This window comes from Hyalangium ruber, from assembly GCF_034259325.1.
In the GTDB taxonomy this organism is placed as follows: domain Bacteria; phylum Myxococcota; class Myxococcia; order Myxococcales; family Myxococcaceae; genus Hyalangium_A; species Hyalangium_A rubrum.
In genome coordinates this window covers 1-57,671 of record NZ_JAXIVS010000011.1, presented here as the reverse complement: position 1 = coordinate 57,671, position 57,671 = coordinate 1, and the positions used below count along the sequence as shown (strand labels likewise).

The window sequence follows — 57,671 nt, the reverse complement described above, 5'->3', positions numbered from 1 at the left end:
CGGTCTTCGGGAAGGTGCAGGTGGGCGAGGCCACCGAGGAGGAGATCCAGCGCTACTACGACTACCGCCGGAAGATCTCCGAGGACTACATCGAGATGGGGAGCCTGATGCTCACTGAGTACAGGGATCGCCTCCCCGAGCGGGACCAGGGGTTGATCGAGCTGAGCATCCGGATGCACCGGGACCGGCTGGCGGAAGTGCCACGGCAGCTCTCGGAGGCGCAGGAGCGCAAGAAGCTCCTGGACCAGCGGCGAGAAGAGTGGCGTCGTACCGGCAAGGCGCCCTGAAAGGAGCGCTGACCATGTCCTCTCCATCCCTGCCCCGTTCCGTGCTGAAAGTGGTTCATCCTCCGCGCCGTACGCGGTCGTCCGACTTCAGCGCCACCCAGCTGGGTGGGCCGGAGCTCCAGGACGCGATGGACCCGTTCATCAGCATCGACCACTTCGAGATGCGTGCGCCTACCTTCGCGCCCCATCCGCACGCGGGCTTCAGCGCCGTCACCTACCTCTTCGAGGATTCGGAGGTGGGCTTCCTCAACCGTGACTCGCTCGGCCACCAACTGGTCATCGAGCCTGGGGAGCTGCTCTGGACGCAGACGGGGCGCGGCGTGGTCCATGAGGAGTACCCGGTGCGCCGTGGGTCCACCGTGCATGGCCTCCAGATGTTCGTGAACCTCGCCTCGGACAAGAAGTTCAGCGAGCCCAGCATCTTCCACACCAAAGGGCCGAGCATTCCCGTCATCGAGGGCCCTGGCAGCCGCGCACGAGTCCTGGTGGGAAGCTCCAACGGGCGCACCGCGGAACTCCGCCCTCCCACCGACGTGACGCTGCTGGATGTGACGCTCCAGGCAGGCGGCGGCTTCGAGCACGTGCAGCCGACGAGTGACTCCCTCCTGGTCTACGTGACAGCCGGCACGGTCCTCGCGGGCCGAGAGGACCGCAGACTGGATGCAGGAGATGTGGCCGTGCTGGGCCCAGACGGGGACCGCCTGATCCTGCGCGGTACGGAGACCCCGGCCCGGCTGATCGTCTTCGGGGGACGGCCGCTGCGCGAGCCCATCGTCTCCCAGGGCCCGTTCGTGATGAACACCCAGGAGCAGATCGAGCGCGCCGTGCAGGACTACCAGGCCGGGCGCATGGGCCGCCTCGAGCCGGTGAACTAGAAGTACAGGGGAGGAGATCCGAACTCCCCTCCCCTGCCCTACCTCAGGCTCGGCCCGCGGCCTGCCGTCCCCGGCGCGAGAGCGCGTCGATGGAGGCCGCCACGAGCAGCACCGCTCCGGTGACCATGAACTTCACCGAGGAGGACAGCGCCAGCAGGTCCATCCCGTTGGAGATGGAGCCGATGACCAGCGCGCCGAGGATCGCCGACCACGCGGAGCCGCGCCCACCGAAGAGGCTGGTGCCGCCAATCACCGCCGCGGCGATGGCGTTGAGCAGCACATCGCCACTGCCCGAGGACTGATTCACCGCCAGCAGGCGCGAGGCGGCGAGGATGCCGCCAGCGGCGGCCATGGTGGAGGCCAGCGCGAAGATGGCCACGCGGATGTTCTCCACGCGGATACCCGCCCGCCGCGCCGCCTCGGCGTTACCGCCCACGGCGAAGACGTGGCGGCCGAAGCGCGTGCGCTTGATGAGCAACTCCAGCAGCACCACGACGCCCGCGAAGATGAGCGCCGCGAGCGGCAGTCCCCGGTCCTGCGTGAAGACGGCCACAGCGGCCACCACCGCGCCGGAGATGACCACCACCCGCGCCACCGTGGAGCGCATATGAGGAAGCGGCAACCCAGCGGCCGCTCGCCGCCACCGCTCCACCAGCACCGTGGCCACGTAGGTGAGGATGATCAACGCAGCCACCGGCCAGGCAACCGTCGCCTCGAAGAACGTGCCGGTGAGCCCGGTGATGAGCGGATCATTGAGGTTCACCGTGCCCGTACCGCCCAGGGCGAACAGCAGGGCGCCCTGCCATCCGAGCAGTCCCGCCAGCGTCACCACGAAGGAGGGCACGCGCAACTTGGTAATCCACAAACCGTGGAACAGCCCGATGGCCATGCCCGCGCCCAGCCCTGCGAGGATGGAGGGCACGGGCGCCCACTGCATCTTCACGTTGAGGATGGTCATCACGGAGGCGGCCAGTCCGCTCACGGCACCCGCGGACAGATCAATCTCTCCCAGCAGCAGCACCAGCACGATGCCCGCGGAGATCGTCCCCATGGCGGCGATCTGCAGCATGAGGTTGGTGAGGTTGACGGCCGACAGGAAGCGCGGGTTGGCCAGGTAGAAGATGAGCCAGATGACGCTCAGGCCGACGATGACGGGCAGGCTGCCCAGCTCGCCTTGGGACAGGCGGCGACGGAAGCCCCGCCAGGCGCCCACGAGGCCAGGCTCATCCTGAATCAGACGCGGATCGACTGCCACTCCCAGCTGCGCGCTCATGAAGCCTCCACCTGCCGAATCTCGTGCGCCTCGGGCCTCCTGGCCCCAGTGATGGCGGAGACGACCTCGACCTCCTTCGTATCCTTGGCGTCGAAGGTCGCCACCCGCTTGCCCAGTCTCATCACGATGATGCGGTCGGCCACGGAGAACACGTCCATCAGGTTGTGGCTGATGACGACGACTCCGAGCCCCTGCTCCCGCAGCCGGCGGATGAGTTCCAACACCTGCCGCGTCTGCGCCACGCCGAGCGCGGCGGTGGGCTCGTCCAGCAGCACCATCTTCGGCGCGCCCATCATCGCCCGGGCCACCGCGATGGACTGCCGCTGGCCGCCCGACAGCGCCGCCACCTGCGTGCGCACGCTGGGGATGCTCACGCTCAGCCGCTGAAGCAGCGAAGAAGCCTGCTGCTCCATCGCTGTCTCATCCAGCCAGCCGGCCGCCTTGCCCACGCCCCCCGCGCGCACCTCGCGCCCGAGGAACAGGTTGCCCACGACGTCCAGGTTGTCGCAGAGCGCGAGGTCCTGGTACACGGTGGCGATCCCCAGCGCGGAGGAAGCCTTCGGCCCATCGAGTGACACGGGCCGGCCCTCGAAGCGCACCTCGCCCTCGTCGATGGGGATGATTCCCGAGATGACCTTGATGAGGGTGGACTTGCCGGCTCCGTTGTCGCCCACCAGGGCGACCACTTCACCGGCCGAGACCTCGAAGTCCACCGCCGTGAGCGCCTGGACAGCTCCGAAGCGCTTGGAGATTCCGCGCAGCGCCAGCAGCGTGTTGGAGAGCATGGGGATCTCCTGGACTACTGGAACTGCGCCGTGGCGCAGGCATCCTTGTACGCGCCCGCGCAGATCTCGTCGGCCTTCCAGAAGCCATCGGCGACGACAGTGCTCTTCACGTTCTCCTTCGTCACCGCCACGGGCGCCAGCAGGATGGCCGGCACGTCCTTCTGGCCATTGTTCACCTTGGCGTTGACCTTGCCAGCGGGAGCCGGCTGGCCCTTGGCCAGCGCCACCGCCAGCTCGGCGGCCACCTCGGCCTCCGGCTTGATGGCCTTGTAGACGGTCATGAACTGCTCGCCCGCCACGATGCGCTGGATGCCGGCCAGCTCCGCGTCCTGCCCGGTGACGGGCGGCAGCGGGTTGACGCCCGAGGCCTTCATCGCGGCAATCGCACCGCCGGCCGTGCCGTCATTGGCCGCGTACACACCGACAATCTTGTCCTTGCCCAGCGAGGTCAGCGCCTGCTCCATCTGCTGCTGCGCCTTGTCCGGGCTCCAGTCCGGGGTGTCGTACTCGGCCCCCACCGTCAGCCCGCTGCCGTCGATGGCGGCGTGCGCGCCGGCCTTGAACATCTTCGCGTTGTTGTCGGTGGGCGCGCCGTTGATCATCACCACCGTGCCACTGCCCTTGCCGTCCGCCTTGAGCTTGTCGACCAGCGCCTGGCCCTGGAGCTTGCCCACCTTCTCGTTGTCGAACGAGATGTAGTAGTCCACGTCCGCGCCGGTAATCAGTCGGTCATAGCTGATGACGGGCACCTTGGACTGCTTGGCCCGCGCTACCGTGGCCGCCGCCGAGGCCGAGTCCACCGGGTCGAGCACCAGCACCTGGGCGCCGTTGGTCAGCGCCGCCTCGGCCTGGCTCTGCTGCTTGGCCGCGTCCTGGTCCGCGTTGCTGTAGATGACCTCGCACTCCGGGCACAGCTCCTTCACCTTGCGCTCGAAGTGCGGCCGGTCGTGCGACTCGTAGCGCGCCGTCTTCGACTCGGGCAGCAGCAGGGCAATCTTTGCTCCCGCGGCCTTCTTCTCGCCCGTGGACGTGGCGGTGGTTCCCGCCGCCGGCTCCGAGCTCTCCTTCTTGCAAGCCGTTCCCACCCACGTCAGCGCGGCCAGCACCGTCACGGTACCGACGCGAATCATCGAAAAGCGCGTGTCCACTCGTCCCTCCCTCGCCGGAGCGGGGTCAATCGTTGCTCTGTCTTTGAGGCTTGTGCCGCACAGCGAAAAAACGACTGGCTGCGTCTCGCTCTCCAACAGGAGAGGTGACACAGCCAGTCGGGGTACTCGCGTCTACTGCTTCTGCCACACGCGGACGTAGTCGACGTACATGTACATCGGGAAGTCGGCGGGGTTCGGCTCGGCGTAGCCCGTGAACAGGCCGCTGAGGGCCAGGTTCAGGATGATGTAGAACGGCTTCTGGAACTCTTCCTTGTTGGCCGCCGTGATGTCCACGGTGTGAACCGGCGTCGGGTGCGTCTCACGGTCCACGTACCAGCGGATCTGCGTGGGCTCCCACTCGATCGTGTACAGGTGGAACTGGGTGACATTGCCCACGTTGATGTTGCTGGGCTGCTCGTTGTTCATGCCGTTCCCCCACGGATACAGACCGGTGCGCGAGTCCCAGAACAGGTTCTGGAAGGTGACCGTCTCGAGGTTGCGGTGCTCCATGATGTCGATCTCGCCGCAGCTCGACCAGTTGGACGCCATGATGTCGTAGTGGCTCATGGGCGCCGCATAGTTGGTCGTGTACGTGTCGTCGCAGGCGTTCCCCATCATCCAGAAGGCCGGCCAGGTGCCGATGGCGTTGGGCATCGCGATGCGGGCCTCGACGCGGCCATACTTCCACGACCGCTTGCCCTTGGTGGTGATGCGCGAGGACTTCTGGAACCAGTTGCGGCCGGCGATGACGGTGGGCGTCGTGGCGAAGTCAGCGCGGATGACGAGGTTGCCGTTCTGCTGGTAGGAGTTCTCGGGGCGGTACCACTCCCACTCGCCGTTACCCCAGCCCGAGAAGGCGCCGGCGCCCGGGTTCCAACCGTTGCCCACGTGGTAGTTCCAGTTGGCGGAGTTGGGCTGGCCGGTGCCGCTGAAGGTGTCTTCCCAGACCACCGCCCAGTTGCCGGTCGGCGGAGGCGTCGTGCCTCCCATGGTGAACTGGGCCCACGCCGTGTCGTACGCACCGCCGCTGGTGGGGCCGATGGTGAAGAAGTAGCGCACCGCCGCGCCGCTCGGCACGCCCGTGACGTTGTAGCTGTGGTTGGTGCCGCTGGCGGTCATCCGCACGTTGAGCTGCGTGCCACCGTTGATGGTGTAGTGCAGGTCCGCCCAGGCCGCCTCCTTGACCCAGAACTGGATGCTGGAGCTCGACGTGACGGTATAGCCCGACGTCGTCGCGGCCAGCGCCTCCGTGGCGAACAGGACCGCGAGCGCGGCCATCACACACTGCGCCGCGAAACCACCTCGGGATACGGCTCTCACCAGTTGATTCTCACGCATCGTTCATTCCCCTCGATTGAAACAAGGACAGCGATTGAAAGTGAAAGGACCGCCAGGAACTCAGAGCGACTGCAGGAAGCGGAGCAGCGCGGCCCGGTTGGTGCTGCTGGCGGTGCGGAAGGCCTGCTTGGAGGCCTCGGCCTCGCCGCCGTGCCACAGGATGGCCTCGCTCAGGTTGCGAGCGCGGCCGTCATGCAGGTACGCCTCGCCACCGCTCACACCCGCGGTCAGGCCGATGCCCCACAGCGGAGGCGTGCGCCACTCAGCGCCCGAGGCCAGGGCCTCCGGCAGGTTGTCCGCCAGGCCCGTGCCCATGTCGTGCAGCAGCATGTCCGTGTACGGGCGGATCGTCTGCCCGCGCAGCTCGGCCATGGGGTGATACGCGCTGGTCGTCAGCGACGGCGTGTGGCACTTGCTGCACCCGAAGGTGCCAAACAGGCTCTCGCCCTGCTGGGCCTGCGTGTCATTGAGGTTGCGGCGCGCCGGCACGCCCAGCGTAGCGACGTAGCGAACCAGCTTGTCGAGGTCCGCGTCGCTCAGCTCCGTGCCCCCGGCCGGGCAGCTCTGCGACGAGCCACAGTCGTGGTTCGGGTAGATGGAGGTGGTGACCCCCATGTCCGTGTTGAGCGCCCGGGCGATCTGCTGGCTGAGGCGGGCGCTGCCAGCCTTCCAGCCAAAGCGGCCCATGCGCTGCTGGCCCGTCTGCGAGTCGGTCACGTACTGGATGCGCCCGGAGATGCCGTCGCCATTGCTGTCGGAGGGATCCTCCAGGGCGGCGACCGTGGTCTCCGCGACGGCCTCCAGCAGCCCCATTCCAACCAGCGGCGAGGAGATGCGCGCCGAGTAGTTCGCGGGCACCGCCCCGGTGAAGCTGTAGGTGGGGCGCCGCAGCTGGTACGCCGTCCCGTCGCCGTACGTGCCGCTCGTCGTCGTCCAGCCCGAGATCGTCACGTTGCCCTCGGGGCTGCCGCTGGTGGTCTGCGGCTGGATGACGAAGCCCAGCTGCGGATGGGCCGTCACGGTAGAGCCACTCACCTGCCCCACCCGGACGACGTACTGCAGGGCCGGAGAGAGGACGGAGTGGCCATAGCTGCCATTGCCACCGGTGCTCCCGCCCGCCACCGTGAACTGGATGGCCGCGGTGCTGGTCTGGCCACCGGCGGCCAGGCCGATGGTGAACGAGTAGCGCACGGTCGCCCCACCCGGCAGGTTCGCCGCGATGAAGGTGTTGTTGTTGGCGGCATCGTGCGTCATCCGGATGTTCTGCTGCCCACCGCCGTTGACGCTGTAGTGGACGTCGGCCCAGGGGGCGTTGTTGGCGAAGAACTGCACGTTGAGTCCGGCCGTCGTCGTCCCCGGCGGCAGCGCGCGCCCGTTGTTGACGTGGCAGGCGACACAGCTGCGCGCGATGTAGCGAGGACCGAGCTTGTTCAACTGCTCGCCGTACACCGGGTTGCCGGACTCGGAGTGGGTGCCATCACCGAAGTCGGTGTGGTGCAGGCGGCGGCCGAGGACGAAAGGCTGCGCGTTCACCGGCGCCAGGTTCGTCGACATCTGCTTGAAGCGGTGGGAAGGCTCGTTGGAGTAGTTGTGGCCAATCGTCGTGCGCCCCCCGAGCCAGGCCGCCTGCGGCAGCGCGAACGAGTCCAGGTTGGCGCCCACACCCTCCCAGGGGACCATGCCGCCCTGTCCGACGATGTAGAGGAAGGTCGTGCCGTAGTAGTTGGTGCGGCCTTCGACCGGGGGCAGGAGGAAGGGGCTGATCTCGATCTCCATCCGGTCGCCGTTCTGCAGCGCCCGGTTCTCCCGGACGTTGCGCGTGACGGTGACGGTGTAGTGGAGCGGATCCAACTGCGTCATGTCCGCGTTGAAGTGGTAGTTCGAGAGGACGCCCTGCCCCAGGTAGAAGGCGCGGAAGTCCGGCGTCTCCAGCGGCACGAGCGAGGTGACGTTGAAGGTGATGTCCGTGCCGCCCTTGGCGACGCGGTCGACGATCTCGACGGAGATGGTCCGGTTGGTGAAGTACAGCGGCAGGTAATGATCGTAGCTGCGGAACTCCGACTCACGCGCGTGGCGGTCTCGCACCCGGTCCGCGAAGCGGGTGACGCGGGCCGTGGACGTGTCCACCACGAGCGCGGGCTCCAGCGAGGTGCTGGCGCTGAACAGCGGCACGCCCGTGAAGGCCGCCTGCTGGACGCTTCCCGTCAGCTCCTCCTCGGTGAACTCCAGCTCGCCGCCGCAAGCCAACGTCACGGTCGCCATCAACCCCGCGACCCCCACCAGCCATGACGCCCTCCCCCGCGGCCACCCTCGTCCTTCGTTCCGCGACTCCCCAAGCGACATAACCGTCTCCTCGGTCTGGCTGGTGAAAGGGCCGTCCTTGCGCACCGCGTCAAGACAGACGGGGGCTTCTTGCTTCCCCCGGGCAGCCGTATAGGCCTCGATACCCGGTAAGTAAAGCATTTTTTGAATGCGCTTTCAAGAACCCGGGTGTCTGTAAACCGGAAAACACTCAAATGATGGGGCAAAGCCCTGGGTCCCTGGGTTTCAGCAGGAGGCTTTCTGAAAGCGCTCCCAGCAATGCGGGCACCCAGAAACACAAAAGGGGCGGAGACCATCCGGCCTCACGCCCCTTTCGGGTGCCTCACTGCCGGGGAGCGAACCTCACGCCCCGGAGACGGAGGGCTGCCAGATGCGCTGGGACGCGATGAAGTCGCGGTACCAGTGGGCGCTGTCCTTCATCACGCGCCGCTGGGTGTCGTAGTCGACGTACACGATGCCGAAGCGCTTCAGGTAGCCCAGCGCCCACTCGAAGTTGTCGAGGAAGCTCCAGGCGAAGTAGCCGCGGATGTCCACGCCCTGGGCGCGCGCCTCCGCCATGGCCCCGATGTGCGTCTCCAGGTAGCGCACCCGCTCCACGTCGTGGACCCGGTCGCCCTCCAGCCGGTCCACGAAGGCGGCCCCGTTCTCGGTGATGTAGAGCGGCGGAGGGTTGTAGTGGCGGGTGAGCCGGACCAGCAGCTCCGTCAACCCCTGCGGATAGACCTCCCAGCCCATGTCGGTGAAGCCCATCTCTCCCGGAGGCGTGGCGCTGGGGTCCTCGGCGTGGACGACGTTGCGCGTGTAGTAGTTGATGCCCAGGAAGTCGATCGGCTGCCGGATGAGCCGCAGGTCCTCCGGCTTCACGTCGGGGGCATCCGCCCCGAGGTGATTGAGCACATCCTGCGGGTAGTGGCCTCGGAACAGCGGGTCCATGTACCAGCGCACCAGCAGGCCATCCTCGAGCTGGGCCTTGGCCCGGTCGACGGCGTTCAGCCGGGCGGGATGGGTGGGCGCCATGTTGAGGACGATGCCCAGCTTCACCCGAGGCACGATCGTGCGCAGCACCTGCACGCCCAGGCCATGCGCCATCAGCAGGTGGTGCGACACCTGCATCGCCAGCCGCCGGTCCGTCAGGCCGGGCGCGAAGATGCCCTTCTCATGGCCCAGGGTCGCCACGACCCAGGGCTCATTGAACGTGGTGATGCTCTCCAGCCGGTCTCCCAGGCGGCGCGCGACCACCTCCGCGTAGTCAGCGAAGTGCTGGATCGTCTCCGGGTTGGCCCACCCGCCCTCATCCTGGAGCGCCTGCGGCAAGTCCCAGTGGTAGAGCGTCAGGTGCGGCCGCAGGCCTCGCGCCAACAGGCCGTCCAGCATCCGGTCGTAGAAGTCGAGCCCCTTCGCGTTCACCGGATAGCGCCCCGAGGGCAGGACACGAGGCCAGGCCACCGAGAAGCGGTAGGCGTTGACCCCCAGCGCCACCAGCAGGTCCAGGTCCTCCTCGACGCGGTGGTAGTGCTCGCACGCCACGTCGCCGGTGTGGCCGTCCACCACCTTGCCCGGAGTGTGGCTGAAGGTGTCCCAGATGGACGGGCCACGCCCATCCTCATTGGCGGCGCCTTCGATTTGATAGGCGCTGGTGGCGACGCCCCACTGGAAGTCCTCGGGGAAGTATCGGGGGTTCATAGGCTTGGGCTGGCGCGACATCGGGTCTCCTCTCCCAGGGAGAGGCCCTCATCATGACACGGCAAGCCATAAGGTGAAAGCGCTTTCATCACTTCCCTGTTTTTACGCGCTTTCGGGCCCCTCTTTTCAGGATTCTGTCAGTAGGACTGACCGCGCCGCCGCTGGGTCGACTCGCGGGCGATGAGTTCCAGCGGCAGAGAGGGGATGACGACCTCGGAGACGGGCCGGCCCTGGATGAGCTGGAGCATGGCCCCTCCGGCCGCCTTCCCCAGGTCGTACACGGGCTGGCGCACGGTGGTGAGCGGCGGGGTGGAGTACAGCGAGCCCGGCAGGTCGTCGAAGCCAATCAGGGACACGTCCTCCGGGACGCGGATCCCCTTGCGGTACAGGGCCAGCCGGGCGCCGTAGGCCATCTGGTCGTTGGCCACGAACAGGGCCGTGAAGTTCAGGCGCGTGTCCAGCAGCTGGTTCAGCGCCAGCAGGCCACTGGCCTCATGGAAGTCGCCCACGGCGAGCAGGCGATCCTCCATCGGCAGGTTGGCTTCGGCCAGCGCGCGCCGGAAGCCGGCCAGGCGCTCCTGGGCATCGACATTGTCCTCCGGCCCGCCGATGTGGGCGATGCGGCTGTGGCCCAGCTCGATGAGGTGGCGGGTGGCCTCGTAGGCGGCCTGCTCGTTGCCGAGCTGGATGCTGTAGAGGTTGGGCGCTCGCAGGCTGCGGCCGGTGATGACGATCGGCATGCGCTGCGCGTAGGTCAGCAGGGTGGCGTCATCGAGAATGCCGGTGAGCACGATGATGCCGTCGACGCGGCGCGCCACGAGCAGCGCCATGCGCTCGGCCTCCTTGGCCCGGTTCCAGTGGCCGCTCACGAAGAGCGGCGCATAGCCGGCCACGGAGATGCTGTCCTCGATGCCCTTGAGGGTCTCGTTGTAGAAGGGGCTGGAGATGTCCTGGGTGACGACCCCGATGGACATGGAGCGCCCACCCGCCAGGCCTCGGGCCATGACGTTGGGGTGGTAGTCGAGCTCGGCGATGGCGCGCTCGACCGCCTTGCGCTTGCTCTCCCGCACACGGGCCGTGCCATTGAGGATGCGCGACACGGTACTCGGCGAGACGCCGGCACGACGGGCCACTTCCTCCAGGGTCACCTCAGAGGGACCTCGACCATCACCATCCATGGGTGGGGCTCATAACATCGGCTTGACAACGCTGTCAAAATACGACTGTCCGCTCGGTGAGCCCGCCACGCCGAGGGTGGAAACTCATCCACCCCAGGCCTGGGTGAACACCCTGGCGAAGTTGCTGCCCAGGATCTTCTCGATGCGGGACCAGGGCCAGCCGCGCCGAGACAGGTCGTTCGCCAGGTTCTCAAAGCGGCGGTGGGAGTTGTAGTCGACGACGATGTTGAACACGTCGGCCGCCTCTCCCGGCGCGGCGAGCCCCTGGGCCTTGCGCGTCTCGTAGAACTTCCGCTGCCGCTCGCGGGCCTTGTCGTCCATGACCAGGGCCGAGAGCTTGCCGTCGGTGCCGATGCCGACGTGGTCCTCGCCGCAGACCTTCACCGCGTGCTCCAGGTGGCGAATCACATCCTCGGAGGTGGCCATGCCCCCGTTCCGCAGGAAGGGCATGAAGTAGATGCCGACCACCCCGCCCTTGTCGGCGAGCGCGCGCAGCTCCCGGTCGTAGACGTTGCGGGGGTTGTCCACGAGGTCTCGACAGCCCGTATGGGAGATCGTCGGCGGAACCTTCGCGGCGGCGATCGCCTCGGCGATGGTCTTCTGGCCTCCGTGGCTGAGGTCGAGCTGTACCTTGTTCTTTTCGAGCTCGGCGATGACCTCATGACCGAAGTCGCTCAGCCCGGAGTTCGCGGCTTCGAGCGCGCCGTCACCACACAGGTTGCGCTTGTTGTAGGTGAGCTGGATGACGCGGACGCCGGCCTGCCGCAGCGCGCGCACGCGTGACAGATCGGTCTCGAGCGCGGTGGTGTCCTGCAGGTTGTAGATCAACCCCAGCCGCCCGTTCCGCTTGGCCAGCGCCAGATCGCTCCCACGCAGGATGGTCATGAACAGGTCGGGGCTGTTGGCGGCCAGGCTGCTGTAGAGCGCGAGGTAGTCGAGCGCGTGGAGGTAGCGGTCCGGCCCGTTTCCGACCTCACCCACGGTCGTACTGATGGCCGTCACGCCCGAGGCGCGCACCTCGTCGAACATCCGCTTCGAGGGCGGGTCATCTGGCTTCGCATTCGGGTCCGGATCGCTGACGCTTCCCTGGCCGTTGATGACGATGGCCCGTTCGTAGGCGGATCGGGCCGCCGGGCGAGCGGGGGCCGCGGCCCGCGCCGCGCCGCCCACCGCGACGCTTCCCAGCACGGTCAGCAGCGAACGGCGATCCAACTTGATGGGCCCCATGTCCCCTCCCCTCTTCAGGAGACGCCAGTATGGCAAGCCTCCGCCAAGGTGGACCAGCAGCAGAGAAGAAGGCCGCGAGTGCTAGGGTGCCGCGCGCGCAGGGGCTTCCACTCCCTGCCCAGGAGCCACATGAGTCCGTCCGAAGAAGGAACGCTGGGTCAACGCTGGAGCCGGGCGCTCGAGACGCTGTTCCGCGAGCGCGAGCCGGCGCTGCCCGCATTCCTCTCCCTCTACGACGAGCACATCCAGTTCCAGGATCCGCTCCAGCGCGTCTCGGGCGTGGCCGCCTATGCCGAGCTCAACCGGCGCTTCCTGGCCCGCGCGCGCCGGCTCGACATCACCGTGGAGGAGCTGGCCGAACAGGACGGTCGCATCTTCGCGTCCTGGCGGCTGAAGTTCGCGCCGCGCATCGGGCCGGAGCTCACCCTGGAGGGGGTCAGCCACCTGAGGGTGCGCGAGGGGCGCATCGTCTACCAGAGAGACCACTTCGACACCGCGGGCGGTCTGGCCTCAGCGGTGCCCGGGCTGTCCTCGCTCTACCGGGCCGTGCTCACCCGGGTGACGTGAGCCGCAGAAAAAGGGCGCTCCGCCTCACAGGGGATGAAGCTCCCGGGGGCGCCCGTGCTGGAGCTGCTCGCCCGCGGGCCCGCAGAGGTAGCGCGTGAAGAGGTCCACGATGGTGCCCCGCCGGTTCGTGTCCACCACGTAGTGGCGCGCCTCGGAGGGCGGCGTACCGGGGAAGACGACGGAGAAGGTGTACGCGGGCCGGTTCGGCTCGTCCGTGACGTCCCGAACGCCCATCCGCGTCGCGAAGTCCGCCCAGTTGCCTCCGTCGGGCAGCATCGGGAATCGGTCGTAGCCCTTCCCTCCCGGCAGCGGCGTGAGCGTCATCCGCAACTGGCCCGGCCGCACGGCGCCCAGCAGCGCGTGGAGGACCGGGTGGGTGAAGACACTGGGGCGCTGCAGCACCAGCGCCTGCTCCTGTACGGCGATGAGCAGGTTGCCCTCGTGGACGAGGTGCCGACGACAGGACTCGAGCACGAGCTGGCGGCCACGGGACACCCGCGGCGAGCGGGACAGCAGGCCCACCAGGTGCGCCTCTCGGTAGAGCGCGAAGCCCGCCTGGAGGTAGCCCTGCGGATCCTCCAGCGCTCCGGTGGAAATGACTTCCTGGAGGGACTCCACGCCATTGCGCCCCGCGGCCTCGGCTCGCAGGAAGACGTCAAAGGCGAACCCCACGCGGTGGTACATCTCGGTGTTGCCCTCCACGAGGCCGTTGCGCGCCGCCCATCCTCTCTGTCGGAACTCGGGCAGCAGGTTCGCCAGGCGGTGGGCATCTGCCAGCAGGGCGGTGCTCGTCCGATAGCCGTCCAGCAGCCCCTGGACCACGCTGGTGAGCGCGGCCAGCAGTCCGTCCTGGCTCGCGAGCGCCAGCAGCGAGCGGCTCAGCCGCAGCCTCCGCGCGTACGTCCCGCCGCCCGGCCCCAGGTGGCTGAGGCTCAGCATCGTCTCGAGGATGCGGATCCACGAGCCCGCCTCACGGGCGGCGTACTTGCCGAAGGTCACCCAGGTCGACAGCAGCGGAGCGCCGAGGTAGCGCGCCATGTGGAAGTCGAGCGCCTGATAGGTGGTGATGGTGTGCGCGTTGGCCTGGACGCCGCACATGCCGCCCCGGTCCGGCGTCCACTGGCGTGCCTGGCGCAGCTCCACCAACGGGACGCCGGGGTAACTGAAGTGCGCGGGAGCCTGGGCAGCTCCAGCTCGCGTCACCTCGTGCAGCAGGTCCCCCATGCCGAGCCCCAGCAGCTCGGAGAGCAGCGAGGTAGGACGATGCACGGCAAGAGTCGCGAGGGATGCGGAAGCGACCCCGAGCTCCACTTCCCTGGAGCGGGAGGCGTGCAGGGCGCCGGGGGGGATACCGGAGCGCATGTTCAATCGAGGTGAGCCTTCTCAGGGATGTCCGTCCTCTATAACTTCGGGCCGCACACCTTTCCAGGGGCGCTGCTCCGCGCCTCGCGGCGGCTCGCATGCACCTTCGTTGGCTCCTCCCGCTGCTCTTCGCCCTGGCGGTGCTCATGCCCGTGCGTGCCTCGGCTTGCATGTGCAACATCCAAGACAAGCCCGAGGAGGTGGTCCAACGCTCGGAGGCCATCTTCCGCGGCCGCGTCGTCTCCATCACCCGGACCGGCAGGTTCACCTTTGGTAAGTGGTCATCCGTACCGAGAGTCGTCCGCTTCGAGGTCATCACGGCCTGGAAGGGACCCGCGGAAGCCGAGCTCGCCGTGGGCGACTCCTTCCCGGATGGCTGTGGAATGCCCTTCCAGGAAGGCGTCGAGTACATCGTCTTTGCCGCCCCGCGCCCTTCGGGAGGTGTGCTGTGGACCTCGATGTGTCACCACACCCAGGAGTTCTCCCCCACGGCCGAGTACGTGAAGTACGTCGAGGCCCACCTCCCCCCGCTCCCGCTCAAGCCAAAGGGCTCCTCGAATGAGTCCTCTTGCTCGAGCACGGGCGCGCATGCGCTTCCGCCCGTGCTGCTGCTCATCGCCGGCCAGCTCGTTCTGCTCTCCTGGCGAGCACGCCGGGCAGCTACCCGGTGAACCCGACTCCAGCCTGGCCAGGCGAAGCCGCTGAGGGTGCCTGCCCCTGAGCGGGGGCCTCCGCCTCCTCCCAGATTCCGCAAACGAACTCGCGTTTTCCGGGCGGCGGCGAGTTGTAGACGACAGGAGGAGCAGCCGGCGGCGGCGGGATGGGCGAGTGCTGGGCATGCCTCCAGAAGGTCGACGTCTCCCGCTGTCCGCTCTCTCTCCGGACAGGATGGATGGAGCGGTCGACGACGACATCGCATCCCGAGCGCTGTCCTTCGTCACCTGCGGCATTCATGACATCCTGGAGCGACGAGCCGGTGGGAATCGTCAGCTCGATGATCCCTACCGAACGGTATGAACGCTCCGGCAATCGATCGATGTAGACCTGGGGCCGGCTCGCTTTCGGCGCAAGGGTGACGCGAGGATCGGTCCGCACGAACTCCGCGCTGATACATCCCGTGGCAAGGGCGAGGACCGAGGGCAGAAGGAGGACGAAGGTTCTCATGCGGCCTCCCTTACCACGGCTTGCGCCCCATGGACCGGTGGACATCGGCCCCTACGGATCCTCCTGCATCAACCTTTGCGTCAGCGCGCCCAGCGCCTGCTCGTGTTCGGGCTCGGTGGAGTTTCCGAAGATCACTCCGGTGACCTCGCGAGCCGGACAATGGAACGCGGCCGACTGACGAATCCGCGAAGGGCACCGTGCGCCGCGCAACGCGGCACCCGGGCCTCGGCGGGAGTACACTCCGTGCGTGTCACTCCACACCTCGAGGGCGCACCCATGACTTCGACTCCTCCCCATCCCGCTCAGCTCATCGTGGAGCTCGGCTTTGGCTTCATCGTCTCTGGCGCGCTCGCCGCGGTGACCGAGCTGGGTGTCGCCGATCGACTGGTACAAGGCCCCAAGAGCGCCGCCCTCCTCTCGGAGGAGCTTGGCACCGACGCCTCCTCGCTCTACCGGGCGCTCCGCCTGCTGGCGAGCGCGGGAGTGTTCACCGAGGACGCCGAAGGGCGCTTCGGCCTCACGCCCGCCGCGGAGTTGCTGCGCTCGCAGACGCAGGGCTCGCTGCGTGACGCGGTGCTGATGCTCACCCAGAACATCTTCTGGGCCCCGACCGGAGAGCTAGCGGACACGATCCGAACAGGAAAGACACCCTTCGACCGCATCTTCGGCAAGCCGTTCTTCGACTACCTCGCGAGCGACGCGGCGGCCGGAGCCACCTTCCACCGGGGGATGTCCAGCCTCTCGGACCTTGAGAACGGCCCCATCGCACGCAGCTATGACTTCAGCCCCTTCCAGAAGGTCGTGGACATCGGCGGGGGACACGGGGGGTTCCTCATCGAAGTGCTCCAGTCCTCTCCGAAGATCCGGGGCGTGCTCTTCGACCACGCCCATGTGCTCGCGGAGTCTCGAATCGCCAGAGCGGGCTTCGCGGATCGCTGCGAGCACGCCACGGGGGACTTCTTCCAGGAAGTGCCCGCGGGCGCGGACGTGTATGTCCTGAAGCGCATCCTCCACGACTGGAGCGATGAGGTCTGCGTCGGCATCCTGCGCAACTGCCGAAGCGCCATGGCACCGGGCGGGCGAGTCCTCGTCGTCGACACGGTCATCCCCCCAGGCAATGCCCCGCATGGGGGCAAGGTGCTGGACGTCATGATGCTGGCCTCACTGCCGGGCCGGGAGCGCACGGAAGCGGAGTTCGGGAAGCTCTTCGCTCAGGCAGGACTCCGACTCTCGAGGGTCATTCCCACTCCGACAGCGATGAGCATCACCGAGGCTGTCGCGGAGACCTGACGGCGCCCCTGCCCGCTCCCCTGCCCCTCGAACGGGGGCCGGGCCCCAGAGGGCGGCATGCCGTTCGACACCCCGCGCCTCATCATCTTGCTCGACACCCAGGAGTGAGAGCCATGTCCAAGATCGTCCCCTGCCTCTGGTTCAACGGTCAGGCCGAGGAAGCCGCGAAACTCTATGTCTCGCTGCTTCCCGATTCCCGCATCGACAGGGTGATGCGCTCGCCCGCGGACAATCCGAGCACGCCCGCTGGAGCCGTGCTGACGGTCGAGTTCACGCTCGCCGGGCAGCAGTTCATGGGTCTCAACGGCGGCCCCAAGTTCCCTTTCACGGAGGCCGTGTCCTTCACCATCGACTGCGCGGACCAGGCCGAGGTGGACCGGCTCTGGGACGCGCTGATTCAAGGTGGCGGCTCGCCCGGGCCATGCGGCTGGCTCAAGGACCGCTTCGGCCTCTCGTGGCAGATCGTCCCACGGGCCCTCACCGAAATGATGGGAGCACCTGACCGCGAGGCGGCGGGGCGCGCCATGCAGGCGATGATGAAGATGAGCAAACTCGATGTCGCGACCCTCCAGCGCGCCTTTGAGGCCAGACCGAACGCGTGAGTCGGGTGCTCTACGGGCTTGTCACGGGCATCCCGTGGCTGTTCATCTGGGAGTCGCGTGATGCCCTCCCCCTATCCCCTCCTCCTCTCGGAACTCGCGGCGGAAGTCCGGCCGCTGCTGGGACAGGGCCGCGTGGCGGACTACATCCCGCTGCTGGCCCAGGCAGACCCCTCGCGCTTCGGCCTGGCCCTGGCCACCCTGGAAGGCGAGGTGTGCGGCACCGGCGACGACCAGGAGACCTTCTCCATCCAGAGCATCTCCAAGGTCTTCGCCCTGGCGCTCACCCTCTCCCGCCTGGGCGATGCCCTCTGGCGGCGCGTGGGCAAGGAGCCGTCCGGCAACCCCTTCAACTCCCTGGTCCAGCTCGAGTACGAGCGCGGCCTGCCACGCAACCCCTTCATCAACGCCGGAGCCCTGGTCGTCACGGACGCCCTGCTGTCCCTCACCGGGGACGCCTGCGGCACGGTGCTCACGTTCCTGCGGGCCCAGGTCGGCCTTTCGCAGGTGGCCGTCGATGAGGACATCGCCGAGTCGGAGTGGCAGCACCGGGATCGCAACGCCGCCCTCGCCCACTTCATGAAGTCGTTCGGCAACCTCACCCACCCGGTCGACGAAGTCCTGCGGCACTACTTCCGGCAGTGCTCCATCCGCATGAACTGCCGGCAGTTGGCGCAGGCGGGCCTGTTCCTGGCCAACCATGGCCTCTGTCCGGACGGGCAGCGGCTGCTCACCCGCAGCCAGGCCAAGCAGATCAACGCCATCATGCTCACGTGCGGCACCTACGACGCCGCGGGCGAGTTCGCCTACCGGGTCGGCCTGCCCTGCAAGAGCGGTGTGGGCGGCGGCATCCTCGCCATCATCCCCAACCGCATGGCCCTCGCCACCTGGAGCCCGGGCTTGGACAGCCACGGAAACTCCCTGGCCGGGCTCGCGGTGTTGGACCACTTCACCACCCGCACGGGCCTCTCCATCTTCTAACAAGTCCGCCCGCCCTCGAATCGAGAGCGGGCGGGAGTCCAGCCTTCTCAGCCGCAGGCTACTGCCCGTTGTACTTGAGATCGAGCGGGTTGACGGCCGGCTCGCCCCGGATGGCATCCGCCGCCTCGAAGGCGCCCATGGAGCTCTTGCCCTGCATCGCTCGCTGCCAGGCCGGCAACGACTTGAAGGTGAAGACCATGTCGAAGTCGAAGGCCACGGTCCCAGGGTCCAGCGGCACATTGCCCGGCTGATCCTGGAACCACTTCATCCAGCCCTCCGAGCCCGGCACCTCGATGACGAGCGCGTCACCCACGGTCTTCGGCGGATTCGTCGGGCTGGGGAGCAGGAAGGTCTTCATCGGCCACTCGGACACGCTGTGGCAGCTCATACAGGACGAGGCCGCGACAGCCGGATACTGCTGGCCGTTGTAGTAGGCCGGGGCCACCACGGCGCCATCGTTCGGGCCCGAGAGCCGGCCGCCCCAGCCGAGCGTCTCGGTCGAGTACACCGGCGCCACCGGGTTGATGACCGTCTCCGACAGTGGCGCGCCCGGGTTCTGCGTCGAGTTGACGTTGGGGTCGTCGCCCCACATGGCGCCGAGCGGGATCATCTTCGCCCACGCGTCACCCGGGACGCTCTTGTCGTAGACGAGGGTGGAGAACACCCAACCCGTCTTGGGCGCCGTCTTCGAGTCCTTGACGATGATGTCGAACTGCATGATCGAGGTGTTCATCACCTGCGGCGGTGCACTCGAGGGCCCATTGGGAGGCGTGACGTAGACGGGCCACAGCGAGGCGCCCTCCATCGCCGGCCAGTCCTGGGCCAGGGCGCTGGTCAGCGCCACCTTGATGACGATGGAGCCCTCGGGGAACTGCCCGGACGTGGGGGTGATGGTGGGGTTCAGCGCCGTCTGGCCCCATACCTGCCCGAGCGTGTACGCGGCGAGCTCGTCGTAATAGGTGAGCACGTACGTCGTCATGGGCACTTTCAACCCGGACTTGGGGAAGGTGTTCGCGGGGAACTCGGAGCCCACGTAGGTGCCGTGGATGCTCTCGCGAATGGAGGCCAGCCAGGGCTCGTTGTACCAGCCCGCCTTCTCGGCATCCCAGCTGGGATAGTTGTAGAGCAGCGTCTTCATGTCAGCCGCGATGTAGTCCTTGAGCGCGTTGACGTAGGCGATCGCGTTGTCCTTCGAGATGGGCTTGCCCTTCAGCGCCTGGATCCACGGCGGGTTGGCCGGCGGCGGCTTCTGGGTGGTGGGGTAGTTGTGGCTGAGCTGGAACAGCGGCCCCGTGTACTGGGACGAGGGAGGAATCTGCCCGTTGTTGTCAGCGAAGGGGTTGGCGTTGACCGCGTTGAGTTCGAAGGAGCGGCGGGCGGCGAAGGGGCCCTTCGCCGGCGCGGAGTCCCCAACCTCCGGCGCAGGCGTGGTGGCGTCGGTGGTCTTGCACGCGGCGGCGGACAGCACCAGGCAGCCCGTGAGCCCCAGGGCACCCGACAACAGCAAGGATCGGCGAGAACGCTTCATAAAAAGAAGAGGCCTTCCTGGGCGCAGGAGCCCAGCACGAGGTGAGAAGGTGCGCTGCTTCGCGGGTCAGGCGAGTCGCTGCCTGACCCACTGGCCTCAAGTGCAGGGTGTATGCCACCTACCGGACACCTCCCGCTTCGCTCGAACGCACCTGCGGTGGCGGGGGGCATCGCGTCTCCTCAGGAAGCGCTCGCGTCCACACAGGACGCGAGCGGGCGATTCCGTGCATCGCTGATGCGGCGCCCCATGGATTTCTCCTCGACTGTGAAGCACAGGCGGAAGAATCCTGGGACAGAAGATCAACGCCTGAGCGTCACGCGCCGCCGAGGAAGTCCTGCTTGCCGATCTCCACGCCGTTGTTCCGAAGCAGGGCGTAGGCCGTGGTGACGTGGAAGTAGAAGTTGGGCAGCGCGAAGGTGAGCAGATAGGCCTGTCCCTTGAAGTGGATCTCCCCTCTCCTCATCTTGAGGGTGACGTCGCGCTCCTCGCTGCCGTCGATCTGCTCCGCCTTCACGCTCTGCAAGAAGGCGATGGTCTTCGCGATGCGCTCCTTCAACTCAGGGAACGTGGACTCGGTGTCGGCGAAGCTGGGCGCCTCGATTCCCGCCAGGCGCGCCGCGCAGCCCTTCGCCGTATCGCTGGCGGTCTGTATCTGGAAGGTGAAGGGAAGCATGTCGGGCGCCAGCCGGGCCTTGGTGAAGGTCGACGGATCGATCTTCTTCGCCTCGGCATGCGCGACGGCCTTGTCGAGGATCGCGGAGAGGTTGCTCAGCATTCGGATGAAGACGGGGATCGACGCCTGGTACATCGACAGGGACATGGTGCGTGCTCCATTGAAAAAGGGGCCCGAGCGATAACGCCTCTCCCGCACGGAGGCACGTAAATCGCTGAAGCCGGCATGCCGCCGGGTCCGAAGGATTGGGGAGCCTGCATCGCACGAACGGAAGACAGCCTGTACAATCGGGACAGTGCAGTTCTGGCTGCCACACGAAGGCAGAGAAGGGCAGAGCCCGTCCTCAGCCATGGACTCCCCGTCAGGAGATTCTCAGGAGAAAACCCTGATCCATCAGGGCCCCACGGCACCAGGCCCGACAGGGAGACCTCCTGCCTGGCTCAGCCGCTCCTTCTCCGTGGGAGAGGTGGTGGCCGAGCGCTACCGGGTGGAGCGGTTCCTTGCCTCGGGCGCGATGGGCGAGGTCTACGCGGTGGAGGACCTCTCGCTGCACGAGCACGTGGCGCTCAAGACCATCCGTCCCGAGGTGGCTGGCGCGCCAGAGTCCCTCGCGCGTTTCAAGCGCGAGCTGCGGATGGCGCGCCGGGTGACGCACCCCCACGTGTGCCGGGTGTTCGACATTGGAGAGCACTCCGCCCCCGGGGATGAGGCCGGAACCGGAGTGGCCTTCCTCACCATGGAGTTGCTGGAGGGCGAAACGCTGCACGCGTACCTGGCGCGCCAGGGCCGCCTGCCTCCGTCCGAGGTGCTTCGGCTGGCCGAGCAGATGGCCTCGGCGCTCGATGCGGCCCACGGCGCCCAGGTCATCCACCGGGACTTCAAGAGCAGCAACGTGATGCGGGTGCCCTCCCGCTCTCCGCTGGGAGACGCGCGGGCGGTGGTAACGGACTTCGGACTGGCGCTCGGCGAGGTGCTGGAAGAGGACGCCTGCATCACCCGGGACAAACAGTTGCTGGGCAGTCCCGGCTATATGTCCCCCGAGCAGGTGGAGGGCCAGCCGCTGACGCCGGCGTCGGACCTCTACTCCTTCGGGGTGGTGCTCTTCGAGCTGCTCACGGGCCGCCTGCCCTTCTTGGCGTCCACCGCTGCCGCCACCGCGCTCCTGCGCCTGCGCGAGCCCCCGCCCTCTCCTCGGGACCTCGTGCCCGAGCTGGCGCCTTCCTGGGAGCGCGTCATCCTCCGCTGCCTGGCGCGCCTGCCGCACCAGCGGTTTCCCACGGCCTCCGAGGCCGTCGCCTTGCTCCAGAGCATCGAAGGGCCCTCGGCCTCCTCGAGCGGGTTCGCGGCGCCGCGTCCCAAGGCCCGGGCGGGCTCGATGCCGGTGGCGCGGCGTGCGATGGCGGTGCTCGCCCCGCGCAACCTCTCGGGCCGGAGCGAAGCGGCGTGGCTCTCCACCGCCCTGGCAGAGATGGTCTCCGCGGAGCTGGCCGCCAGCGGTCAGGTGCGCCTGCTGTCCGGCGAGAGCGTGACGCGCATGCGCAAGGATCTCTCCCTGCCCGAGGAGGAGGGCTTCGCGGAGGACACGCTGTACCGCATCCGGGCCTGGTCCGGAGCGGACCTGGTGCTCACGGGCAACTACCTCGTGGTGGGACAGGGGGACAGCGCGGCGCTGCGGCTGGGTCTGCTCGTGCAGGAGGTAGCCACCGCCGAGACGGTGGCCCACCTGACCCTGACGGGGACAGAGCGTGAGCTTCTGGAGCTCGTCGCACGCACGGGTGCCTCGCTCCGAGAGAAGCTGGGCTTGGGTGCCCCCTCTGCCGAGCAGGAGCCGGAGCGGCACGGCGTGCTGCCCTCCGATCCCGAGGCGGCGCGTCTCTATGCCGAAGGGCTCGCGGCCTCGCGCGGCCACGACGCCGCCACTGCCGTGGAGAAGCTGGAGCGCATGTTGGAGCGGGAACCCTCCTACGCGCCTGCTTGGTCCGTGCTCGCCGCGGCCTTCCAGCAGCTCCACCTGGACTCTCGGGCGAAGGAGGCCGCGCGCCGGGCCTTCGAGCTGTCCTCTGGCTTGTCGGGAGAGGAGCGCTTGCTGGTGCGAGCTCGCCATCACGAGGCCCAGGCGGAGTGGACGCAGGCCATCGGGGCCTGGCAGTCGCTCCTCGGCCGATTCCCCGACAATGTGGAGTACGGCACTGCGCTGGCCTCAGCCCAGGTGTCCGCAGGCCGAATGCGCGAGGCTCAGGAGACGCTCGCCGCGCTGCGCCGGCTGCCCGCGCCGCTGCGAGAGGATGTGCGGATCGACCTGGCCGAGGTGGAGGCCCTGAGCGCGAGCTCCAACTTCGTCGCCTCCCGCCGGCGCGCGGAGGAGGCGGTGCGCCAGGCGCGACAGGTGGGGCAGTCCCAGCTCGCCGCGGCCGCGCTCGTCCTCGAGGCCTACGCCGCGCGCAACCTGGGTGAGCCCGCCCGGGCAGTCGAGCTGCTGAAGGAAGCGGAGCGGCTGTTCTTGTCGGGAGGGGATCGGGGTGGCGCGGCTCGTGCGCTCCTGGTGCATGCCTTCGCGCTCAAGGACATGGGCCGGCTGCGCTCCGCCGAGGGAATTCTCCTCAGCGCCCTCCGGGTGGCCCGCCAGCTCCAGGGGAGCTCGCTGGTCGCGCAAGTCCTCACCAGCGCCGGGGTGATGGCCTGCCAGCTGGGCGAGCTGAACGAAGCGCTGAGGCGTGCGCTGGAGGCGCTGGAGCTTTACCAGAGGCTGGAGATGCCCGTGGGAGCCAACCACGCCACGCTCGTGCTCGGCATGGTGCAGGGGTACCGGGGGGAGCTGAACGAGGCACAGCGCCTGCTGGAACAGGCGGGCCAGGTGGCCCGGGAACGATTCCAGGACGACTACATCGAGGCGTGGGCGCGCTACGAGCTGGGCCTGCTGCTGCTGGAGCGCGGCGCCTTGGGGCAGGCCCGGCCGCAGTTGGAGCGCGCGCTGGAGCTGCGGCAGGCGCGAGGCATTCGGGCCTTCGTGGCCGAGTCCGAGCTGGCCCTCGCGCGTCTGGCCCTGGAGGAAAACCGGATGGAGGAGTCGCTCGCGCTGGCGGAGCAGGCCCTCTCCTCCCATGCGGCGCTGCGCAGCCGAGACAAGGAAGGGCTGGCGCACGCGGTGAGAGCCAGGGCCCTGCTTGCCCGGGGTGAGGTGCCTCGAGCGCGCCAGGCCCTGGCGCAGGCGAAGGAGTGCGCGGAGGACTGCGAGGACCTGCTGATTCGGTCGGCAATCCTCCTCACAGGAGCCTGGGTGGCGAAAAGGGACGGAACGCTCCAGGAGTGCGAGGCACAAGCCCGGAGGCTTCACGGGCTCGTCGCGCAGGCCGCCCAGGTAGGCCTTCGCAGCGTGTGGCTCGCGGCACGTCTGGCCTTGGCTGAGTTGTCTCGGGACAGCACGGAGTGCGAGGCGATCGAGCGTGAAGCAGCCCGCCTCGGCTATCTTTTGTTGGCCCGAAGCGCAGCCGCCGCGGCGCGCTCCTGACCGGCGCGGCAATCCCTCACAGACCTCTTAGGTCATTCCTGCCCCGCCCCGGTGGGCGATATGAATGCAGGCCCATAAGAATATTCTCTCATTAGATGGTCCCTTCGGACGCCTGGGGCAATGCTTTCGAATGGGGGGGCGGAAGACCACGAATTGCCCGAGAGAGTACGTCCTGTGCGATCCAAGCCGCTGGCGGTGTTGATGCTTGCTGCCCTCTGGAGTTGTGGCCCCCAGGAGCCGTGGAATCCACGAGAGGATGGAGACCCGAGCAGCGCCACGCAATCCCTTGCAGGTTCGAATGGACTGACGCTCAATGGACTGGTCGTCAATGGGCTCGTCGTCAATGGACTGGTCGTCAATGGGCTCGTCGTCAACGGCTTGGATGCCCAAGGCTTGTCATCTCCGAGCTTCGCTGACTGGTTTTCCCAGGATCCAGCATTGAGCGACAGGGTGATGAAGTACGTCGTCTATTGCGCGGAGAATTGGGGAGTCCAGAAAAGCTACACCCATCCCGCCACGGGCATCACCTACACCTGGAATGGTTGGTTGGGATTGGCGCACAACTGGGCCTCCGGAGACCCGGCCACGGTCGTGGATCAGCAACTCATCTCGGCGTGCCTGGCGGCGCACGTGAATACCTATGGCATGCACGTCCAGCTCTCGCTCCTGGGAGACAAGGCGACCAACCGCCCCCTCTACATCGCGAAAGGAGAGCTCGAGGAGTACACCACGCGAGAGGCCTGCTTCTTCGGCAACCTGTTCACCGGCGAGGGGCTCTACGCGGGCAACGATCGTAACACGCTGCCTCCGGAGAAGAGCACTCCCCGGCGCTGTGGCCTGTCACAGACGCTCAGCGGGGTGGATCCCGAATGCGCGCCCATCATCCGGGTGGGCTCGTGCGAACAACTGTCCTGCACCCTGGATCGGGACGCGAACTACTACCGGACCTGCACCTACCAGGGCATCACGTACAAGGTGCTCACCTCGCGTCTGCGCCCGTCGGACGTGTACACCTGTGGGGACGGTGTCTGTCAGGTGAGCGAGTGCTGCGGAACGGGCGGGACCGCCGACAACTGCGGCCTGGACTGCGGCCCCTGCTCCTGACCTGTCTGCGTTGAGGGCCGCCCCTCGCGAGGCACGGGGATGGCGTGCCAACGGGAGACCTTGGATATTGCTCCCGTCATGCACCGCTTCCCCTCCTCACTCCCGCGAAGCGGTGCGGGGGGCGGTGGTCGCGAGTCCAGACAGACTCGTCCAGCAGAGGACTGAGCACAGGCTGTTGGGACAATGGTCGGGACTCCCTCCATTCCCAATACTCCGCGCCGGTCAATCCCCTATGAAAAAATCATTCGCTTTCCCTGGGCTGGCGCTCACTCTGGCGCTTCTGGCTGGCTGCTCTTCCTCTTCCTCCGACACCGGCTCGGCACGCTTCGCCGTCTCCGTGTCCCAATCCCTCTCCTCCGAAATCTCCCGCGTCAACGTCACCTCCAGCGCCCCGGACATCCCTTCCGTCTCCATCGACCTCGCGCCGTCCAACGGTGTCTGGGGCGGCATCATCGGCAACATCCCCGCGGGCAGTGACCGCGCCTTCCTCGCGCAGGCCTTCGACTCCTCTGGCACCCTGCTCTTCCAGGGTTCCGCCTCTGGCATCACTGTCACTCAAGACCAGACGGTCCTCGTCGCCATCGTTCTTCAGCAGGTCAATCCTCCGCCTGCCTTCGACAATGAGGCCCCGATCATTGACTCCCTGGCGGCCGCTTCCACCTCCGTGCCCGCGGGCGGCTCCATCTCCCTGTGGGCCTCAGCCCATGATCCCAACCCAGGCGATACCCTCTCCTATGCGTGGAGCGCTACCGCGGGCTCATTCTCCTCGCTCTCGGAGGGCTTCACCCGGTGGACAGCGCCGGATTCCATCGGCATTCACTCCATCACCTTCGTCGTAACGGACTCACGTGGCCTGTCCTCCAGCATGATCCTGGCCATCAACGTCACCCACAGCGGCGAGGGCGAGGCGGAGCTGTCCATCTCCTTCAATCGCTCCCCCTCGGTGGCCTCTCTCGGTGCCTCTCCCACGCAGTTGGCCGTCGGCCAGACGACCTCTGTCTCCGTCTCGGCTGCCGACCCGGATGGAGACAGCCTCTCCTATTCCTGGAGCGCCTCCTGCGCGGGCTCCTGGAGCAATGCCTCCTCCAGCGCTGCTCAGTTCACCCCCTCTGTTCTGCCCGCGGGCTCCTGCAACAACTGCAGCCTGACGGTCTCGATCTCGGACGGACGCGGCGGGTTGAACACCGGCACCGTCGCCCTGTGCATCAGCAACACGCCTCCTCCCAACCACATCCCTCCCGTCATCGTCCGCACCTACCGATCCTCGGACACGGCCACTCCGGGCCAGGAGATCACCTACGAAGTGGTTGCCAGCGATCCAGAGGGCTCTGACCTCTCCTTCTTCTGGCAAGCCAATACAGGCTCGCTGGAGCGCGTGAGCCAGGACAGCTTCCGCAGCCGTTTCACCTGGACCGCCCCCTCCTGTGCCAACGCCGGCGATCCCCCCTCCATCACCGTCACCGTCATGAACGCCTTCCGCCGCACGGCGTACCGGAGCTTCACGGTGACAGGGCTGCCGACCTGCGTCCCCCCCTCGGGCAGCTGGGTCCCAACGGGCTCCATGACCTCACCTCGCTACCGACACGCGGCGACGCTGCTGCCCGACGGCAAGGTCCTCGTCAGCGGAGGGCGGGTGCCAGATGAACAGTGGCCGTGGGAACACGCCTATAGGACGGCGGAGGTGTACGACCCGGCCACGGGCACCTGGAGCCCTACCGGCTCCATGGCTACGGAGCGCTCCGATCACACGGCGACGCTGCTGCCCAACGGCAAGGTCCTCGTCGTCGGGGGCAGCAGTAGCGCCCCCCTGGCAGCGGAGCTGTATGACCCGGCCACAGGCACCTGGAGTCCTGCTGGCTCCACGACCAACCGGCGCAACCACCACACGGCGACGCTGCTGCCCAACGGCAAGGTCCTCGTCGCCGGGGGCAGTTTCTCCCCCCTGACAGCAGAGCTGTATGACCCGGCTACGAACACCTGGAGCCTTACCGGCGCCATGCCCTCGACTCGCGAATCCCACACGGCAACGCTGCTGCCCGACGGCAAGGTCCTCGTCGTCGGGGGATGGGACGGTGGAAACCTTCTCGCGACGGCGGTCCTGTACGATCCGACCACGGGCACCTGGAACTCTACCGGCTCCATGGCCTCGACTCGCGATGCCCACACGGCGACGCTGCTGCCCGACGGCAAGGTCCTCATCGCGGGGGGCAGTAGCTCCACCCAGGCAGAGGTGTACGACCCGGCCACGGGCACCTGGAGCCCTACCGGCTCCATGGTCTCAGCCCGCTACTTCCACACGGCGACACTGCTGCCCAACGGCACGGTCCTCGTCGCGGGGAAGTTCGCCGACTACGGGGCTCCCGAGGACAGCGCGGAGGTGTACGACCCGGCCACGGGCACCTGGAGCCTTACCAGCCCCTTGGCCTCCTCTCACCAACAGCACACGGCGACGCTGTTGCCCAACGGCACGGTCCTCGTCGCGGGGGGATACAAGGTCGATGGCAACTACGAGCTCGAGAAGGCGGAGTTGTACATTCCCTGAGGCACGGATGGCGAAGTGTGCTCAGGGAAAACCCCAGGGCTCGTCATGCCCGAGTGACTGAGTGGTGACACCGTGCTGAAGTCAGACGGGGCCTCGGCCCCGCCTGCCTTGGAGCCACCACACATGACGAGCCTGCCGCGCATCACCCTGCTGGGGTGGATGCTGTGTACCGCTTCCTCCGCGATCGCCGCGCCCTACTGGGGCACCTTCCAGAAGGACCGCTGCACGGACTCGGGACGACGCCAGTACTCAGCGCAATTGCTGAGCGTGCCGTCCAACACGTCGTGGGAGAGCGCGTGCCAGGCCACTGGCGGCACCGTGGGCGGCTACACCTTCCTGCGCCCCACGCGCTGCGTGAACAAGGGCACTTCCGGCATGTGGGGCGAGTTCGAGGTGGCCGACACCACCTGCTCCCCCGTGACGGAGTGCAACTCCACGCCCCCCGCGGGCACCTTCTCGAAGACAGGCAACAACGGCGCGGTGAGCTGCGATGCCTTCTGCGCCAACCGCGACGCCAACTGGGGTCAGCGCGGCGCATGCGTGAAGGGCCAGGTCACGAGCGGCCCGCACGCGGGCTCCTGTCTGTCTTGCGATGATGTGGCCGCCGACCAGGGAGACACCGCCGTCACCTGCTACTGCAAGGCGCCCGCGAAGGGCTTCGCGGATCTGCACTCGCACCAGTTCGCCAACCTGGCCTTCGGGGGCAAGGCCTTCTTCGGCAAAGCCTATGGTCCCATGTCCAACGCGCTGCCCTGGTGCGACAGCGTCCACGGGCCTGGGGGCACGCGAGACTCCTTCGGCAGCATCATGGCCACCCTGGGCTACGGCACCGGCGGCGCGGGGCACCTGGTGGGCGGCCATCCGCAGTACGACGGCTGGCCGCGCTGGAACAGCTACACGCACCAGTCCATGTACGAGGACTGGCTCTACCGCGCCGTGCAGGGCGGCCTGCGGCTGATGGTGATGCTGGCCGTCAACAACCAGGACCTCTTGGGCTTCCCCATCTACGCGGAGAAGGCGCCAGGCCGCACCGGCGAGGACATGGAGGCCGTGGATCTGCAGATCGCCGAGGCCTACAACATGCAGAGCTACATCGACTCGAAGGCCGGCGGCGCGGGGCTGGGCTGGTACCGCATCGTGAAGACGCCCGCGGAGGCTCGCTCCGTCATCGCCCAGGGCAAGCTGGCGGTGGTGCTGGGCGCGGAGGTTGACTACCTCTTCGACTGTCGCCGCAACGGCTCATGCACGGCCGCGTACGTGGAGTCGCGGCTGGACTACTACCAGGCACTGGGCCTGCGTCACCTGTTCCCCGTCCACTTCAAGCAGAACGCCTTTGGCGGCTCGGCGCTCATCAACATCATCACCGAGGGCGACTCGCGCGACTGCTCCCAGGAGGGCTACGAGTACAAGCGGGACATCACCAAGGCGCCCATCTGCGGCGCGCAGGGACTCACGAGCCTGGGCCGCACGCTGGTGCGCGGGATGATGCGCCGGAAGATGATCATCGACATCGACCACATGTCGAAGCTGGCCTTCGACGACACGCTGGCGATGGTGGAGCCCTACGGCTACCCGGTGGTGAGCGGCCACACCACGCTGTTCGACACGGCCCGCGGCGGCAAGCGTCACGAGGGCAGCCTCAAGGCCGCGCAGCTCCAGCGCATCCGCGGCGTGGGGGGCATGGTGTCGCTCATCGCGGAGCAGGGCTCGCGAGACGAGGTGCCCACCTGGCGCGGCTCGGGCCAGCCGGTGGTGGAGCACCAGTGCGGCAAGACCTCGCAGAGCTGGGCGCAGGCGTACCTCTATCTCACGCAGCAGCAGAGCGGGATGCCGGTGGGCTTCGGCACGGACTTCAATGGGCTGGCGGGCTTGCCAGGCCCGCGCTTTGGTGGCGAGGCGTGCCACGGTGGCCGCTCCGCCCAGCAGGTGGCCCGCACGCGCTACCCGCTGAGCATCGCGGTGGAGAACAGCCCCGCGAAGCTGGAGCGCAGCGGGGTGGGCAACAAGGTCTTCGACATCAATGAAGATGGCCTGGCGCACGCGGGCATGCTCCCGGACTTCATCGCGGACCTGCGCCGCCAGGGCCTCCGCAGCCAGGACCTGGATCCGCTGATGAACTCGGCCGAGGGCTACATCCAGGTCTGGGAGCGCGCCGAGGCCAGGGGCGCCACCGTGCCGTAGTCCCAGGCAGAAAAGGCAGGGGCGCACAGATGAGCGCCCCTGTCCCCTCTCACGGGCTGTAGCGCTCCACGGTAGCGAGGGCGCGTCCGTCGCGGACTCCTCCCACGAAGAGGAGCTCGCCGGATGGCAACAAGATGGCCACGTGGGCGCCGCGTGCCTCTGTCAGCGCCTTCGCCTGACTCCAGCTCCCCGTGGCTGGGTCGTACAGCTCCGCGGTCGCCAGGTCGCCGTCATTGTCTCTTCCCCCCGCGATGAGCACCTGCCCCGAGGGCAGCAACGTCGCCGTGTGCCCCACGCGTGGCTGAGCCATGGGCTGGGCGCTGCTCCATGTATCGCTCTGGGGGTCGTACAGCTCGGCCGTGGCCAGCGTGTTCCAGGCGTACCCTCCTGTGACGAGCACCTGGCCCGAGGGCAGCAACGTGGCCGTGTGGCCTTGACGGGCCTCCGCCATCGGACGCGCGCTGCTCCAGGTGCCGCTGACCGGATCATACAGGTCCGCCTGGGCACGGAGGTCCCTGTAGCTCCCTCCGACGAAGAGCGCTTTGCCCGAGGCCAATAACACCATCTCGGGATTGAGTGAGCGCGTCGGGCTCGGGTCCGTCGCGGCCCAGCTCCCCGTGGCTGGGTCGTACAGCTCGGCATTGCCGGGCTTGTTGGGGTCACCTGGGTCGCCTCCCGCGACGAGCACCTTCCCCGTCGACAACACCAGGGCTCGAGTGGATTTGCGGCCAATGCCCATGGCTCCCGTGGGGACCCAGCGCCGCTCGGCCGGGTCATAGAGTTCGGCCGTCGGGGAAAGCGAACCCTCTCCCATGACCAGCACCTTCCCCGAGGGCAGCAGCACTCCGGTATGGGAGGCTCGCGGCAAGCTCATGGAGCCTGTCTGCGTCCAGGTGTTCGTAGTCGGATCATAGAGCTCCGCGGTCCGCTTCGAAGCGTCCGAGGCGCTGTCATGCCCTCCCGAGACGAGCACCGATCCAGAGGCCAGCAACACCGCCATGTGCAGGTGGCGCGGCAGGCTCATGGTGCTCATGGTGGGCAGGGGCTTGGGCTCGGGCTCAGGCTTGGGTTCAGGAGCAGGACCGGGACCGGGCTCAGGCTCAGGCTCAGGCGAACTGGGGATGGGCGAAACGGACTCGAAGCAGCCCGCGGCGAGCGCGAGCGTCAGAGCAAGCCCTATCCGGGTCACGACGGTCTGCCACATTCGCGAGGACTCCTCGAGCAAACGCCGAGCGTGCGGGAGGGAACTATACCGCATGGTACCGAGGCTACGATCGCGGGTTCGGCAATCTTCAGGCCGCGATCGATGCCGACGAGACGCCTTATGTCTCCCCGGCACAACGGTAGTTCCATTGAAACATCAGACATGCTGCTGCGGTCATTCACTCCGAGCATTATGTATCGCGGCTCTTCCATCCCAGAGGAGCTCTTGACATGGTGTTGCTGTCTGCTCGGTTGACCTTCCTGCTCCCTCTCGTCGTCCTCTGCGCTACTGGCTGTGGGGACGAGGAACCCACGCTCCCAGAACCTCCTCCTCCTCCGACCGATATCAGCATCCCCTTCGAGGCGCGGGTGGGCGACAAGCCCTTTGCCTGCGGGCAGTCGTATCCAGGGCTGGGCGCGACGGGGACGACGTACGAGCCCATGGACTTTCGCATGTACCTCCACGATGTCCGGCTCGTCTCGGACACGGGCCAGGAGGTGCCTGTCACCCTGACGAACGATGGCGAGTGGCAGGTCGATGGCGCTGCCTTTCTCGATTTCGAGGACAAGACAGGGCTATGCACCAACGGGACGAAGAAGATCCGCACGCAAGTGGTGGGCACCGTGCCCGCGGGGAACTACCGAGGCCTGCGCTTCCGGGTGGGCCTGCCCTCCGCTCTGAACCACCAGGACGTCTCCACCGCGCCGACGCCCCTCAATGATCCGACGCTCTTCTGGGGGTGGCGCACCGGCTACCTCTTCCTTCGCGTCGATGGGCGCACGACGGGCCTGAAGGCTGGCCACTTCATGCACCTGGGCAGCACGGACTGTGCGGGCCCTCCCCCCGGGCAGACCACGGGCTCCGCCGGCTGCACCTTCCCCAACCGCCCTGAAATCTCCCTGGACGGGTTTGAGCTCGACAAGAGCAAGGTCGTGCTGGATCTGGCCACCCTCTTCACCAATGCCAACCTGGATACCAACGCGGAGGTGACCAACACCTCCATCGGCTGCATGTCGCAGAAGGAGGATCCGGACTGCACTCCCATGTTCCACCAGCTGGGGCTCTCCATGGACACGAGCGCGCCCCCGCCGGCGTCTCAATCCTTCATCCGGGTGGAATAGGTGAACCCCATGACTTCACGCATGCACCGGTGGATGGGAGTGGTGACGACGGCGGCCTTGCTGGGAGCGGGCTGCGGCGACTCGAAGCCGGAGCCAGAGCCGGAGCCAGATACGTATGACTGGCAACTGCCCATGGGCTTCCCCAAGCCTCGTGTCCCGGCGGACAACCCGATGACGGAGGCGAAGGTCGAGCTCGGTCGGCACCTCTTCTATGACACGCGCCTGTCGCTCAATGGCACCCAGTCGTGCGGCTCCTGCCACTTTCAGAACCTGGCCTTCACGGATGGCCGCAAGAATGCCTTGGGCAGCACAGGGGAGGTCCACCGTCGCAATGCCCAGGGGCTGATCAACGTCGCCTACGCCACGAGCCTCACCTGGGCGAACCCGTCCCTGACGACCCTGGAGCTCCAGGCCCTGACGCCTCTGTTTGGCAAAGAGCCGGTGGAGCTGGGGTTCGGAGACCGACAGGAGGAACTGCTGGAGCGTCTGCGGTCAGACGTGGAGCTCGTCTCCCGCTTCGCGGAGGCCTTCCCTGGAGAAGCCGAGCCGGTGTCCCTTGCCTCCCTCACGCGTGCCCTGGCCTCCTTCCAGCGCACGCTGATCTCCGGCAACTCTCCGTATGATCGATATGTCTACCGGGGCGAAGCAGGCGCCCTCTCCCCCGCAGCGGTGCGCGGCATGGATCTCTTCATGTCCGAGCGCCTGGAGTGCAATCACTGCCACTCCGGCTTCAACTTCCTGGATGCGTCGGCCACCTCGCTCACCGCGACACCCGTCCAGGCCTTCCACAACACCGGCCTCTACAACGAGGACGGTCAGGGCGCCTATCCCGCCGAGGATCCGGGGGTGATCGAGCTGACGGGGCAGCGAGAGGACATGGGGCGCTTCCGAGCCTCCTCGCTGCGCAACATCGCCGTCACGGCTCCGTATATGCACGACGGCAGCATCGCGACGCTCTCGGAAGTGATTGACCACTATGCCGCCGGGGGCAAGGCGCGCCTGCGCCAGGGCGGCCCACTCAGCCCCATGCAGAGCGGCTTCGTGAGAGGCTTCACATTGACGGAGCAGGAGAAGGCAGACCTCCTGGCCTTCTTGGAGGCGCTGACTGATACGGAGTTCCTGAGCAACCCGCGCTTCTCGGATCCCTTCGCTTCGCCCTGAGGCCTACGGGGCCTCGGGAGGCCCCAGCCTGGAGTCGGTGAGGAAGGACTCGTCCGTCAGCGTCTCGAGGAAGGCGAGGATGGCGGCCTTCTCACCGTCCTCCAGGCTCAGGCCCGGCGGCGCGGAGCCGCGTTGGAAGAGCGGCTCCAGCGTGGCCGAGGGCACCATGCCGTGCCGGTAGTGCTCCAGCACCGCGTCCAGCGTGGCAAAGCGGCCATCGTGCATGTAGGGCGCCGAGCGGGCCACGTTTCGAAGCGTGGGCGTCTTGTAGCGCCCGTCGTCCTCGGCCCTCTGGGTGACCCGGCCCCGCCCCCGGCGCACGTCCTCTCCCGCGCCGAAGTGGGAATCCAAGCCATTGTTGTGGAACGCATTGTCCGTGAAGAGCTCCGTGCCGTGACATGGCCCGCAGCGCCGCTGCACGAGCTCGAACCCCGCTTGCTCCTGGTGGCTCAGCACCCCGCCCTGTTCACCGCGCCGCCATCGATCATAGCGGGAGTCCGCGGACACCAACGTCCGCTGGAATTGGGCGAGCGCCCGGAGGAGGTTGCCCAGGGACAGCCCTTCCGGACCGAAGGCGGCCTCGAAGCGCCGCACGGCCTCGGGCTGCGAGGCCAGCCGTTCCAGCAGCCCGGCCAGATCGGCCTGCCCGAGCTCGTCCGGGTGTGTGAGGGGAGCGAGAGAGAGAGACTCCAGGTTCTTCACGCCCCCATCCCAGAAGAGCTCTCCCGTCCAGGCGAGATTGATGAGCGCCGGAGTATGTCGTGCCAGTGGCCGGCCGCTCACCCCGCGCCGCGTGAGGGGGGTGTCATGCGCGAAGGCGTGCGCCTGGGGATGGCAGGTGGCGCAGGAGACCTGCCCGGTGCTCGACAACACGGGGGAATGGAACAACCAGCGCCCCAGGGAGACCCCCTCGGGTGTGAGGGGATTGCCCTGGAGCGTCGGGAGGGTGGTGAAGCCCGCGGGCAGGGCACGGGGGGCATCACTCTCCGGGGCGGGAGAGGGCCCTCCGCCGGACTCTCCGCCGCACGCGCCCAGCAGGACGGGCAGCAGGAGCCACGCGGCCGTCCACCGACGCGGGCGAGGGCTCACCACCGATTCGGGTTCTCCACGGACACCAGCGTGAACATGTCCCTGAAGCCATTCGACAGCGTCGCGCGAGCGTCCGCCTGGCCGACATTGATGGTGGGCGTGGTCGAGGGGCTCAGCACCGTGAAGAGCTTGGCAACGTCCGCGCGAAGGCTTACCCGCAGCCGCTTGTGCGCGCCCACGGAGACCGGGGCGGCAAAGGTCTGCCGCGTGGTGCGGAAATCATTGTTGGTGCCCGTCTCCCAGCCGAAGGTGTTACTGGTTCCGTCGACGGCGACGTACTGGCCCTTGGTCTTGGTGAAGATGTAGCTGGTGAACCACATCCAGGTCACGGTCGTCATGTTCCTGAGCATGTGCAGCTCACCGGCCTGCAGGCTCAGGTTGTCATTGTGGGTGGGATCCACGCCGATGCTGAACTCGATGCCGGTATAGACACCGGCAGGCACCGCGGCCACGTTCACCTGCTCACGGCGATTGGCGGGGAGCATCGGCTGCGGCGTCGAACCGGACTGGTTGCCTCCCTCCACGTACTGCTCCTTGAGGAGCTCCATGAGGTAGTAGCTGCCCGGCAGCGCCACCGAGGTGCCGTCCTGCTTCAGGAGCTTGATGTTGGAGAGCCAGTAGCGCAGCTCGGTGAAGGTGAGCTTCTCTCCCGTCGACAGGGTGTACTGCTGATCCAGTGCGAAGGGCTCATTGCCGAAGCTCAGCGCCGCGGTGAACTCCATGCTGCCGTCCAGACCCGCGATTCGCGTCTCGAGGGAGGCAATCTCCGCCTGCGCCGCCTCGAGCCGGACGAGGACTCCCTGCCAGTCCTGGGTCTCCAGCAGGGCACGCGCCTCGGCGAGATCCTCACGCAGGGTCTTCATCTGCGCGGTCATCTCCGCCTTCTCCTTCTCGGAGGTAGCGGCGTCCTCCTGCTGCCGAGCGACCTGGGCCTCCAGTTCGCGGACCTGAGCCTCCAGCTCCGAGATGTGCTGCTCCAACTGCTGCCGCTCCTGGGTGGAGAGTCCGGAGTCGGTGGGCTCACTCTCCCCGCATGCGGGGGCGACCATGAGCGTCAAGGCCGCCAGCAAAACTGCGCGGCCAAAGGAAGACGACAACAGCTTGGGGGTTGGCATATTCCGCTTAATTTATTTCCTAGACCGTCCCCTCGCTGTGAATTCAGCACTACAGCGGCATCGTGTATCGAGCGTGTCACTGGAATCCACCCAAGGTCCGGAAGCGGCCGACCTGGACAGGAGCACGCATAAGACGAATTGGAGGAGGATGTCCCCATGTCCAGGCCTGCTCCCCCTGTCATCGCCCCCATCACCCGGGACGGCGTCCGTTACGAGTCGCGGTGGTCACACCGGGGCGTGCTCTTCGCGGTCGATGCGCAGTCCGGAAAGCCGCTCTGGCAGGTCGAGGTCTACAGGTACCTCATCAACGAGGAGGTGGAGACCGACGTACAGGAGGTGTACTTCGCGTCGATGACGCTCGACTCGAGCAACGAGGCGATGCTCATCGAGGACGAGTGTGGCGTGCGCCACCGGGTCGATCTGAAGACGCGACAGGCGAAACTGCTGACCTGGCCTGTCGAGGTCCGCGTCGTCGAGGCGAGCCCTGGCCCGGACGGATGGAAGTACTCCGTGGAGCTGAAGATCTCCAACACGCTCACGCGACCGCTCAAGCTCGACGGGCCCAGCGTTGCCGAGAAGGGCATGCTCTCGAACGACCTCTTCGACGTCGAGGTCGACGGCAAGCCCATCCCCTATCGCGGGATGATGGCCAAACGGGCCCCTCCCGGCCGATTCATCGAGCTGAAGCCTGGAGCGGACTACCGCACGGGGATCGAGCTCTCGTCGGACTACCCCGTGCCTCCCGGCAAGCATCGGCTGACGGTGCGGTTCTCGCACACCAACCACTTCTCTCCGGACAACTGTCGGCTGGAGTCGAAGCCCGTGACCATCGAGCTTGGCGCTGAGCCCATCCGTCGGACGCCCAAGCCCAAGCCGTAGCGTTCCTCGGCGGCGCGCTCCAGCCGCTTGGCAGAGAGCATGGGCTGACACACGTCACCCCGCCCGCTGACACGTCACTCCGCCCGCTGACACGTCAACCTGCCCGCGGATTCACGTCGAAAGCGCCAGCCCAGGAGGGACCAGTACTGGTGTGCGGCTTGCAGTCAGCTCGGGGACAGACCTTGGCGAAGCTTCCGCCTCGCCCGAAGCGCTCCTGGAACGGAGCTGGCTACCCCATGACCCCACCCCGCGAATCGCTCATGGCGGCCCTGTATGAACAGGCCGCGAGACTCTCTCTGCCCCTCTTCCTGGTCCTCGCCGCTTGTGGCAGCGAGGGAGTGGACCCCCTCCCGGAGGATCCTGGCGTTGGCCGGCCTCCTCTCGAGCTCGTTGAACCGGAGAACCCCATCCCCGGCCAGTACCTCTTCTTCTTCGACGAGGCCCTGGTGGGAGAGCGGGACGTGGCCAAGGTGGCGGCCGAGCTCACCGCCAGGCACGGAGGCCTCGTCTCCGACCTGTACGAGGGCAGCGTGCGCGGCTTCCTGGGCTACAGGATGGATGATGCCACGGCCCTGGCCATTGCCGGGGACGTCCGCGTGCAGTCCGTCGGCCAGGACGGGTATGTCCGGCTGACGGCGACCCAGACCGGCGCGACCTGGGGCCTGGACCGCATCGACGAGCGCGCCCGAGCGCTCAATGCCCGCTACGAGCAGACGAGCACCGGGCAGGGAGTCAACGTGTACGTCCTCGACACGGGCATCCGCTCCACCCACGTGGACTTTGGCGGGCGGGTGATGCCGGGCTTCACAGCCATCAACGACGGCAAGGGCACCGAGGACTGCAACGGCCATGGCACCCACGTGGCGGGCACCATTGGCGGCTCGAAATGGGGGGTGGCCAAGGGCACGCGCCTCTACGCGGTGCGTGTGCTGGGCTGTACCGGCGGCGGCGCGATCAGCGGCGTCATCCAGGGCATCAACTGGGTGACGGCGAACCACGTCAAGCCCGCGGTGGTCAACATGAGCCTGGGCGGTGGTGCCTACGGGCTGATGGATGATGCGATCCGCAGGTCCATCGCGGCAGGAGTCACCTATGTGCTCGCCGCCGGCAACTCGGACGTGGACGCCTGCACCGTCAGTCCCGCGCGCACCCCCGAGGCGCTCACCGTGGGCGCCTCCAACAATCTCGACCAGCGTGCCAGCTTCTCCAACTGGGGCTCGTGCGTGGACCTGTTCGCCCCGGGCGTGCAGATCACCTCCCCCTGGTACACGGGCAATGACGCGACGAAGACCATCAGCGGTACCTCGATGGCGGCGCCGCACGTGGCGGGAGTGGCCGCGCTCTTCCTGGAGAAGCGCCCCACGGCGAAGCAAGCCGACGTGGCCAAGGCCATTCTCGATGGCAGCACCCCCAACGTGGTGACGGACCCGAAGGGCTCGTCCAACCGGCTGCTCTACTCGCTCATCAGCCCGCCGCCCGAGGGTCCCCCGCCGCCCTCCACCTTCGTGGACACCCGGCTGTGGACCACGGACTACAACGACGTGCAGGGCTGGGGCTCGGCTCCGAAGTTCTGGCAAACCCTTCAGTCCGGGGACCTCAACGGAGATGGCAACCAGGACATGTGTGGCCGTGCCGGCAATGGCGTGTTCTGCGTGCTGTCGACCGGCGTGGGCTTTGGCCCCATGACCCAGTGGTCGAGCCAGTTCGGAGACTCGCTGGGCTGGGGTGCAGACCCGAAGTACTGGCAGACGGTAAAGCTGGCCGACCTCAACGCCGATGGAAAGGCCGACGTGTGCGGCCGCAGCGGAGCGGGTCTGGTGTGTGCCCTGTCCACGGGTACGGCCTTCGCCCCCCCGGCCCTGTGGACCAGCGAGTTCAGCGATTCGACCTTCTGGGCGAGCAATCCTCGGTATTGGCAGACGCTGCAGTTCGCGGACGTCAATGGCGACAAGCAGGCAGATGTTTGCGGCCGCGGCACGGATGGGGCGTACTGCGCGCTGTCGACGGGCACGGGCTTCAGCGCGGCCACCCTCTGGGGCTACGGCTACGCGGACGCCACCGGCTGGGGGCAGCAGGCCCACCACTGGCAGACGCTGCGCTTCCCGGACCTGAACGGCGATGGCCTGGCGGACGTGTGTGGCCGCGGTGGCGACGGCATGGTGTGCGGGCTGTCCGACGGCACCCGCTTTGGCTCCCTCTCCTTCTGGACCCGGTCCTTCAGCAACTCCACGTATTGGGAGGATGATCCGAAGTACTGGCAGACGCTCCAGTACGTGGACCTCAACGGGGACAAGCGGGCGGACCTGTGCGGCCGTGGCACGGATGGCGTGTACTGCATGCTCTCCACCGGCTCGGCCTTCGGGCAGTTCTTCCGCTGGACGACGGATTACGGAGACAACTCCGGTTGGGGCCAAGCGTACCATTGGCAGACGCTGCGCTTCCCGGACATCAACGGAGATGGCAAGGCGGACGTGTGTGGCCGCGGTGGCAATGGGGTGCTCTGCGCCCTGTCCACGGGCACGACCTTCGGGACGGTGACCGAGTGGACCGCGCGCTACAACAACTCCGAGGGCTGGACCCAGGGTCCGCAGTACTACGGGACGACGCACTACCTCGACCTGAACAAGGACGGGCGCGCCGACATCTGCATGCGCTCCAAGGAGGGGCTGGTCTGCTCGTTGGTGACGCCGCCGCCCAATCCGCCGCGTCCGCCTGGCTTCCACGACATGAGTTATTGGAGCAGGGACTACAACGACGTGCAGGGCTGGGGCTCGGCTCCGAAGTTCTGGCAGACCCTTCAGTCCGGGGACCTCAACGGTGACGGCTTCCAGGACATGTGTGGCCGTGCTGGCAATGGCATGTTCTGCGTGCTGTCGACCGGAGCGGGCTTTGGCGCCATGACCCAGTGGTCGAGTCAGTTTGGAGACTCGCTGGGCTGGGGCGCAGACCCGAAGTACTGGCAGACGGTGAAGCTGGCCGACCTCAACGCTGATGGGAAGACCGACGTGTGCGGCCGCAGCGACTCCGGCATGGTGTGTGCGCTGTCCACGGGTACGGCCTTCGACACTCCGGCGCTGTGGACCAGCGAGTTCAGCGACTCGACCTTCTGGGGAAGCGACCCTCGATACTGGCAGACGCTGCAGTTCGCGGACATCAACGGCGACAAGCGGGCGGACCTCTGCGGCCGCGGCACGGATGGGGCGTACTGCGCGCTGTCGACGGGCACGGGCTTCAGCGCGGCCACCCTCTGGGGCTACGGCTACGCGGACGCTACCGGCTGGGGGCAGCAGGCCCACCACTGGCAGACGCTGCGCTTCCCGGACTTGAACGGCGATGGCTCGGCGGACGTGTGTGGCCGAGCAGGCGACGGCATCGTGTGCGGGCTCTCCAACGGCTCCCGCTTTGGCTCCCTCTCCCTCTGGACTCCGTCCTTCAGCAACGCCACGTACTGGAAAGATGATCCGAAGTACTGGCAGACGCTCCAGTACGTGGACGTCAACGGCGACTCGCGGGCGGACCTGTGCGGCCGCGGCACGGATGGCGTGTACTGCACGCTCTCCACCGGCACGGCCTTCACGGACTACAAGCGGTGGTCGGTGGGCTTCGGGGACGACAACAACTGGGGCTCCACTCCGGCGTACTGGCAGACGCTGCGCTTCCCGGACGTGAACGGGGATGGCAAGGCGGACGTGTGCGGGCGTGGAACCAGCGCGCTCTTCTGCGCGGTGTCCGACGGCACCACCTTCGGAGAGTCCACCGCGTGGTCGATCAGCTATCCGGACGAGCATGGCTGGAACTCGTCCCCTGGCTACTGGGGGACCTTCCACTACCTCGACCTGAACAAGGACGGGAAGGCGGACGTCTGCGCTCGCGGCGCGGGCGGCCTGATCTGCGGGATCGCCTCGAACTGAGCCGAGCCCGATCGGTCCCCTACCGCCTCGGTGGGGGACCGTAGCGCGTGGTGGGTGCGCGTCTCCCGAGGAGAGCTGTTAGGTTGCGGCGTCCACGAGGGCCCAGGCCCTCCCAGGAGACACCGCATGCAGTCCCCCTCGCCTCTTCCCGCAACCCTCCCTCCATCCCTCCCCGGCGGCTTGCCGTGGGTGGGACACGGGCTCGAGTACCGCCGGGACCAGCTGGGGTTCTTCGTACATTGCGCGGGCCTCGGCGAGGTGCTCAAGGCCCAGTTCCTGGGTCACCCCGTCTACGTGCTCAACTCTTCCTCCGCCATCGAGCACGTGCTGGTGAAGAACCCGCGCAACTACCCCAAGGACCCCTTCCAGAAGCGGGCCTTGAGCATGATTGGCAACAGCCTCTTCGTCAGCCAGGGCGACTTCTGGATGCGGCAGCGCCGCATGATGCAGCCCGCCTTCCACAAGGACCTGGTCGCCGCGCACGGAAAAATGGCGGTGGCCTCCTCGCAGACATGGCTGGAGTCCCAGCGGGACGGTGCCCACATCGACGCGTACACGGAGATGATGGCCCTGACCCTGGATGTGGTGGCCGGGACGCTCTTCGGCGCCAACCTCCGCGACCAGGCACGCGAGGTCGGCAAGGCCATGGAAGCCCTCATGCTGCGCGCCAAGTTCCTCTTCGAGAACCCCATCGCGTTGCCCCTCTGGGTGCCCACTCCGGGCAACCTGCGGTTCAAGGCCGCCATGCGCACCCTGCACTCCGTCGTGGCCGACGTGGTGGAGCGGCGGCGCAAGCAGGGTGGCCCCGGCGATGACCTGCTGGGCCTGCTCGTGGAGGCCCAGGCCGAGGACGGCGAGCACATGACGGACGTGCAGCTGCGCGATGAGTGTCTGACCTTGATGCTCGCCGGACACGAGACGACCGCCCTCGCGCTCGCCTTCGCGCTGCTGATGCTGGCGCGCAATCCCGACGCGGAGGCCACACTGCGGCGAGAGCTGGCCACGGTGCTCGGCGGACGCGCTCCCACCGTGGCGGACCTGCCGTCGCTGCCGTATTGCGAGCTGGTGGTGAAGGAGACGATGCGCGTGTATCCCCCCGCGTGGGGCATGAGCCGCGTTGCCATCGAGGACGACCGCATCGACGGCTTCCTCGTGCCCGCGGGCACCGTCATCTCCTGGGCCCAGTGGGCGCTGCACCGCGACCCGCGCTACTTCCCCGAGCCCGAGGCCTTCCGCCCCGAGCGCTGGGCCGACGGACTGGAGCGCCGCATCCCCCGCTTCGCGTACTCCCCCTTCGGAGGCGGTCCGCGCCTCTGCATCGGCGCGGGCTTCGCGATGATGGTGACCCGCCTGGTGCTGGCCACCGTGCTCCAGCGCTTCCGCTTCGAGGCCGCGCCCGGCCCCGCGCCCGAGCTCATTCCCGCCGTCACCCTGCGTCCCAAGGGCGGCATCCCCATGACACTGCGGGCCATGGAGAATCACCAGGGGGTCAACGCCCCCTGACGATTCCGTGCGGTTAGTGGACCAGCACCTCGACGTTGTCCAGGCCCCAGGCCTCGCCCTGCAGCCCTTGGCCGAAGAAGATCAGCTTCAGCTCCGAGGACCTGTCCGTCAGCGTGAACTTCAGCCGGTAGAGCGAGTCGCCCTTTTCATAGCCCAGGGTGTTGATGGCGTCCGCGCCGGTTCCCGGCAGGCTCCCCTTGACGGGGTAGGACTGCTTGCTGGCCGTGTTCGAGAAGGTGCTGTGCAACAGCGTCTGGTCGTTGGCGACCACTCCCCAGGAGTGCGGACCGCGCGAACCATCGCCGTCCCAGTCATTGGCCAGGATCAGGTCGAAGCTCACCGTGACGGAGGCGTGCGAAGGCAGCTTGGTCAGATACAGCGCGACGCTCTCCTCGCCGAAGGGGCCCAGGAAGAACTTGTCCTCCGAGGGCGTCACGGCCCAGCGCCACTCGCTCCACTCCGGCCTTTTCGCCTCACTCTGGAAGTTGGCGAAGTAGACCCGCTTCGGGCCCTGCTCCGGGGGAGGCAGCGTTCCGCCACGCTGCGTGAGGACCTGCGTCTCGAGCTGAGCGGCCGCCACTGCGAAGGAGGTGTCTTCCGTCAGTCCGACATCCAGGACGCAGGTGTCGAAGAAGGCGCCGGTCTTGAGGCCTCGCGCCCGGCACGCCTGCTGCCCCAGTTCCAGCTGCGGCGCGGTCAGATCGCTCAGGGAAATGGGCGACCACGGGAAGTTCAAGTTCGTGAACGTCCAGGTGTTTTCACCACTCCCGTAGTCGAACAGGGACTCCTCTTGCTTGATGCGCCAGCTGGCCGCGAGGCTCGAGCTGCTGGTGTACATCTGCGCGAAGGTCACAGGGGAGGCGAGGACCGCGCCGGTGCGCAGGGCGAGATCATCGTCGGTCCTACCATTGAAGTTGCCGAGCAGCCCGCGAAGTCCCTTCCGGCGGGTGGTAGGCAGCGCGAAATTGACGTCGATGTACCCGCTGTTCAGCGTGACGATCAGCCGGTCGTGCCCCGGGTAGTAGACGACATAGGAGCTCGCGTCCTTGCGGCGGATGCGCCCCCCGCCTGGCAGTGGCACCACCTGGCCGGTGCTCAAGGAGACAGTGGCCCCGTTGACCTTCAGCGGCGGGTTGCTGCCCATGTAGAAGCCCACGCGATCGGTCCCCACACGGGTCGCCACCGCCGTCATCACGCTGACCTGGTTGCTCGAGCCCCACGGGCTCATCCGCGCCTGAACCGTGAGCGGGCTGCCCGCGGTGCTCTCGACGAGGATGAACTCGCCGACACCCTGGAAGTCGTAGGCCTTTCCGTCGAAGGTGCCCAGGTGGGGGTCACCCCAACCGTAGGAGATGCCGCACTCTCCCGGGGTGTTGACCTGACAGCCATCCGAGTACTGCAGCACGATGAGGTCCTTCTCCCCCAGGTTCGTCGCCGAGGCGCCGTTGAACTCGCCCTCCGTGAAGCCAGCGATGTAGACCCGGTCGTTGATGTCGGCGGCCACGCCCAGTCCGGTGTCATAGACCTTGGTGGGATCCAGGGCATTGAGGGAGCCGAGCTGCCGCGTCACCAGCAGCGTGCCGAGCGAGTCGTACTTCGTCATGAAGACGTTGTCGCTGATCTCCGCGGCGTTGGTCTCGAGATCGTGGTTCGTGCGGCCCGTGACGTAGACGTTGGCGCCACCGTCGGAGGCGATGCCCTGCGCGAAGTCGTTGCCCGCGCTGCCCATCTGCCGCGACCACTGCTTGGTGCCGGCCGAGTCGAACTTCACCACGATGCCATCGAACCCGCCCATGTGGGGCTGGCCGTCGAAGGAGGCTCCCACGTACCCGACGACGTAGACGTCGACGACGCCATTGAGCCGCCGCGAGGTGGCCACGCCATAGACGGAGTCAGCCTGGCTGGTGCCCATCTGACGGACCCACAAGAGCGTCCCCGCGGAGCTGTACTTGGCCAGGAACAGGTCCATGCCTCCCGCGTTCGCGCCGGTCAGGGTCCCATCGGTCTGCCCGGCGACATAGATGTTGTCGCTAGCGTCCGTGGCCACCCCGCGTACCTGCTCCTGGCCGGTCGTTCCGAGCTGCCGGGTCCAGAGCCGGGTGCCCGCGGAGTTGTACTTGGTCAGGAACATGTCGAAGGAGCCCGCGTTGGGCTGGCCGTCGATGGAGCCCATGGTGTGCCCCGCGACGTAGATGGCGCCGGTCTTGTCGGTCGTCGTAGCGAAGACGAAGTCCGTGGCGGTCGAGCCGAACTGGCGGGACCAGATGATGTTGCCGTTGGCTGGATCCACGCGGATCAGGGCGGCGTCATTGGCTCCCTGGTTGGCTCCTCCCAGCGCACCGGCGGTATAGCCCGCCAGGTAGACCTGGTGAGGGGTCGTCCCCGTGAACGTCGCCACGCCGGTACCGAAGTCCTGGGCGTTGGTGCCGTACTGCCGGGACCAGAGCTTGACGCCGTCCGCCCGGTGCTTGACGAGGATGAAGTCATTCTGGGCGGCGGGGACGTTGCCGTCAAAGTCGCTGTTGGAGTAGCCCCCCGTGTAGGAGCCCTCGTCCGTCACGGCGATAGCCTGGCCGAGATCCTGGGTGACGGACCCGAGCTGCTGGATCCAGTTGAGGGTGCCCCCAATGCCCGCGGGGACCATCTGGGTCGAAAAGTCGCTGCTCTGGGCTGACGCCCCCTGGGAGGCAGGTGGCAGGGATTCACCCCGCGGCTGAAGGATCCGCAACGGGTGATCCTCCGGGAGGCTGTCCCAACGGCCTGCAGCGCTGCCAGAAGCGCTCGCGGACGAACCGACCGTGACGCACAACAGCCACCCCAATGCACGCATCTTCATGAGACTCTCCAGGTAAACAGAGCTGGACGCTTATAGCCGTTTTTCTGGATTTTGTCTGAAGATTGAAACACGCAGGATAAAATAAACTGCCTGGGGTGCGGCCCGGGCGTTTGCCCATTGTAAGGCTTGAAAAAGACAGACGGGGGCCGCGGCGCCAGGCCGCGACCCCCGTCCGATTCAACCGAGGTTCTTCGAATTACAGAGCGCCCTTGTAGAGCAGCAGGTTCGGCGTACCGGCCGGGTTGCCCGTGATGACGTTCGGGGTGGCGTTGGCCTTGATCCACTGATCGACGACGGCCGAGGGCGCGTCACCGAAGTTGTCCTTGTAGAGGGCCGCCACACCGGCGATGTGCGGAGAGGCCATCGAGGTGCCGCTGATGGTGTTGGTGCCGCTGTTGAGCCACGCGGAGGTGATGCCCGAGCCGGGGGCGTACACGTCGATGCAGCCGCCGTAGTTGGAGTAGTTGGCGCGCGCGTCGTTGCTCTGGGAGGCGGCCGCCGTGGTGGCGCTGGCAGCGCTGGCCGGCGAGAAGCCGCAAGCGTCCGCGTTGCTGTTACCCGCCGCCACCGCGACGAAGACGTTGGAGTTGGCCAGGTTGTTCACCGCGTCGTTGACCGCCTGGGAGAAGCCGCCGCCCAGGCTCATGTTGGCCACCGCCGGCCGCGTGCCGTTGACGCGCACCCAGTCCACACCCGCGATGACGCCCGCGTAGGTGCCCGAGCCGCTGCAGCCCAGCACCTTCACGCCATAGAGGTACACGCCCTTGGCCACGCCCCAGGTCTGGCCACCGACGGTGCCCGCCACGTGGGTGCCGTGACCGTTGCAGTCGTCGGGATTGCCGTCACCCGTGGAGTTGAACACGCTCGCGCCACGGCCGCCGAAGTCAGGGTGGTTCGGCTGAATGCCCGTGTCGATGATGTAGGCGTTGATGCCGAAGGCGGGCGTGCCGTAGAAGTAGGTGGTGCTCAGCGGCAGGGCGCGCTGGTCAATGCGATCGAGACCCCACGTCGCGTTGCGCTGGGTGACGTCGGCATACACCACCTGGTCCTGCTCGATGAACTCGACGCCCGGATCATTGCGCAGCGCCTCGACCTGAGTCTTGGTCATCTTCGCGGCGAAGCCGTTGATCACCTCATAGGTGTGCTTCGGGGCGACGCTCGCGGTGGCAATCGTGGCCTGGAGGGAAGCGCCCTTCTTCATCACGACGATGTACTGATCAGGCACGCCCTGGCCGGCAGGGGCCATCACCAGCGGGGCCTGGGTCTGCCGCAGCGTGACCTGCTCCTCGCCCTCTACTTCAGCACCTCCACAAGCGGCGAGAGAGAGCGCGGAACCAAGGAACAGCACATTACGCATTGAACGCATGGATCTTCCTTTCAAATGTCTCGAAGTGGCGAGAAGCGACGTGAGATATACGTAAATATGGATTTTACTACAAGTGAGAAATAGCTGTCTTTCTCAGATTATTCGGCATGCCGGAACATCAAGAAAATCCAGCGTGTCTGGATTGTCCCGTGTGCAGTGGCCGTAATTAGGGGGAAACCCTTACTCAAATAGGGGGAAACCCTTACTCAAAGGCAGGGGTCCTGGGGACACGCCATCTGATCGACCGGGCATTGGGGCAGCATCTGCTGTCCCAGACAGGAGGGTGGCGGTGGCGGTGGCGTGACGTAGTTGGCGGAGAGTGCCACGCCGGAGTACCTGCTCCAGGCCCGGACCATGACGTAGTAGGTGCCCCCGCTGGGATAAGAGAAGGAGCAGGTCTCGGCATTGCCGCCGGTATAGGGCCGGCAGTCAAAGTCATTCAGGGTGGGCGGGGCGCCGTAGCGGACATAGATGTCCGCGTCTCCCGTTCCGCCCGAGATGTTGAACGAGGCGCTGGAGCTGCCACTGGGGACGTAGAAGGTGTAGTACTTCTCGGTCCCCCACCCCGCATAGAGGTTGTAGACGGGGCTGTTGGGCGAGAGCGCGTTCCAGCGTGCCGACACCGAGACGTTGGAGTAGCTCGTGGTGCCCCGCACCATCACGTAGTAGGTGCCCTCGGCGGACGGGAAGTAGCACGAGTCGTAGCTGCCGCCGTAGGCCGAGGCGCAGTCATACGAGCCCGTCGTCGGTGGGCTGCCTCGCTTGACGTACAGGTCCGCGTTCCCCGAGCCACCGCTGAGGGTGATGCTCAGGCCCACCGAGCCCTCCGGCACGGCCACGGTGAACACCTTCTCGGTGCCGGCACCGTAGCTCTGCCCCGCGAGAGGGACTCCGTTGGCGAGGGCCTCGGGAGTGGAGCTGCAGTACATGCTCACATAGAACGTCGGCGCCACGTTGTAGCCGCTGCGATCCGTATAGAGGTTGCAGTCCCTCAGTTGTGGGTGAGGGTAGAGCTGGCTGCCCACTCCGGGCGTGGGCGTGGTGCCGAAGATTGGGTAGTACGGGTTGGCCCGCCTATTGGTCGCGGAGGTCCACTGGTAGAAGCCATAGGCATCCATCACCTGCGTGTAAGGCATGATGGAGAAAAGTGAATAAGAGTAGGTCGCGTTGACCTCGAAGTTCATGAAGTCGCCATGGAAGGCGTTCTGGCCATAGGTGGATGGAGCCACCTCCTGATAGTCGATCATCGGGTTGGGGCCGTCGGTGACGGGAAACCCCTGGGTGGTGGCCAGCTTGTTGAGCGCGCACCTGCGGGCCCACTCCACCCGGGCCTCCGCGTCCGCTCGGCTGATGGCATCCATTCCGCATTGCCCGAATTGCGCCAGGGCTTCCGTAGGGCTGAAGACGCACCACGTCAGGATGAACACAGGAGAGAGCAGGAGCCTCATGCGGGTTCTACCTCCTTCTTGGAAAACGATGCCGCTGAAATTATACAATCATCCTGACAAGCCTTGTAGTCCGAATGTGCAAATTATTTCAGTTTTACTTGATTGTCCGTCCTAGGACTGTGTATCCGAGAGCCCATGTCCGGCAATCGCGCGTGGCTCCTGGGGGTGCCGTTGGTTGTCGTCCTGCTCGGCCTGGGGGGCTGGTGGGCGACAACGGATCAGGGGAAACCCGAAGATCCGAGCCTGGCGCCGGCTCCCGCTCTGCAACCCGCTGCCAGGCCTGAGAGCCAAACGGGGACCGCCGCCACGAAGGCTCCCGCGAGCACGCGCGCGTGGCGCCCTGGCAGCCTCTACCGCTATGCCGTGAGCAGCGATCAGGACATCACCCTGCGGCAACCCCAGAGCGCGACTCCCGCGATGCCGGGGATGCGGTTCCAGCTGAAGGGGGAGTGGGACGTGGGCCTCATCTCCGCTCAGGAGGAGCGCATCGAGGCGCGCGTCCACCTGCGGCTGGCCTCGTTCTCCGCGAGCGTCGAGGGGCAGCAAAGGCTCGCCCCCGAGGTCGAGCGCGCGCTGTCGCTCAGCCTGGCAACGCCTTTCTTCATCACGCTGGACAGGACCGGTGCCGTGAAGTTCGTCCATTTCGAGCGGGAGCTCGACGGCCTGGCGCAGGGGCTCCTCCGCTCCATGGTTGCCTCCACCCAGTTCGTCATGGCCGGGGCGCCGCGCGCTTCCTGGGAGGCGACGGAGTTCGACTCCACGGGACAGTATCTGGCCGCATACCGCCTCCTGGCCCCAGCTCGCGTCGAGAAGACCAAGCGCCACTACACCCATATGGCGACGCCGCAAGGGCTGGCCCCCCTGGATCCGAGTGTCCAGATCCAGGTGCGCTCGCTGAGCACCATCGAGCTGGCGGAGGATTTGTGGATCCGCTCGCTCGAGGGAGCAGAGACGCTGGTGGTCAATATGGGCGAAGGGATGCCCGAGGCCAGCACCACTCACCAGGTGTCGCTGCGCCTGCTGGATCGCCTCGAGGATGCTTCGCTGCTGGGAGCGATGAGCGCGCGACAGGCGTCACTGGTCACCCAAGCGCTGGCCAGCCTCGTGGGGCAAGCCCCGGATCCCATGGAGCACTACCGGCAGGTCCTGGGCAACAGGCGCTTCGAGGACATGGTCCAGGATCTGCGTTCCCTTCCCCAGGACGAGAAGGCCCGGGATGACGCGCGCACGGCGGCGCTCGAGCGGCTGCGCGCGCTCTTCATGCTCCAGCCAACCGAGGCGCTGAAGGTCTCGGACATCCTGCGCTCGGGAATTGATCCGATCGCGGCCAGCCCCATGCTCGGGGCCCTGTCGGCGGCCAGCACTCCCGAGGCAGTCCAGGTCCTGTCACGCACCATCGAGGACACCACCCTCTCGCAGCCCGTCCGCACGGACGCGGTCGCCGCTCTGGGCATGGCAGAGGCGCCCACGCAGGAAGGCGTGGACACGCTGTGGCGCACCGCCCAGGGAGCGACGCCGGAGCTGCGCGAGACGGCCACCCTGGCGCTGGGCAACGCGGCCATGAACCTTCAGGACGAAGACACCGGGCGTGCAGGCACCCTGGTGGAGAAGTTGAGCGCTGCCTACCGGTCGGCCACGAGCCCCGAGCAGCAGGCGCTGGTGCTGCGGGCCCTGGGCAACACCCACTCCGCCAGCGCGATCCCCCTCATCCTCGAGGGCGCGCGCTCCACCTCCGCGCAGGTGCGTGCCGCGGCCGCCGTCGCGCTGCGCTTCTATCCGGATCCCTCCATGGATCGTCTCTTGAGCGAGCTGCTCGTCACGGATTCAGCTCCCGAGGTCCGCAAGAGCGTGGTCTTCGCATGCAGCTTCCGCGCCCTGATGCCCCTGCTCCCCGCGCTCCAGCGGGCCCTGCAGAGCGACCCGGCGGACACAGTGCGAGCGGAGATCGTCGTCCTGCTGGGCAGAAACCGCGCTGCCGTGCCGCAGGCGGAGGCCCTGCTCACCTGGTCCAGCCAGCACGACCGCAGCGCCGACATTCGTCAGGCCGCGCTGTCCTTCCTCCAGCCCTCCGCGCGGCCCCTGCCTCCTGCTCCCTGACGCAGTCCGCCATTCCTCTCAAATTCACGAGCGTGGCTTTTCGGCCAGGGCCGAATTTTATACACGCATCCGAAAGACCAACTATTCGTGAAAATCCGGACGACCCCTCTTTTCTCTTTTATTCACTCAGAGTATGTAAGCGTTCCCCAAGCGTAAATGTCGTGCTGTCCCCGCAGTCCACAAAAGGGATACTGATGACGCGCCCCATTCTGAAGACAGTGCTGATGGCTGCAGTACTCGTGCCTGGGCTTGCTCTCGCTGCGGAACCGCACTTCCCGGATCCCCAGCCCTATCAGGTCGAGGTGCAATATCCGTACGTTGCCTACCCCACCAGCTACCAGCTGAACGACAACTACGCCTGGGAGTCTTCGTATCCCTTCAATCCGGGCCTCTACTACCACCCGTATGAGCAGCAGTTGATCGTCCAGGACGAGTTGGACGTAACGGGCGGCATCCTGTCCACCGACCCGACGGGAATGCCGCTGGTCTCGATCATCCAGGGCAACATCCCAGAGGCGGTCATCCAGAACGTGCCGCCCACCGTGGAGCACTTCCCGGCGGCGGACCCGCAGTTCCAGAGCCCCTCGTACAACAAGTCGTACTCTCGCACGCAGAGCTTCGGTAACAACATCTTTGGCGGTGGCTACGCCATCGATGCCGCCATCACGGCCACCGACGGGTCGCTGAGCGAGGCCAAGCGGGTCGAGGCGTTCGCCGAGGGCAAGGTCTTCGGCACCGCGTTCAACACCCAGAAGGAGCTGGTCCGGGGCCGCGTGGAGATCCGCGGTCAGCAGGGCGGCGCCAACAGCGGCACGGCAGCGCTCTATGCGGTCGGCCAGCAGATCTGGTCCACCAACCTCTCCTATACGTTTGCTCCGGCCCCCATCAACTGGAGCCGCACGTTCCTGTCCGCCTCGAAGACGTTCATGGTGGGCCCCGTGCCGATCAACGTGAAGGCCTCGCTGGCGGGCGGCGTCAAGCTCACCGTGCTGGGCGAGGTCACCCCGACCGTGGCGCGCCTGACCGCGACCCCCGGCGGGTGGTCCAATGTCACGGCCTCGGCCTCGGTCAGCATCATCATCGCCAGCTTCGGCGTCGAGGGCAGCCTCACCCTCATCAATGCCACCATGCCGTCGACAGGGGAGCTCTTCTGGCCGCTGTGCACCATCAACTGGAAGCTCAAGTCCAACCTGGCCCTGAACACGCTCTCCGGCACCCTGAGCCTGTACGCGAAGATCAAGTTCCTCTTCTTCAGCAAGAAGTGGTCCGTGACCATCGCTCAGTGGAATGGGTTGAACTACAACTGGACCCTCGTCGACGTGAACGGCACCAAGGACCTCGGCATGTGCAACTACATGAATGGCCCTGCCGAGGCGCCGGACGTCGTGGCCCAGGCGCAGTAAGCCCAAGCAGTCAAAGCCCCGCTCACCCGCGGGGCTTTGCTGCGGGCAGGCGCACACTTCTATGGGGAAACCCATAGATCAACCCGCCAAACCTGTTTTCCCTAAAAGGCATGACATTTAGCGAAAACAAGTGTATACCAGTGAAGAGCGAGTGCGACTGGTGGCGGGGGCAGCGAGCAAACCAAGCAATCACATTCGATAAGAACTCAGGTGGTGTCGCGAGACAGCGCCGAGGAGCAGTCGTTCGTCTGAAGTACGGGAGTTGTCCCTTTTTTTAAGGAGTCAGCATGAACAAGAATCAACTGTTGGGTGCTGTCGTCGTCCTGGCTGGCGTAGCGCTGCTTCCCACGGAGGCGTCGGCGCAGCCAATCCTTCTCCAGCGCTGCAGCGCGGACAACCTGGACCCGACCCAGGCTCTGGCGCGTATCGAGTGGGCCCGCAAGTGCGCGGTCCAGCTCCGCATTGGCAACCCGAACAACGGGTATGACACGGGCATCCCGGCCGCGAACGGTGGCACCCTGTTCGATTACGTGGAGGCCGACGCCGCCACGAACCCCAACGGCCAGAACGCCTTCTCCGGGCCGAACTACGGCTTCGAGGTCAACTACGCCAACGTCAACACCCGGTTCCTGAGCGGCCCCACCACCCAGAGCGCGGATGCGAACGGCTACAAGATCTGGTCGCGTGCCGCCGCGCGCGCCCGCGCCCGTCCGCTGTACCCCACCTTCGGTACGACGGCCAACCTGAACGACGCGAGCAACCAGCAGCTCATCCCCAGCGCCGCCAGCTGCGCGCTGCTGAACAACGGGGCGCCGGCCGGCACCTTCTTCGTGAACGGCTACTGCGAGGCGAGCTGCTACACGGGTGACCAGAACATCCTGTTCGAGGGTGGCGAGATGCCCATCATCGAGGCGCTGAACTCGCGCCGTGAGGACCTGGTGACCCTGGCCTCCAGCTCCACGCTGGACAACATCCAGCTGACCCGCAACGAGACCTACGGCTACACGGTGGAGACGCGTGACACCGATCACGACATCTTCGCCATCTCCACCGTGGGCGGCGGCAAGCTGAGCGTGACGGACGAGCACCCGGTCATCAACGGCGAGGGCCGCATGGTGCAGGCCAAGACCCTGAAGGTGGGTGACGAGCTGGTGCGCGCCGACGGCAGCCGCGATGCCATCGTGAGCATCGAGCGCGTCAAGCACTTCGGCAAGGTGTACAACATCCGCCCGGTGTCCGAGGATCTGGTCTCCAACGTGCTGGTGGCCCAGGGCTTCCTCGTGGGCTCCTCGCGCTTCCAGAACGATGATGTGGGCTACATGAACCGCATCATCCTCTACAACAACGTGCCGCACATCCCGTAGTCAGCTGTACTGAGATGATCAGGAGCCGGCCGAAGGCTGGCCGGCTCTTGGCCGGAGCTCCCACCCTTTCGGGTGGGGGCCTTCCTGTTTCTCTGCCCTACTGGAGGCGTTGGACTTCGATGAAGCCCTTGCGAATCACGCTCGTCGTCGCGGTGCTGCTCACGATCGCTGTTGTCGCGGTGAAGGTGGCCCTGTCTGGGACTCCCGAGGTGGAACTGCCCGAGATGGCAGCCACGACACCCGCGCCCGTCGCGCCCGCCGCGCCCTCCGCCCCGCCCCTGGCGAAGCCCCAGCCCGCCGCTCCCCAGATCGCGATTCCGCCCCTGCTCACCGCTCCAAGCGAGGGCTCGCTCCCCGAGGATGAGGGAGAGCATGGCGAGTTCACCACCGCGACGGACATGATCAAGCAGAAGCTCTTCAAGCGAGAGCCCAAGCTGGCGCAGTTCGACTACTTCCGTGAGCACGTCCTGCTCGACTCGGTCAGCCGTGAGGGCTACCACAAGCTGCTGATGGACAAGGAGATGATCGCGCAGACGCGCGATGATCTGCTGCACCCGAAAGAGCCCAAGGACACGCCCGAGACCAATACCAAGCGCTTGATGCAGATCGACTACCTGCGCGAGGGGCTGAGCCTGAAGGATCACCCCGACCGCGCGTACCTGCTCGACACGGTGGAGTCCATCATCCTCGAGGACTCCTTCACGGCGCAGATGGATCCCAAGGTCAAGCGCTCGCTGGCTGCGACCAAGATGGAGCTGTACGAGATCTTCTCGAGCCATGATCCCGCCCGCACGCTGGCGCTGACGGACAAGGCTCGGGGGACGCGGCTGGAGAAGATGATGGAGTACTTCGCGGAGAGCAACCAGCGCCGCCTGGCCAAGGAGCGCGAGTTGAGCCTGCAGGCTCAGAAGTCCAACCCCCAGCCCTGATGGTAAGAAAATCCATGTCAGTCTTCGTTTACGGCAGAAGCATGCTCGCGGCCGCCGCGTTGAGCGCGCTGGGGAGCGGCTGTGGTCCTGATGCGCTCCCGCAGGGCTCGCTCCGGAGCGGGTTTTCGGTGTCCTCTCCCGGGTGGAACCTCGTCGGCGTCAATTTCGGCACGATCCGGCATGATGAGGCGACTGACCTCTGGATCCACCCCGAGAATGGCTCCGTCTACGTCTCTGGCTACGAGAATGGCACGCTGGGGATGACCAGTGTCGACCCCTCGGGTGACACGCGTGGAGTGATCCACAAATTCTCCGCGGACCTGAGCAGCCAGGGCACCGCCATCAAGTTCGGCAATGGCAATGGGAAGTCGGAGGTCATCGAGGCGGTCGTCGGCGCTCGAAGCTCGAGTACAAGCCCGTGGGAGCTGTACTTCGCGGGACGGACGACGGGCTCGTTCAACAACACTCCCAACGCCGGGCAGTACGACACCATCGCGGGCTGGACGTCGCTGACTGGAACGCAGAAGGTCTTCCAGTTCGGCACGAACCGCCCGCAGCACCCGCGGCGACTGGCGCTCGACAACGCCGGTGGGATGATCATCTCCGGGTACGACGACATCTACATCCCCTCCAACTACGTGGAGGCGTGGGAGGATCCGTTCGTCATGAAGTTGCAGCGGTCGGGCACGAACCTGACTGTCGCCAGCGGCTGGCCGCTCCAGTTCAACACCGGCATCACGGACTTGCTGCCAGGCATGGCGATGAAGCCCGATGCCAATGCCCCGATCTACATCGCCGGCGCCAACGCCAGCGGTAGCACTCGCGGCATGTTCGTGAAGAAGCTCCAGCAGAATGGCACCGTCGAGTGGGTCTCCCAGCAGTCCCCTGTCTCCGTGGACATGGGGGCGGCGCTCCACGTGCTGCCGGACAACAACGTGCTCTTCACCGGCTCCACCTATTTCGACTTCGGGCAGCCCGTCATTGGCGAGCAGGACATCGTCGTGCGGAAGCTGACTCCGAACCAGGGCGAAGAGCCCGTGTGGACGAGGCTCTACGGCACCACGAGTTCCGACTGGGTCACGGACATGACCGTCGATGCCGACGGCAACATCTACCTGGTGGGCCAGACGCTGGGCTCGTTCCATCCCAACATTCCGCCTCCTGAGGACAACAGCGACATCTTCTTGATCAAGCTGAACTCGAATGGGACCGCGCCGGAGTACTTCCAGCTCAGCTCGCCGGGCGAGGATTATCCCTCCTCCGTCGCCGTGGGCCCGCAGGGAGATATCTACGTGGCGGGCTACACCACGGACCTTCTGTTCGACGGAACGATGCACAATGGGCAGCGTGATGGCTTCGTGTTCCGCGTGACGCCTCCCGGCATGGGGACGGGGGCTTATTAGGTATGGGCAGCCTGAGGTAGACAATGGTCCTGCGTCCTAGCGTGGTGTTTCTGGTGGCCGCCGTGGCTCTGGCGGCCTGCGATTCGTCCCCACCGAATGAGCCGGACAGTGGGGTCATCACGCCTGACGCAGGAACCCCGGATGGTGGTGGCACGCCCGAGGACGGCGGCATTCCGGATGGTGGTGGCACGCCCGAGGATGGCGGCATTCCGGACGGTGGTGGCACACCCGAGGATGGCGGCATTCCGGACGGTGGTGGCACGCCCGAGGATGGCGGCATTCCGGACGGTGGTGGCACGCCCGGGGACGGTGGCATTCCGGATGGTGGTGGCGTGCCAGGAGACGGTGGTACGCCGCACTGTATCGTCCTGCCGCCCGAGTGGCCCACGGGCGGGGTGATGTGGGGAACGGAGAACAGCGATGAGGTTCTCGACGTGGTCATCGATGGCCAGGGGAACATCTTCGTCGCTGGCTACGAGAATGGCATCACGGGCGCGACCAACGTCGATCCCTCTGGGGATGCTCGCGCCCTGGTCATCAAGCTCGCACCGCCCCAGTCCGGGCTGACGCAGGGCTGGAGCAAGGAATTCGATACCGCTGGGACGGACACCATCGAGGCCCTGGCCTTCCACCCTGACACCGGCGAGCTGTACTTCGCGGGCCGTACCACCGGCGCATTCCCCGGCTTCACCCATCGGGGCCAGCAGGACCTCATCCTCGGCGGGCCGACGGATACCTCGGAGCTGGAAGTCATCTACCAGGACGGCACGGAGACGCCACAGCATCCACGCCGGCTCCACTTCGATGCCGCGCGGGACATGATCGTCAGCGGGTACGACGACATCTACATCCCCAGCAACTATGTCGATAAGTGGGAGGACCCGTTCGTCGCCAAGCTGCGCCGGGGGGCAGATGGGGTCTCCGCGCTCTGGTGGTGGCAGTTCAACACCGTCTACTCCGATCTGCTGGCTGGGGCGACGGTCGAGAGCACGGGCAGCTCGTCCATCTACATCACGGGCGTCGTCCTGGCTGGCGCACAGCGGGGCACCTTCGCGCAGAAGCTAGACACGAACGGCCAGAACGTGTGGCTCAAGCGCCAGACCCCCATCGGCGTCGACGTGATGCAGGCGGCCGAGCTCGTGTCGGATGGACATATCGTCATCGCGGGCTCGACCTTCGCGCAGCTGGGAGAGCAGAGCTATGGCCAGCAGGACATCGTCGTCCGGAAGCTGGATGCGGAGACCGGTACGCCGCTGTGGACCTTCCAGTTTGGCTCCGAGGACTCCGACTGGGTGACGGACCTGGCGGTGGATAGCTCGGGCAATATCCTGGTGGTGGGGCAGACGCCCCTCACGCTCAGTGAGCACTACCAGAACATGGGCGAGCTGGATGTGTTCCTCGTGCGGCTCAGCTCCTCCGGAGAGCTGCTCGATGTCCGGCAGTGGGGCAGCGCCGGGGAAGACTACCCGTCCACCGTGGCCGTGGATGCGTGTGGAGAGGCTGTCATCGGCGGCTTCACGACGGGCGATCTCTTCGGCCCCGCGAAGGGGGCGCGAGATGCCTTCCTTTTGACCACGGCCCGAGCCACGCCCTCCGCTGGAGGAAGGCAGGGGGAGGCAACCCTCAAGGGGGAGACAGGATGGTGCGGAGGCTCATCGCAGGCGCTCCCTCAGGTACAGCCCAGCGGCCTCAGGTAAAGAAAGATCATCAGGGAGTTCAAATTATTCTTGCATTCATGGAAATTTCACTCTAAGTGAGTATTTGAGGGGTTCGCCAGAGGCAGGGTCCTCTCCTCACGCTCAATCAACAGCAAGGAGTCTGAAATGAAGGGATTGTTCGGGGCTTGCACCGCATTGGCCGCAGCCACTTTCCTGCTCCCGGGGCTTGCTGACGCCCAGCCGATCCTCCAGCAGCGCTGCAACGCGGATAGTCTGGATTCAGCTCAGGCAGAGAAGCGTTTGAACTGGGCGCGTCGCTGTGGATTGCTCACCCACGTGGCGAACACGGGGGCCTGGTTCGACACCTACACCCCGTCCTCGAACAATGCGGGGACGCTGAAGGACTACCTCGAGGACGACCTCAGCACCAACTGGGGCGGGCAGAACACCTATACGGGGCAGAATGATGCGTACGAGATGAACGCCTCGTTCATCAACAAGCTCTACCTGAGTGGCCCGACCTCGCAGTTCACGGATGGCGACGGGTACTACCGCTGGGAGCGCCAGCTGGCGCGCAAGAAGGCCCGTCCGCTCTACCCCACCTTCGGCAGCGAGTACGACATCTACAGCGCCACCAACAAGCAGCTGTGGCCGCACCCCAGCCAGCTCATCACCGGCAGCGCGCTCAACTGCAACCTCTACCTCAACCAGGCCGGCACGGTGCTGGCGACGGGCTATAACTTCTTCGTCAACGGCTACTGCGAGGCGTCCTGCTACACGCCCGAGCAGCGGGTCCGCTTCCCTGAGGGGGATGTGGCCATCGCCGAGGCCGTCACCCAGATGAAGGAGAACGTCGTCACCCTGACGCCGAACTCCAGCCTGGACAACATCACGCTGAAGACCAACAAGACCTACAGCTACACGGCGGAGTTCCGGGACACCGAGCACCCCGTCGTGCTGCTGGAGATGGCTTCCGGTGGCAAGCTGAGCGTGACCACCGAGCACCCGATGATCAACGGCGAGGGCCGCCTGGTCACCGCTCAGACGCTCAAGGTGGGCGACGAGCTCATCAAGGTGGATGGCTCGCGTGATGCCATCGTGAAGGCCGAGCACACCAAGTACTTCGGCAAGGTGTACAACCTGCGCCCGGCAACGGACGACCGCGTCTCGAACATCCTGGTGGCCGAGGGCTATCTGGTCGGCTCCTCGCTCTTCCAGAACGACGAGGTTGGCTACATCAACCGCATCATCCTCCACAAGCAGGTGCCGCAGGCTGTGATTCCCTGAGCACCCTGAAGGGCTAGGACACTGAGGGGCCGCATGGTCTCTCAGTCCCTGAAAGCCGGGCTCGGCCTATGTGCCGTGCCCGGCTTTTCTCATTGGAGGAATGCGCTACTGGCTCTCATTCATTTCTCTGCGATTGATCTTGTATTCCTTGAAACATCCGCTTATTCAGTTCTCCATGAGATTCCGCGAAAGACCTGGGATCTCCTGCTCACCCACCGGCAAGGAGTCTGAAATGAAGGGATTGTTCGGAGCTGGCGTCGCGTTGGCCGCAGCCGCTTTCCT

The 57,671-nt window shown here is 66.7% G+C and carries 42 protein-coding genes (1 of these 42 running past the window's edge); 24 read left to right on the top strand and 18 right to left on the bottom strand.

All coding sequences use genetic code 11. From position 1 onward, the window contains the following. A protein-coding gene (locus tag SYV04_RS28475; protein ID WP_321549090.1) for a hypothetical protein crosses the window boundary here: on the top strand, positions 1-287 show its final stretch. 397 nt of this gene lie to the left of the window's left edge; only the last 287 of its 684 coding nucleotides appear in the window; its start codon lies beyond the left edge, outside the window; it ends in the stop codon at positions 285-287. 14 nt (positions 288-301) lie between these two features. Further along, complete coding sequence (locus tag SYV04_RS28470; protein WP_321549089.1) at positions 302-1,162, top strand: pirin family protein; 861 nt, start codon at positions 302-304, stop codon at positions 1,160-1,162. Between the two features lie 43 nt (positions 1,163-1,205). Here the strand turns inward: SYV04_RS28470 and SYV04_RS28465 are convergent, their stop codons facing one another. From SYV04_RS28465 to SYV04_RS28430, 8 genes are all read right to left on the bottom strand, one after another. Beyond that, on the bottom strand, positions 1,206-2,435 hold the full coding sequence (locus tag SYV04_RS28465; protein WP_321549088.1) for a sugar ABC transporter permease: 1,230 nt from the start codon (positions 2,433-2,435) through the stop codon (positions 1,206-1,208). Further along, positions 2,432-3,220, bottom strand: a complete 789-nt coding sequence (locus tag SYV04_RS28460; protein ID WP_321549087.1) for an ATP-binding cassette domain-containing protein — start codon at positions 3,218-3,220, stop codon at positions 2,432-2,434. Before SYV04_RS28460 ends, SYV04_RS28465 begins: the two co-directional genes overlap by 4 nt. A 14-nt stretch (positions 3,221-3,234) precedes the next feature. Continuing rightward, positions 3,235-4,350 carry an ABC transporter substrate-binding protein gene (locus tag SYV04_RS28455; protein ID WP_321549336.1) on the bottom strand — a complete coding sequence of 372 codons (1,116 nt, stop codon included), beginning with the start codon at positions 4,348-4,350 and terminating at the stop codon, positions 3,235-3,237. Positions 4,351-4,500: 150 nt separating this feature from the next. Next, positions 4,501-5,646 (bottom strand): glycoside hydrolase family 16 protein, encoded by a 1,146-nt coding sequence (locus SYV04_RS28450; RefSeq protein WP_321549086.1) that lies wholly within the window; start codon positions 5,644-5,646, stop codon positions 4,501-4,503. A gap of 120 nt (positions 5,647-5,766) precedes the next feature. Continuing rightward, positions 5,767-7,968, bottom strand: a complete 2,202-nt coding sequence (locus SYV04_RS28445) for a di-heme oxidoredictase family protein (protein ID WP_321549085.1) — start codon at positions 7,966-7,968, stop codon at positions 5,767-5,769. 402 nt (positions 7,969-8,370) lie between these two features. Further along, positions 8,371-9,732: a GH1 family beta-glucosidase gene (locus tag SYV04_RS28440; RefSeq protein WP_321549084.1), complete on the bottom strand. Its 1,362-nt coding sequence runs from the start codon at positions 9,730-9,732 to the stop codon at positions 8,371-8,373. Between the two features lie 116 nt (positions 9,733-9,848). Beyond that, complete coding sequence (locus tag SYV04_RS28435; RefSeq protein ID WP_321549083.1) at positions 9,849-10,889, bottom strand: LacI family DNA-binding transcriptional regulator; 1,041 nt, start codon at positions 10,887-10,889, stop codon at positions 9,849-9,851. Between the two features lie 84 nt (positions 10,890-10,973). Next, on the bottom strand, positions 10,974-12,116 hold the full coding sequence (locus SYV04_RS28430) for a dipeptidase (RefSeq protein ID WP_321549082.1): 1,143 nt from the start codon (positions 12,114-12,116) through the stop codon (positions 10,974-10,976). A 129-nt stretch (positions 12,117-12,245) separates the two neighbouring features. Here SYV04_RS28430 and SYV04_RS28425 point away from each other — a divergent pair, with 129 nt between their 5' ends. Next, positions 12,246-12,683: a nuclear transport factor 2 family protein gene (locus SYV04_RS28425; RefSeq protein ID WP_321549081.1), complete on the top strand. Its 438-nt coding sequence runs from the start codon at positions 12,246-12,248 to the stop codon at positions 12,681-12,683. 24 nt (positions 12,684-12,707) lie between these two features. Here SYV04_RS28425 and SYV04_RS28420 read toward each other — a convergent pair whose 3' ends face one another. Then, on the bottom strand, positions 12,708-13,952 hold the full coding sequence (locus SYV04_RS28420; protein ID WP_321549080.1) for a hypothetical protein: 1,245 nt from the start codon (positions 13,950-13,952) through the stop codon (positions 12,708-12,710). A gap of 191 nt (positions 13,953-14,143) precedes the next feature. Between SYV04_RS28420 and SYV04_RS28415 the strand changes: the two genes are divergently transcribed. Then, complete coding sequence (locus SYV04_RS28415; RefSeq protein ID WP_321549079.1) at positions 14,144-14,716, top strand: hypothetical protein; 573 nt, start codon at positions 14,144-14,146, stop codon at positions 14,714-14,716. Here SYV04_RS28415 and SYV04_RS28410 read toward each other — a convergent pair. Further along, positions 14,706-15,209 (bottom strand): hypothetical protein, encoded by a 504-nt coding sequence (locus SYV04_RS28410; RefSeq protein WP_321549078.1) that lies wholly within the window; start codon positions 15,207-15,209, stop codon positions 14,706-14,708. The genes SYV04_RS28415 and SYV04_RS28410 overlap by 11 nt on opposite strands. Positions 15,210-15,485: 276 nt before the next feature. Between SYV04_RS28410 and SYV04_RS28405 the strand changes: the two genes are divergently transcribed. The 3 genes from SYV04_RS28405 (at position 15,486) to SYV04_RS28395 (ending at position 18,079) form a co-directional block, all read left to right on the top strand. Beyond that, complete coding sequence (locus tag SYV04_RS28405; protein WP_321549077.1) at positions 15,486-16,499, top strand: methyltransferase; 1,014 nt, start codon at positions 15,486-15,488, stop codon at positions 16,497-16,499. 113 nt (positions 16,500-16,612) lie between these two features. Then, positions 16,613-17,101, top strand: coding sequence for a VOC family protein (locus tag SYV04_RS28400; protein WP_321549076.1), 489 nt, complete (start codon positions 16,613-16,615; stop codon positions 17,099-17,101). A 60-nt stretch (positions 17,102-17,161) separates the two neighbouring features. Further along, entirely contained in the window at positions 17,162-18,079 is a 918-nt protein-coding gene (locus SYV04_RS28395) for a glutaminase (protein WP_321549075.1), read from the top strand. Between the two features lie 58 nt (positions 18,080-18,137). On the opposite strand, the gene SYV04_RS28390 is transcribed toward SYV04_RS28395, so the two are convergent. Beyond that, positions 18,138-19,607, bottom strand: coding sequence for a hypothetical protein (locus SYV04_RS28390; RefSeq protein WP_321549074.1), 1,470 nt, complete (start codon positions 19,605-19,607; stop codon positions 18,138-18,140). Positions 19,608-19,920: 313 nt separating this feature from the next. Continuing rightward, the gene (locus SYV04_RS28385; protein ID WP_321549073.1) at positions 19,921-20,427 is read right to left on the bottom strand and encodes a DUF1993 domain-containing protein; all 507 of its coding nucleotides are present in this window, start codon (positions 20,425-20,427) and stop codon (positions 19,921-19,923) included. A gap of 322 nt (positions 20,428-20,749) precedes the next feature. On the opposite strand from SYV04_RS28385, the gene SYV04_RS28380 reads away from it, so the two are divergent. The 4 genes from SYV04_RS28380 (at position 20,750) to SYV04_RS28365 (ending at position 29,615) form a co-directional block, all read left to right on the top strand. Further along, positions 20,750-23,788 carry a protein kinase domain-containing protein gene (locus SYV04_RS28380; RefSeq protein WP_321549072.1) on the top strand — a complete coding sequence of 1,013 codons (3,039 nt, stop codon included), beginning with the start codon at positions 20,750-20,752 and terminating at the stop codon, positions 23,786-23,788. A gap of 174 nt (positions 23,789-23,962) precedes the next feature. After that, complete coding sequence (locus SYV04_RS28375) at positions 23,963-24,892, top strand: hypothetical protein (RefSeq protein ID WP_321549071.1); 930 nt, start codon at positions 23,963-23,965, stop codon at positions 24,890-24,892. Between the two features lie 232 nt (positions 24,893-25,124). Continuing rightward, complete coding sequence (locus SYV04_RS28370) at positions 25,125-27,434, top strand: Kelch repeat-containing protein (protein ID WP_422723980.1); 2,310 nt, start codon at positions 25,125-25,127, stop codon at positions 27,432-27,434. A gap of 123 nt (positions 27,435-27,557) precedes the next feature. Beyond that, a complete protein-coding gene (locus SYV04_RS28365) occupies positions 27,558-29,615 on the top strand; it encodes a membrane dipeptidase (protein ID WP_321549069.1) in 2,058 nt (685 codons plus the stop codon). 49 nt (positions 29,616-29,664) lie between these two features. Here the strand turns inward: SYV04_RS28365 and SYV04_RS28360 are convergent, their stop codons facing one another. Beyond that, positions 29,665-30,639, bottom strand: a complete 975-nt coding sequence (locus SYV04_RS28360; RefSeq protein ID WP_321549068.1) for a Kelch repeat-containing protein — start codon at positions 30,637-30,639, stop codon at positions 29,665-29,667. A gap of 410 nt (positions 30,640-31,049) precedes the next feature. On the opposite strand from SYV04_RS28360, the gene SYV04_RS28355 reads away from it, so the two are divergent. Together SYV04_RS28355 and SYV04_RS28350 are read left to right on the top strand one after the other, a co-directional pair. After that, entirely contained in the window at positions 31,050-31,940 is an 891-nt protein-coding gene (locus SYV04_RS28355; protein ID WP_321549067.1) for an MbnP family copper-binding protein, read from the top strand. 9 nt (positions 31,941-31,949) lie between these two features. Next, complete coding sequence (locus SYV04_RS28350) at positions 31,950-33,101, top strand: methanobactin export MATE transporter MbnM (protein ID WP_321549066.1); 1,152 nt, start codon at positions 31,950-31,952, stop codon at positions 33,099-33,101. A gap of 3 nt (positions 33,102-33,104) precedes the next feature. On the opposite strand, the gene SYV04_RS28345 is transcribed toward SYV04_RS28350, so the two are convergent. Next, positions 33,105-34,190: a cytochrome-c peroxidase gene (locus SYV04_RS28345; protein WP_321549065.1), complete on the bottom strand. Its 1,086-nt coding sequence runs from the start codon at positions 34,188-34,190 to the stop codon at positions 33,105-33,107. Beyond that, positions 34,187-35,239, bottom strand: coding sequence for an MbnP family protein (locus SYV04_RS28340; RefSeq protein WP_321549064.1), 1,053 nt, complete (start codon positions 35,237-35,239; stop codon positions 34,187-34,189). Before SYV04_RS28340 ends, SYV04_RS28345 begins: the two co-directional genes overlap by 4 nt. A gap of 222 nt (positions 35,240-35,461) precedes the next feature. Here SYV04_RS28340 and SYV04_RS28335 point away from each other — a divergent pair, with 222 nt between their 5' ends. The 3 genes from SYV04_RS28335 (at position 35,462) to SYV04_RS28325 (ending at position 41,598) form a co-directional block, all read left to right on the top strand. Continuing rightward, complete coding sequence (locus SYV04_RS28335) at positions 35,462-36,184, top strand: hypothetical protein (protein WP_321549063.1); 723 nt, start codon at positions 35,462-35,464, stop codon at positions 36,182-36,184. A gap of 236 nt (positions 36,185-36,420) precedes the next feature. After that, entirely contained in the window at positions 36,421-40,095 is a 3,675-nt protein-coding gene (locus tag SYV04_RS28330; RefSeq protein WP_321549062.1) for a S8 family serine peptidase, read from the top strand. Between the two features lie 126 nt (positions 40,096-40,221). Then, complete coding sequence (locus tag SYV04_RS28325; RefSeq protein WP_321549061.1) at positions 40,222-41,598, top strand: cytochrome P450; 1,377 nt, start codon at positions 40,222-40,224, stop codon at positions 41,596-41,598. Between the two features lie 13 nt (positions 41,599-41,611). Here the strand turns inward: SYV04_RS28325 and SYV04_RS28320 are convergent, their stop codons facing one another. The 3 genes from SYV04_RS28320 to SYV04_RS28310 all read right to left on the bottom strand — a co-directional run bounded on the left by SYV04_RS28320 (position 41,612) and on the right by SYV04_RS28310 (position 47,248). Further along, positions 41,612-44,434, bottom strand: coding sequence for an SBBP repeat-containing protein (locus SYV04_RS28320; protein WP_321549060.1), 2,823 nt, complete (start codon positions 44,432-44,434; stop codon positions 41,612-41,614). Positions 44,435-44,630: 196 nt separating this feature from the next. Then, complete coding sequence (locus SYV04_RS28315; RefSeq protein WP_321549059.1) at positions 44,631-45,800, bottom strand: S8 family peptidase; 1,170 nt, start codon at positions 45,798-45,800, stop codon at positions 44,631-44,633. Positions 45,801-46,006: 206 nt separating this feature from the next. After that, positions 46,007-47,248 (bottom strand): PPC domain-containing protein, encoded by a 1,242-nt coding sequence (locus SYV04_RS28310; RefSeq protein ID WP_321549058.1) that lies wholly within the window; start codon positions 47,246-47,248, stop codon positions 46,007-46,009. A gap of 135 nt (positions 47,249-47,383) precedes the next feature. Between SYV04_RS28310 and SYV04_RS28305 the strand changes: the two genes are divergently transcribed. The 8 genes from SYV04_RS28305 to SYV04_RS28270 form a co-directional block, all read left to right on the top strand. After that, positions 47,384-49,345: a HEAT repeat domain-containing protein gene (locus tag SYV04_RS28305; protein ID WP_321549057.1), complete on the top strand. Its 1,962-nt coding sequence runs from the start codon at positions 47,384-47,386 to the stop codon at positions 49,343-49,345. A 224-nt stretch (positions 49,346-49,569) separates the two neighbouring features. After that, positions 49,570-50,748 carry a hypothetical protein gene (locus SYV04_RS28300; protein WP_321549056.1) on the top strand — a complete coding sequence of 393 codons (1,179 nt, stop codon included), beginning with the start codon at positions 49,570-49,572 and terminating at the stop codon, positions 50,746-50,748. Positions 50,749-51,035: 287 nt separating this feature from the next. After that, a complete protein-coding gene (locus SYV04_RS28295; RefSeq protein ID WP_321549055.1) occupies positions 51,036-52,112 on the top strand; it encodes a Hint domain-containing protein in 1,077 nt (358 codons plus the stop codon). Between the two features lie 119 nt (positions 52,113-52,231). Next, positions 52,232-53,041: a hypothetical protein gene (locus SYV04_RS28290; protein WP_321549054.1), complete on the top strand. Its 810-nt coding sequence runs from the start codon at positions 52,232-52,234 to the stop codon at positions 53,039-53,041. A gap of 14 nt (positions 53,042-53,055) precedes the next feature. Next, positions 53,056-54,444, top strand: coding sequence for an SBBP repeat-containing protein (locus SYV04_RS28285; RefSeq protein ID WP_321549053.1), 1,389 nt, complete (start codon positions 53,056-53,058; stop codon positions 54,442-54,444). 23 nt (positions 54,445-54,467) lie between these two features. Beyond that, a complete protein-coding gene (locus SYV04_RS28280; RefSeq protein ID WP_321549052.1) occupies positions 54,468-56,141 on the top strand; it encodes an SBBP repeat-containing protein in 1,674 nt (557 codons plus the stop codon). Between the two features lie 261 nt (positions 56,142-56,402). Continuing rightward, positions 56,403-57,389: a Hint domain-containing protein gene (locus SYV04_RS28275; protein WP_321549051.1), complete on the top strand. Its 987-nt coding sequence runs from the start codon at positions 56,403-56,405 to the stop codon at positions 57,387-57,389. 100 nt (positions 57,390-57,489) lie between these two features. Further along, positions 57,490-57,671, top strand: a 182-nt coding sequence (locus SYV04_RS28270; RefSeq protein WP_321549050.1) for a hypothetical protein, incomplete at its 3' end; no start/stop codon positions are given.

Coding starts and splice junctions, on each gene's coding strand:
- SYV04_RS28390 (WP_321549074.1), bottom strand. CDS start 19,607: ATGAAGCGTTCTCGCCGATCCTTGCTGTTGTCGGGTGCCCTGGGGCTC.
- SYV04_RS28325 (WP_321549061.1), top strand. CDS start 40,222: ATGCAGTCCCCCTCGCCTCTTCCCGCAACCCTCCCTCCATCCCTCCCC.
- SYV04_RS28450 (WP_321549086.1), bottom strand. CDS start 5,646: ATGGCCGCGCTCGCGGTCCTGTTCGCCACGGAGGCGCTGGCCGCGACG.
- SYV04_RS28350 (WP_321549066.1), top strand. CDS start 31,950: ATGACTTCACGCATGCACCGGTGGATGGGAGTGGTGACGACGGCGGCC.
- SYV04_RS28410 (WP_321549078.1), bottom strand. CDS start 15,209: ATGAGAACCTTCGTCCTCCTTCTGCCCTCGGTCCTCGCCCTTGCCACG.
- SYV04_RS28425 (WP_321549081.1), top strand. CDS start 12,246: ATGAGTCCGTCCGAAGAAGGAACGCTGGGTCAACGCTGGAGCCGGGCG.
- SYV04_RS28320 (WP_321549060.1), bottom strand. CDS start 44,434: ATGAAGATGCGTGCATTGGGGTGGCTGTTGTGCGTCACGGTCGGTTCG.
- SYV04_RS28395 (WP_321549075.1), top strand. CDS start 17,162: ATGCCCTCCCCCTATCCCCTCCTCCTCTCGGAACTCGCGGCGGAAGTC.
- SYV04_RS28295 (WP_321549055.1), top strand. CDS start 51,036: ATGAACAAGAATCAACTGTTGGGTGCTGTCGTCGTCCTGGCTGGCGTA.
- SYV04_RS28335 (WP_321549063.1), top strand. CDS start 35,462: ATGTCCAGGCCTGCTCCCCCTGTCATCGCCCCCATCACCCGGGACGGC.
- SYV04_RS28355 (WP_321549067.1), top strand. CDS start 31,050: ATGGTGTTGCTGTCTGCTCGGTTGACCTTCCTGCTCCCTCTCGTCGTC.
- SYV04_RS28460 (WP_321549087.1), bottom strand. CDS start 3,220: ATGCTCTCCAACACGCTGCTGGCGCTGCGCGGAATCTCCAAGCGCTTC.
- SYV04_RS28400 (WP_321549076.1), top strand. CDS start 16,613: ATGTCCAAGATCGTCCCCTGCCTCTGGTTCAACGGTCAGGCCGAGGAA.
- SYV04_RS28290 (WP_321549054.1), top strand. CDS start 52,232: ATGAAGCCCTTGCGAATCACGCTCGTCGTCGCGGTGCTGCTCACGATC.
- SYV04_RS28405 (WP_321549077.1), top strand. CDS start 15,486: ATGACTTCGACTCCTCCCCATCCCGCTCAGCTCATCGTGGAGCTCGGC.
- SYV04_RS28285 (WP_321549053.1), top strand. CDS start 53,056: ATGTCAGTCTTCGTTTACGGCAGAAGCATGCTCGCGGCCGCCGCGTTG.
- SYV04_RS28470 (WP_321549089.1), top strand. CDS start 302: ATGTCCTCTCCATCCCTGCCCCGTTCCGTGCTGAAAGTGGTTCATCCT.
- SYV04_RS28340 (WP_321549064.1), bottom strand. CDS start 35,239: ATGGTCGCCCCCGCATGCGGGGAGAGTGAGCCCACCGACTCCGGACTC.
- SYV04_RS28315 (WP_321549059.1), bottom strand. CDS start 45,800: ATGCGTTCAATGCGTAATGTGCTGTTCCTTGGTTCCGCGCTCTCTCTC.
- SYV04_RS28440 (WP_321549084.1), bottom strand. CDS start 9,732: ATGTCGCGCCAGCCCAAGCCTATGAACCCCCGATACTTCCCCGAGGAC.
- SYV04_RS28360 (WP_321549068.1), bottom strand. CDS start 30,639: ATGAGCCTGCCGCGCCACCTGCACATGGCGGTGTTGCTGGCCTCTGGA.
- SYV04_RS28370 (WP_422723980.1), top strand. CDS start 25,125: ATGAAAAAATCATTCGCTTTCCCTGGGCTGGCGCTCACTCTGGCGCTT.
- SYV04_RS28465 (WP_321549088.1), bottom strand. CDS start 2,435: ATGAGCGCGCAGCTGGGAGTGGCAGTCGATCCGCGTCTGATTCAGGAT.
- SYV04_RS28445 (WP_321549085.1), bottom strand. CDS start 7,968: ATGGCGACCGTGACGTTGGCTTGCGGCGGCGAGCTGGAGTTCACCGAG.
- SYV04_RS28455 (WP_321549336.1), bottom strand. CDS start 4,350: ATGATTCGCGTCGGTACCGTGACGGTGCTGGCCGCGCTGACGTGGGTG.
- SYV04_RS28330 (WP_321549062.1), top strand. CDS start 36,421: ATGACCCCACCCCGCGAATCGCTCATGGCGGCCCTGTATGAACAGGCC.
- SYV04_RS28305 (WP_321549057.1), top strand. CDS start 47,384: ATGTCCGGCAATCGCGCGTGGCTCCTGGGGGTGCCGTTGGTTGTCGTC.
- SYV04_RS28280 (WP_321549052.1), top strand. CDS start 54,468: ATGGTCCTGCGTCCTAGCGTGGTGTTTCTGGTGGCCGCCGTGGCTCTG.
- SYV04_RS28415 (WP_321549079.1), top strand. CDS start 14,144: ATGCACCTTCGTTGGCTCCTCCCGCTGCTCTTCGCCCTGGCGGTGCTC.
- SYV04_RS28300 (WP_321549056.1), top strand. CDS start 49,570: ATGGCTGCAGTACTCGTGCCTGGGCTTGCTCTCGCTGCGGAACCGCAC.
- SYV04_RS28310 (WP_321549058.1), bottom strand. CDS start 47,248: ATGAGGCTCCTGCTCTCTCCTGTGTTCATCCTGACGTGGTGCGTCTTC.
- SYV04_RS28365 (WP_321549069.1), top strand. CDS start 27,558: ATGACGAGCCTGCCGCGCATCACCCTGCTGGGGTGGATGCTGTGTACC.
- SYV04_RS28435 (WP_321549083.1), bottom strand. CDS start 10,889: ATGGATGGTGATGGTCGAGGTCCCTCTGAGGTGACCCTGGAGGAAGTG.
- SYV04_RS28430 (WP_321549082.1), bottom strand. CDS start 12,116: ATGGGGCCCATCAAGTTGGATCGCCGTTCGCTGCTGACCGTGCTGGGA.
- SYV04_RS28385 (WP_321549073.1), bottom strand. CDS start 20,427: ATGTCCCTGTCGATGTACCAGGCGTCGATCCCCGTCTTCATCCGAATG.